The following is a 57,671-nucleotide window of genomic DNA, read 5'->3' as shown; positions in this document are numbered from 1 at the left end:
GACGCAGCAGATTGACCACCTTATGTGCTTCGCTCATGTTCCACGCCACCATCAGCAGCAGGGCAGCCATGGCTGAAAGCGGCAGCCAGGAAAGGAGAGGAGCGAGGACCAGCAGGGCGAGGATCACCAGCACGGAGTGGATAACTGCCGATACCGGCGACGTCGCCCCGGCACGTACGTTTGCCGCAGAGCGGGCGATGGCTGCTGTTGCCGTAATACCGCCAAAGAACGGGGCGATGATGTTGCCCAGACCCTGCCCAACCAGTTCGCTGTTGGCTTTATGCTTGGTGCCGGTCATGCCGTCCAGCACGACGGCACAGAGCAGGGATTCAATGGCCCCCAGCATCGCCATTGAGAAGGCCGCGGGCAGAAGGGCGCGCAGGGAGTCCCAGCTTAAGGTGAAGCTGGAACCCGGCATATCCCATGGCAGTACCAGTTGCGGTAGCAGTTGAGGAATACCGCTTCCCTGTGAACCGTCAGCCAGAACATAGTGGAACTGAGATCCAATGGTCGCGACGTGGCCACCAAAGAGATTAACGATGGCCATCACGGCACAGCCCAGCAGCAGGGCGGGCAGGTGGCCAGGCAGACGAATGCCTAAACGAGGCCAGATAATCAGTGTGCCCAGGGTAACAATCCCGATGGCGGCATCGCCCGGGTTGGCGGTGGGGAGCGCCATAAACAGCGCCCCGACTTTTTGCAGGTAATGTTCAGGGACGTGGGCCATCTGCAGGCCGAGGAAGTCCTTGATCTGCATTGTCCCGATGGTAATGCCAATCCCGGAGGTGAACCCCAGCGTCACGGAAAGGGGAATGTATTCAATCAGCCGGCCAAAACGGGCCAGACCAAACAGGATCAAAAAGACGCCGGACATCAGGGTGGCGACCAGCAGGCCTGCCAGGCCAAACTGCTGAGAAACGGGATAGAGGATCACCACAAATGCGGCTGTCGGGCCGGAAACGCTGAAGCGAGACCCGCCCGTTAGCGCAATCACAATCCCGGCGACGGCCGCCGTGTAAAGCCCATACTGCGGTGCTACGCCGCTGCCAATTGCCAGTGCCATGGCGAGCGGAATGGCGATAATCCCGACGGTGATACCGGCAATAAGGTCACGCATAAAACGTGAAGCGGTGTATTTCTCTTTCCAGCAAGCGTCGATGAGGGCGCGAAAGGGAAGAACATGTGAGGAGGTTACGTGTTTCACAATTATCTCTCATCCGTGTGCGCATCATCTGTCATGTGAATGGCAGGTGAAGGAGGCATTGATCATACAAATAAATATCAGAGACAAAAAAACCCGCCGCAGCGGGTTTTTCGGCCGTGTTCGATTAGTGTTCGAACATTGCTGAGATAGATTCTTCGTTGCTGATACGACGAATCGCTTCGGCCAGCATCCCGGACAGGGTCAAGGTGCGCACGTTTGGCAGCGCTTTGATCTCGTCACTCAGTGGGATGGTATCGCACACCACTACTTCGTCGATAACGGAGTTGCGGAGGTTGTTTACTGCATTACCGGAGAAGATCGGGTGAGTCGCGTAGGCGAATACGCGCTTGGCACCACGCTCTTTCAGCGCTTCTGCTGCTTTACACAGCGTACCGCCGGTATCGATCATGTCGTCAACCAGCACGCAGTCACGGCCAGCAACGTCACCGATGATGTGCATCACCTGAGAAACGTTAGCGCGTGGACGGCGTTTGTCGATGATTGCCATGTCGGTATCGTTCAGCAGCTTAGCGATAGCACGAGCACGTACCACGCCGCCGATGTCCGGAGAAACCACGATTGGGTTATCCAGATTCAGCTGCAGCATGTCTTCCAGCAGGATTGGGCTACCGAATACGTTATCAACCGGAACGTCGAAGAAGCCCTGGATCTGTTCTGCATGCAGGTCAACGGTCAGAACACGGTCAACGCCAACGCTGGAGAGGAAATCAGCGACAACTTTGGCAGTGATTGGCACACGCGCGGAACGGACTCGACGGTCCTGACGGGCATAGCCGAAGTAAGGAATAACAGCAGTGATACGGCCTGCTGAAGCGCGACGCAGGGCGTCGACCATAACAACCAGTTCCATCAGGTTGTCATTTGTTGGAGCACAGGTGGACTGGATGATGAAAATATCACCACCGCGTACATTTTCATTGATTTGTACGCTGACTTCGCCGTCGCTAAAGCGACCTACAGCGGCGTCGCCGAGGGAAGTGTACAGGCGGTTGGCAATACGTTGTGCTAGTTCCGGGGTGGCGTTACCAGCAAAAAGCTTCATATCAGGCACGAGAAGAACCTCAGGCATGCGTCCAGTGGTGGATAGCGTTCGCCGCAAACTGTGCGGGCCAGGCGAAATGCTATCCAGGCGGTGTATTAAAGAGCGCGATGCAACGTCTGGAACAGGGTGACGTTGTCACCGAAACTCAGTCTGCGCCAGAATGGCTTGCTGTAGGGGGGAGGTGTTCATCCCACGTGCTACAAAACCATGCAGCCAAACCGGCGCTTGCTCAAGCACCTGACGAGCGGCGGATTCGGTGTCAAATTCAGCAAAGACACAGGCCCCTGTGCCAGTCAGGCGCGACGGCGCGTATTCTAACAGCCAGGAAAGCACCGCATCAACCTCGCGAAAACGTTTTCTTGCGATAACCTCGCAATCGTTGCTGAATTCACAATTTAATAACGTTTCTATTGACCGCACCGGGGTATTCCGTGGCAGGTCAGGATCGTTGAAGATGACCGGGGTCGGAATGCTGACGCCCGGGTGGGCCACCAGGTACCATTTTTCCGGCGGCTCTACCGGGGAAAGTATTTCGCCCACCCCTTCAGCAAACGCCGCATGACCGCGCACAAAGACCGGGACGTCCGCCCCCAGCGTTAAGCCTAACGCTGCCAGCTCATCCTGAGATAATCCGCAGCCCCAGAGGTGATTCAGGGCAACCAACACGGTGGCGGCATTTGATGAGCCACCGCCCAGTCCACCGCCCATCGGCAGACGCTTCTCAATACGGATATCCGCGCCGCTTCCTGCCGGCAGACGACCGGTGTCCGACGCCGTTTTCATCAGCAGACGTGCAGCGCGCACGATCAGGTTATCTTCATGCGCCACGCCATCAACCGGCGTCAGCAGGCAAACCTCGCCGTCCTGACGCGGGCCAATCGCGATCGTGTCGCCGTAATCAAGGAACTGAAACAGCGTCTGCAGGGTATGATATCCGTCAGCACGCTGTCCGGTGATGTATAAAAACAGGTTCAGTTTTGCCGGAGAAGGCCAGTGGGTCATCATTTAACGATCCAGTTGTCCATTTTCAGCTTGATGCGCTGGCTACCCTGGGTCAGTTCCATGTTGGATGGCAGGGAAGGCCTGGTGTTGCTGTCATAGGCGCTGTACACCACTTTCCAGGTTTTGCCGTTCTGGGTGTAGTTCACCTGGCTCAGACGGTACTGGTCGTCAAGCTGGTAGTCGGTCGCGTCACCCGGCAGGCCCAGGATCCACTGGCGCAGGCTGTTCAGCGGAATAGGCATTCCGGTCAGCTTGCCGATCATCTCTTCGGCGTCGGTGGCGGTATAGTGCTGGCCTTTGCTATCGGTGATCTGCGCTTCACCCGGTTTGGCAATAAGCTCCAGTTCGGTGCTGCCCAGCGGGTTTAACAGCAGCAGGCGATAGTTGTCCTGCCCGGTTTGCTGCCAGAAGAAACGCGCATACACTTTTTGTTCATCAGAGAGATAAGCGAAGGCACCACGGGTCTGGTATTGGCTCAAATTGCGGACGTCCTGCTGGTGCTGACGCCACTGCGGTGAATCAGGGCTTTTGCCCGGGCCTTTAGGTTGGGTGACGGTACATGCGGTCAGAACCAGTGCCGCCAGGGGCAGCAGGCGAATCAGTCGGGTCATAATGAGGACAAATCCTTGAGATACGTTGCAGTTATAACTGTTAATGCTAGCGTCGAAGGGTGCCACCGTCTACGTTCAAATTATCTCAAAGCATTGTATAAGCTATTACTCCGAAAGGGGGCAGTCTCTTTTATTGATCTCGCGCATCCTGTATGATGCGTTCTGCTAACCTTATTAACGCTGGTACTACTCCCGCTCAACATGACCCTATTAGCACTCGGTATTAACCACAAAACAGCCCCGGTTTCGCTGCGAGAACGCGTAACGTTTTCGCCGGATACGCTTGACCTGGCGCTGGACAGCCTGCTTGCACAGCCGATGGTGCAGGGTGGCGTGGTGCTCTCGACGTGCAACCGTACTGAACTCTACCTAAGCGTTGAAGAGCAGGACAACCTGCATGAAGTGCTGATCCGCTGGTTATGTGATTACCACAACCTCAACGAAGAAGAGCTGCGTAATAGCCTCTACTGGCATCAGGATAACGATGCAGTCAGCCATCTGATGCGTGTGGCCAGCGGCCTGGACTCGCTGGTGCTCGGCGAGCCGCAAATTCTCGGTCAGGTGAAAAAGGCGTTTGCCGATTCGCAAAAAGGGCATCTGAAAGCCAGTGAACTGGAGCGTATGTTCCAGAAGTCATTCTCCGTGGCGAAGCGTGTGCGAACCGAAACCGACATTGGTGCCAGTGCGGTTTCTGTTGCTTTCGCGGCCTGTACCCTGGCCCGTCAAATCTTTGAATCCCTGTCGACCGTCACTGTGATGCTGGTCGGGGCGGGCGAAACCATCGAACTTGTGGCGCGCCATCTGCGCGAACACAAAGTTAAAAAGATGATTATCGCTAACCGTACCCGCGAACGTGCACAGGTGCTGGCGGACGAGGTGGGTGCCGAGGTGGTTGCGCTGAGCGACATCGATGAGCGCCTGAAAGAGGCAGATATTATCATCAGCTCTACCGCCAGCCCGCTGCCGATTATCGGTAAAGGGATGGTCGAGCGAGCGCTGAAATCCCGCCGTAATCAACCGATGCTGCTGGTGGATATTGCCGTCCCGCGCGATGTCGAACCGGAAGTCGGTAAACTGGCGAACGCCTATCTTTACAGCGTGGACGACCTGCAAAGCATCATTTCGCATAACCTTGCCCAGCGTAAAGCGGCGGCAGTTCAGGCGGAAACCATTGTAGAGCAGGAAACGAGTGAGTTTATGGCCTGGCTGCGCGCGCAAAGCGTCAGCGAGACTATCCGTGAGTACCGCGGTCAGGCGGAGCAGGTGCGTGATGACCTGACCGCCAAAGCGCTGGCCGCCCTTCAACAGGGCGGCGACGCAGAAGCCATTATGCAGGATCTGGCCTGGAAACTGACCAACCGCCTGATCCATGCACCAACCAAATCTCTTCAGCAGGCCGCCCGTGACGGGGATGATGAACGCCTGACTATTCTGCGCAACAGCCTCGGGCTGGAATAGCGCCCTATACCCATTTTCTATTACAAGGTGCATTTACGCCTATGAAGCCTTCTATCGTCGCTAAACTGGAAGCTCTGCACGAGCGCCATGAAGAAGTACAGGCGCTGCTCGGCGATGCCGGGACCATTGCTGACCAGGAACGTTTTCGCGCGCTCTCGCGTGAATACGCGCAGTTGAGTGATGTATCAAAATGCTTTACCGACTGGCGACAGGTCCAGGAAGATATTGAAACCGCGCAGATGATGCTCGACGACCCTGAAATGCGCGAGATGGCGCAGGAAGAGTTGCTGGACGCAAAAGCGCGTTCTGAAGAGATGGAGCAACAGTTGCAGGTGCTTCTGCTGCCAAAAGATCCGGACGATGAGCGTAACGCCTTTGTCGAAGTCCGCGCCGGGACCGGCGGTGACGAAGCGGCACTGTTTGCCGGCGATCTGTTCCGTATGTACAGCCGCTACGCCGAAGCGCGTCGCTGGCGCGTTGAGATCATGAGCGCCAACGACGGTGAACATGGCGGCTACAAAGAGGTTATCGCTAAAATCAGCGGTGACGGCGTGTACGGTCGTCTGAAGTTTGAATCCGGCGGTCATCGCGTGCAGCGCGTACCTGCCACCGAATCTCAGGGGCGAATTCACACTTCTGCCTGTACGGTTGCGGTGATGCCAGAGCTGCCTGAAGCAGAATTGCCGGACATCAACCCGGCGGACCTGCGTATCGATACCTTCCGCTCCTCCGGGGCAGGTGGTCAGCACGTTAACACCACCGATTCCGCTATCCGTATTACCCACCTGCCGACCGGCATCGTGGTGGAGTGCCAGGACGAACGTTCACAGCACAAGAACAAAGCCAAAGCCTTATCCGTGCTGGGCGCGCGTATCCACGCGGCTGAAATGGCAAAACGTCAGCAGGCGGAAGCCTCCACGCGTCGTAACCTGCTGGGCAGCGGCGATCGCAGCGACCGTAACCGTACCTATAACTTCCCGCAGGGCCGTGTTACCGACCACCGCATCAACCTGACCCTGTACCGTCTGGACGAAGTGATGGAAGGAAAGCTGGATATGCTGATTGAGCCTATCGTGCAGGAATACCAGGCCGACCAGCTGGCAGCACTGTCCGAGCAGGAATAATGGAGTTTCAGCACTGGTTACGGCAGGCCGCCAGTGAGCTTTCCGCGAGCGAAAGCCCTAAACGTGACGCCGAAATTTTGCTTGAGTTTGTGACGGGGAAAGCCCGCACTTACCTGCTGGCTTTCGGCGAGACTCAGCTGAGCGCTGAGCAGGAAGCGCAGCTCGCTACGCTGCTTGCCCGACGCAAAACCGGTGAGCCGGTGGCGCATCTGGTCGGGGAGCGTGAGTTCTGGTCACTGCCGTTGTACGTCTCCCCAGCGACCCTGATCCCACGTCCGGACACCGAGTGTCTGGTGGAGCAGGCGTTGTCGCGTTTACCCGCGCAAGCCTGCCGAATTCTCGATCTTGGAACCGGCACTGGCGCAATTGCCCTGGCGCTGGCCAGCGAGCGTCCGGACTGCGAGGTGACGGCGGTTGACGTGATGCCCGATGCGGTAGCGCTGGCGCAGCGTAACGTGGCGCGTCTGGGCTTCCCGAACGTCACCGTTCTGCAAAGCAGCTGGTTTAGCGCGCTGGATAACCGCACGTTCGGGATGATTGTCAGCAACCCTCCCTATATCGACGAGCATGACCCGCACCTGACGCAAGGGGACGTGCGTTTTGAACCGCTGACGGCGCTGGTCGCTGCCAACGAAGGGCTGGCGGATATTGTGCATATTGTGACAACGTCACGACAGCATTTGCACCCCGGCGGCTGGCTGCTGGTCGAGCACGGCTGGACGCAAGGGGACGCGGTGCGTGACGTGTTCATCGCTGCAGGTTATCGTGCGGTGGAGACCTGCCGCGACTATGGCGGCAACGACCGTCTGACGCTGGGACAATGGGCATGAGTCTGTTTACCGTGCTGATCACGGCCCACCTGATAGCCGTTGCCCTGACCATCAGCTTTTTCATCGTCCGTTACTGGTGGCGTTACAGCAATAATCCGCTGATTGACGCCCGCTGGGTGCGTATTGCGCCGCACTGTATTGACACGGTGCTGTTTCTCTCAGGGGCCGGATTAATGTGGAAGACCGGCTATCTGCCATTTACTGATAAAGGCGCATGGCTGACTGAAAAGCTGTTTGGCGTTATCATCTACATCGTTTTGGGTTTTATCGCGCTTGGGCGTCGTCGTCCGCGCAGCCAGCAGACCGGTTTTATCGCCTTTCTGCTGGGGCTGGTGGTGCTGTACATCATCATTAAACTCGCCACCACAAGAATACCGTTACTGGGGTAAGTCATGAGGTCCTTAGCCGATTTCGAATTTAATAAAGTGCCGCTTTGCGATGGCATGATCCTGATTTCGGAGATGATCCGCGACGATTTTACGTCGCAGTACGTCTACGAAGAGCTGGAGAATCTGGTCAGCCTGGCGCGTGAAGAGATCAATCAGGCGCGCCCGCAGGACTGGCAATTAGAGAAGCTGCTTGAGCTTTTCTACGGCGAATGGGGTTTCTGCGACACGCGTGGCGTGTATCGTCTGTCTGACGCACTATGGCTGGATCAGGTCTTGAAAAATCGTCAGGGCAGCGCGGTTGCGCTGGGTTCCATTTTGCTGTGGGTCGCGCATCGTCTGGATATTCCACTGGTGCCGGTCATTTTCCCGACGCAGATGATCCTGCGAGCGGAGTGGCTGGACGGTGAGATGTGGCTCATCAATCCGTTTAACGGCGATACGCTGGATGAGCATACGCTGGACGTCTGGTTAAAAGGCAATATCAGCCCGGTTGCCGAGCTCTTTAATGAAGATCTCGACGAGGCGGATAACGCCGAGGTGATCCGTAAACTGCTGGATACGCTGAAATCTGCGCTGATGGAAGAGCGTCAGATGGAGCTGGCATTACGTGCCAGTGAAGTGCTGCTGCAGTTTAATCCGGAAGATCCGTACGAAATCCGCGATCGCGGGCTGATTTATGCCCAGCTTGATTGCGAGCATGTGGCGCTGAACGATCTGAATTATTTCGTTGAGCAATGCCCGGAAGACCCGATCAGCGAAATGATTCGTGCGCAGATCAACGCGATCTCGCACAAACAAATTACACTGCATTAATCTTAATTCCGATTCACACCTGAATAAGGCGATCCTATGAAACAAAAAGTGGTTAGCATTGGTGATATCAACGTGGCAAACGACCTGCCGTTCGTGCTGTTTGGCGGTATGAACGTGCTGGAATCCCGTGATCTCGCGATGCGTATCTGCGAGCACTACGTGACCGTGACCCAAAAACTGGGTATCCCGTACGTGTTTAAGGCCTCTTTTGACAAAGCCAACCGTTCCTCCATTCACTCTTACCGTGGCCCGGGCCTGGAAGAGGGGATGAAAATTTTCCAGGAACTGAAACAGACCTTTGGCGTGAAAGTGATCACCGACGTGCACGAAGCTTCTCAGGCGCAGCCTGTTGCGGACGTTGTCGACGTTATCCAGCTGCCAGCGTTCCTGGCACGTCAGACGGACCTGGTGGAAGCGATGGCGAAAACCGGCGCGGTCATCAACGTGAAGAAACCTCAGTTCGTGAGCCCTGGCCAGATGGGTAACATCGTCGATAAATTTATCGAAGGCGGCAACGACAAAGTGATTCTGTGTGACCGTGGCGCAAACTTCGGTTACGACAACCTGGTCGTTGATATGCTCGGCTTCAGCGTGATGAAGAACGTGTCCAACCAGTCTCCGGTCATCTTCGATGTGACCCATGCGCTGCAGTGTCGCGATCCGTTTGGTGCTGCCTCTGGCGGCCGCCGTGCGCAGGTCACCGAGCTGGCGCGCGCCGGTATGGCGACTGGCCTGGCCGGTCTGTTCATTGAAGCACACCCGGACCCGGACAACGCGAAGTGCGACGGCCCGTCCGCATTGCCGCTGGCTAAACTGGAGCCGTTCCTGAAACAGATCAAAGCGATTGACGATCTGGTGAAGAGTTTCGATGAGCTGGATACCAGCCACTAGTAAAAAAACCCGCTTCGGCGGGTTTTTTTTGGTTATTCCTCTTCCGATAGAAGAGGTGTCGGGTGTGGCCTCAGAGCCTCACCGAACAACGCTTAGGCAAATATCGTCATCAGATAGGCCACAAACAGCGCCATGTGCGCCGCGCCGTTCAGCACGTTGGTGCGCCCGGTCGAGAAGGATATCTGACACAGCAGCAGTGAAGCCACCATCACAATCATCTCTGGCGCACCCAGCGCGAACTGCAGCTCGTTACCGGTCATAAAGGCAATCAGCGTCACCACCGGCACGGTGAGTGAGATAGTCGCCAGGACCGAGCCAAAGAACAGATTCATTGCGCGTTGCACCTGATTGTTCAGCACCGCCCTCAACGCCCCCAGACCCTCAGGCGACAGGATAAGCAGCGCCACCAGGAAACCGGTAAACGCGACCGGGGCATTCAGCTCGGTTAACAGCGTCTCCAGCGGGTTGGCGTTCATTTTGGTCACGGCGATAACCGCAATCAGATGTACGATCAGCCAAACCGTATGCCACGCGCTGCTGTGAGCCGATGGCTTACCGTGATGCGGGTCGTCGCCGTCATCTTCATGTTCATAGACGAACAGGCTCTGGTGCGTTTTGGTCTGAATCAGCAGGAACACGCCGTACATGGCTGCGGAAATCAGCGCAACCAGCAGCGCCTGACCGGTTGAGAAGTTGGCCCCCGGCAATGCCATCGGGAAGACCAGCACAATAATTGCCAGCGGGAAAAGGGCAATCAGATACTGTTTTATGCCGAACAGATTCATGTACTGGGTCGCAAATTTGCGGCCGCCCAGTAACAGTGAAAAGCCCACCAGACCACCTGTCACAATCATAATGATGGAGTAGAGGGTGTCACGCATCAGGGTCGGTGCGGCGTCACCGGTCGCCATCAGCGCGGAAATCAGGCTGACTTCGAGGATAACCACCGAAAGGCTGAGAATTAACGAGCCGTAAGGCTCACCCAGGCGGTGGGCTAATACGTCCGCATGGCGAACGACGCTAAAGGCGCTGGTTAAGATACCCACCAGAGCAAGAATATTGATACCAACTACCACTGGCAGTGACTGACTGCTTCCCCAGAAGAGCAGCACAGCCAGTGCCAGGACCGGGAAAATGAGTGATGTCTCCTTGTGGCGGGTCTTCACCGCCTCGTGTGCTGCTGTCATGTGCTTCTCCATCAATGCAGGTGCTTGTAATTATAGATAGAATTTTCGGTCATTAAATTAACAGATCTCTGTTAAATACCCTTGATTTTTTACTCAATTTTACTGTTTGTAATGTTTTGGCTTTGGGGTGTCGATAATGGAACGTGTTCTGCAATTAATCCTTTAATAACATAATATTAAAATTATCATTTACGCATAATTCTCAATTGACTGGCACCATGCCGTATCGTCGTCCACACTTATCTCTTTAACCAAAAGAGGGGTTAGCGATGCCATATAAAACGAAACGCGAATTACCAGACAGCGTGCAACACGTATTGCCCGCGCACGCGCAGGATATCTACAAAGAGGCCTTTAACAGCGCCTGGAATCAGTACAAAGATAAAGAAGATCGACGTGATGATGCCAGCCGTGAAGAGACCGCGCACAAAGTCGCCTGGGCCGCAGTAAAACATGAATATGAGAAAGGAGACGACGATAAATGGCATAAAAAGAAATAGCCGTGAAATCATTCGCTGCCTTCGTTTTGACTTTTCAGGCGGTTGAACTTCCGTTGTATTGCAACTGGCCCGTGAATTGCTTATCGTTACTCAACTGCTGGCAAAATGACCAGCACACAATGCCGGGAAGGCGGATTACAGATGTCGCAAGGAAGCATGCAGTGGCGGAGGTGGAAAGTGTTAACGCGTGATTTCTTAATGAAGGCAGATTGTAAGACGGCATTTGGTGCTATTGAGGAATCGCTTCTCTGGTCAGCTGAACAACGTGCGGCGTCGCTCGCTGCCACGCTGGCGTGCCGCCCGGATGATGGCCCGGTATGGATTTTTGGCTACGGTTCGCTGATGTGGAACCCGGCTCTCGAATTTGTCGAATCGGCAACAGGTACACTTCCTGGCTGGCATCGCGCATTTTGTTTGCGCCTCACGGCCGGTCGAGGTAGCGCGTGTCAGCCTGGACGCATGCTTGCACTAAAAGAGGGCGGACGCACCACGGGGGTGGCCTACCGCCTGCCGGATGCAACGCTGGAAGACGAACTGACGCTGCTGTGGAAGCGCGAGATGATCACCGGCTGCTATATGCCGAGCTGGTGCAAGTTGGAACTCGATGACGGACGTACCGTTAACGCGCTGGTGTTTATTATGGATCCGCGCCATCCGCTGTATGAAGCGGATACCCGCACGCAGGTCATTGCCCCGTTGATCGCTGCCGCCAGTGGACCGCTGGGCACCAACGCGCAGTATCTCTTTTCGCTCGACCAGGAGCTGACGCGCCTCGGCATGAAGGACGATTGTCTGAATGAGCTGGTGGTGAAGGTGAAAGCGCTGCTGGAAGGGAACCCGCTGAATAATACGCTGCGTCCCGGTTTTGCCTGAGAATGCGCCCGGCTGCGTGAGCAGACCGGGCGTTTGTCTCTTATGCAGCAACGTAGCTTACGGAATGCTCCAGTGACTGACTATGGCTGTCAATCAGAACATCCCACGTGCCGGTGTACGGCACGGTAAGCCATGCCTTGTCATCCTGCACGGTCAGGATATCCGCCTGCGAGTGTTGTTGTGCTTTCGAACTCATCAAATGAATGCGGCAGCGCTCAGAACACCGCACCACGACCGTATCCCCGCCAAACAATTTCAAACTTGTTTTTACCAGTGCCATTTTTTACCCCGTAGTCTTAAACAACGCTCTCCCTGCTGCCATATCCGAGCGTGATATTGTTCACAATTCACTCATGGCATAACACCAAAGGGGGAGGGTGAGGATGCTGACTTTGATCAAAAAATGGCGTAACGATTAAACAAAAATGACAAAATTCCTGAAAATTTACCCTGGCGCGCGTTTTGCCCGGTGAACGCGCGCCACCCTAAAATTAAATGCGGAAATGTCCGGCAGTTTCAGCAAGGTCGCCCGCCTGGCTCTGCAGCGCGCCGGCTGCAGCCGCAGATTGCACCACCAGTTCGGCGTTCTGCTGAACCATTCTGTCCAGATGGGTCACCGCATGGTTAATCTCCTGGATGCCTTTCATCTGCTCGCTGGTGGCGATGGAGATTTCACGCATGATGCCCGACACGCTACCGATGCTGGAGCGGATTTCGTTCATGCTTTCCCCGGCCAGATGAACGTAGCGGGAGCCGGTGGCCACGCTGTTGGTGGTGGAATCGATAAGCGTTTTAATCTCTTTCGCCGCCTGTGCGCTGCGGCTGGCCAGATTCCGCACTTCGCCGGCCACCACGGCAAACCCACGGCCTTGCTCTCCGGCGCGTGCGGCTTCCACCGAGGCATTCAGCGCCAGGATATTGGTCTGGAAGGCAATCCCGTCAATCACGCTGGTGATGTCGCCAATCTTCGCGGAAGCCACTTCAATGGACTGCATGGTGCTGATGGCCTGAGATACCACCTCGCCGCCGCGAGCCGCCGCCGCAGAGGCCTTACTCGCCTGGTCATTGGCTTCAGCCGCAGACTCGTTCGACTGGGTTACTGACGCGGTGATCTCTTCCACGGCGCTGGCCGTTTCGCGAAGGCTGGAGGCGGCCTGCTCGGTACGCCCTGAGAGGTCCTGGTTACCTGCCGCAATTTCCCGCGCGGCGTTTTTCACCGATGCGCTGGCATCCCGCAGTTGTACCATCACCACCGAGAGCTTGTCGCTGAAGGCGTTAAACGCCTGCGCTATTTGCGCCACTTCGTCATCGCCGCTCTCCGGCAGGCGTTGCGACAGATCGTTAGTGCCGTTCGCAATGTTATGCATCGCATCGCGAATGTCAGACAGGCGCTTCAGCAGACGCGCAATCAGGAAGTGAACAATGGCGCCGCTGAGTAAGGCCAGAATCACCAGCGAGATGGCCGAGGCTTTCAGCAGCGAGCGCATTCCGGAGGTGGCATCGCCTGTGTCCAGGGCAACAACCAGCATCCAGTTCGTACCCGGCACGGCGGTTGCCACGAAGGTTTTTTCGGCGCCATTGAAGGTCCCGTTTACCGGGTTTCCGCTTTTCAGCGCCGCAAAGTCGATGCCTTTGAGGGTTTCGGCGAACGGTTTAAGCGTCAGGGCAGGGTCGCTGGCGGCAATGACGGTGCCATCGCTATTCAGCAGCAGCCCGCTGCTTGCCGGGGTTGGGTGGATCCCGCGCACGTTAGCTACCACGCTGTCCATCGCCACATCGCCAGCCACCACGGCTTTCAGAGTACCGTTTTCTTTCACCGGCACGGCAAACGTCACCACCAGTTTTCCGCTACCGGCGTCAACGTAAGGCGCGGTCACGACCGGGCTATCCTGGCTTACGACCTGCTGATACCAGGGACGGATCGTGGGGTCATAATCCGCCGGTACGCCCGCTGGTTCAGAGAATTTCGCCGTTTTGCTGGCATAGCCAACGTAGACGTTAGTGAACCCACCCGCTTGGGCAAGCTGTTTAAAGACCGGAACCGGATCGTCGCTGAGCGCAACGGTTTGTGCGGAGGCGATAACCGTCATTTTGCTCTTCACCCAGTCCGCAATCGCCATGTTATGGCTGGCGCTGGTGCTGGTCAGGATGTCGCGCTGTGACTGCTGGTTATCCTGGCGTGTGACCTGAAAATTGATGACAGTATTAAGAAGAAGGGCGACGACCAGACAACCTGTCGTCGCGGCAATGATGCGTGCACGAATGGATCTGAACATAAGTGAAATACCTGCTGTGTTGTTTCCATGCCTATCGGCAACCCTGCAGGTAAACTTGATGCTGAAACCGCGTCCATAAGAAAATAATATTTTTACGGGTTTATTATTAAAAAGTTAATACTTTATCGGCGCGCAGAGTCCACTCGGCCAGTTCAACGAGCGTGCCGATTTCCACACCCTCAATCAGCGGCAATCCGGTGATGCCGCGCCCGTCGGTGCAGGTCTTGCACAGTTTGACCGGAACGTTTTGCGCGGTCAGGATCTCCAGCATCTGCTGGATGTTGTAGCCTTCTGCCGGTTTTTGTCCCTTCAGCCCGGCGGTGACCGCATCCGACATTAAAAAGAGCCGTAACTCCAGTTCACTCTCTTTATCACGTAGCGCGATCGCCAGACGCAGGCTGTTAAAAAGGGATTCGCTGCCGTAAGCCGCACCGTTGGCGACGATAACAATCTTCTGCATGTTGACTCCTGTTCTTTTAAAGGCACGAATATTGCTTAGCTATCCAGGGTTTCGCTGTCCGGGAGAGTAAGCATGACATTAATGGCTGGCATTTCGCCAGGTGCGACCGAATGGCTCCAGCGTGCAAGGTCGATGCGCCGGGAGCAACTGAGCAGGCTGGCACAGCTTGGCGTGCTGGTTAACGCCATCAGCCTGCTGGTGCATATGCTGCAGTGCGAGCGTGGAGCCTCTAACGTCTGGCTCTGCTCACAGGGTAAGCTGTACGCTGCCGAATGCAAAGCGAGCCGGGCGCTGGTGAATGAGAACCTCACTGCGCTTTATGACGTTCTGGATAATCACTCCCCGTTTCAGGGCAGCGGCGTGTGCGAACGTATAGCCGCCGCGCTGCTCAGTCTGGATAACCTGTCAGCCCTTCGTGACGGCGTTATTCAGCAAACCATCACGGCCCCGCAGGCGATGGATCACTATTGTCGCATCCTGCGTCATCTGCTCAGTATCGTACCGCAGCTTAATGACAGCATTGACGATCCGCAAATCGCAGGCCGTTTTGTCGCACTTTATAGCCTGATGCAGGGTAAAGAGCTGGCGGGACAAGAGCGGGCGCTGGGCGCCATTGGCTTCACGCAGGGCTATTTTGACGATGGCATCCGTCAGCAGCTGGTGGACCGGATTGACGGACAGCAGGCCTGCTTCGAGATTTTCATGACCCACAGCACGGCGGATGTGCAAACCACCTTTTCCCAGAATTGCCAGCCTGACCGTGAGACGGAGCAACTGAGGCGCCTGGCCTGTACCCGCCAGCCAGCCGCTGACAATGGCCATACCGCGCTGGCCTGGTTTGCTCTGCAAACGGCACGCCTTGAGCATCTGCGCACCCTGGAGGAGATGGTTATTGCCGATCTGATGATCGCGGTGGACGAGCGTATCCATCGACAGGAGGACTACACGCTCCCGGCTGAGGAGCAGGACGATCCGCTGGCCTCTTACCCGGATAAGCCCTTGTTAACCCTGGTTCGCCAGCAGGCGCGCGAGATAGAACAGCTTTCCCGTCAGCTTGCGTCACTGCGCGATACGCTCGAAGAGCGCAAAACCATCGATAAAGCGAAAAGCATACTGATGACCCATCAAAAGATGAGTGAGGAACAGGCATGGACGGCGCTGCGTAAAATGGCGATGGACAAAAACCAGCGCATGGTGGATATCGCCCGCGCGTTGCTCACCGTGAAGAGTTTGTGGCAGTTAACCCCTAAGGAGTAGGTGCACAATCAGTGGGCATTTAGTGCCTGATTGAGGTGCGCGGTCGTGGGGAATTCCCGGTAAACGCCCGGAAAACAGGGCAGTAAAACCTGGCATTCCCTTTGCATTATCTGATTAACCATTTTTGACGGTGCGCCAACGGCGGTGCATCTGTCTTCGGGATAAAGGCGTCCAGCGGTGCTTCGGCACGGGTGGGCGCTTTTTTTTGTCTTTTTTTCAGGAGTGGTCATGGCGGATTTGTCGAGACGGCGGTTTTTACAGGCCAGCATGCTGGCGAGCGGCGCCATGTTGTTACCGGGCGTCATGCAGGCCGCGTGGGCGGCAGGCTCGGATAAACCGGAGCAGGAGACGGTGCGCATCGGGTTTATACCGTTAACCGACTGCGCGCCGGTGGTTATCGCGGCGCTGAAGGGGTTTGATAAAAAATATGGCATCACCATCGTGCCAACCAAAGAGGCAAGCTGGGCAGCCGTGCGCGATAAGCTGGTGGCCGGCGAACTGGACGCCGCCCACATTCTTTACGGCCTGCTGTACGGGCTGGAGCTGGGGCTTGCCGGTAAGCCACAGCAGATGGCAAACCTGATGACCCTGAACCAGAACGGTCAGGCCATCACGCTCTCCAGCGATCTGGCAGAGAAGGGCGTTCGCGATCTTGACGGGCTGAAAACGCTGATTGGGCAGCAGGCACCCGGCACTTACACCTTCGCACACACCTTCCCGACCGGTACGCATGCGATGTGGCTGTACTACTGGCTGGCCAGCGCGGGCATTAATCCGTTCGATGACGTCCGGACCGTGGTTGTGCCGCCGCCGCAAATGGTGATGAACATGCGGATTGGCAACATGGTCGGCTTTTGCGTTGGTGAGCCGTGGAATGCGCGCGCCATTAACGACCGAATCGGGTTTACCGCCGCAACGTCCCAGTCGATCTGGGCCGATCATCCGGAAAAAATTCTTGGCACACGTCGCGACTGGGTGGAGAAAAACCCGAACACCGCGCGGGCGCTGGTGAGTGCGGTACTGGAAGCCGCACGCTGGATTGATGCATCACCAGACAACAAACGTGAGACCGCCCAAATCCTCGCTCGCCGGGCGTGGCTGAACACCAAAGAGCAGTATCTCACCGGACGGATGCTGGGAGAGTACGACAACGGGCTTGGCCAGCGCTGGCAGGATGCGCATCCGATCCGTTTCTTCAACGAGGGTGCCGTCAGCTATCCGTACCTCTCCGACGGGATGTGGTTTTTAACCCAGTTCCGCCGCTGGGGCTTGCTCAAATCGGCGCCGGATTATGCCGCCATCGCGCAGCGCATTAACCAGACCTCGGTCTGGCAGGATGCCGCCACGGCGGTGGGAGGCATATCCACCCCGTCATCACCGTATCGCAGCAGCACCCTGATGGACGGTACCGTCTGGAACGGTACCGATCCGGACGGTTACGCCAACCGCTTCGCTATTCACCGTAAAGGGGCCTGATTATGCAGCATCTGCACAGCACGAAATCGAAAGACGAGACGCCGGCGAGCGGGGAAGTGATTACCCTCCCTCCGGTACAGGTTCGCCGCCGCGCACCGACGTTCACGCGACGGATGAATGACCTTCTGCAGCGCGTGATCCCGGCGCTGCTGGGACTCGGGTTACTGGTGTTGCTCTGGCAGCTGGCCGCGATCAACAGCAAAGGGTTCCCGACGCCGCTCAGCACGCTGGATTCCGCATTAACGCTCTTCGCTGACCCGTTTTACCGCGACGGGCCAAACGATATGGGTATCGGCTGGAACGTGCTCGCTTCGCTGCAGCGCGTGGCGGTGGGCTTTGGTCTGGCGGCGCTCGCGGGGATCCCGCTCGGTTTCCTGATCGGTCGCTTCACCTTTTGCTCGCGCATGTTCAGCCCGTTGATTGCACTGTTACGCCCGGTCAGTCCTTTAGCCTGGCTGCCTATCGGCCTGCTGCTGTTCCAGAAAGCGGAGCCCGCCTCCAGCTGGACCATTTTTATCTGCTCAATATGGCCAATGGTGATTAACACCGCCGAAGGGGTACGTCGTATTCCACAGGATTACCTTAACGTTGCCCGCGTGCTGCAGCTCTCCGAGTGGACCATCATGCGGCGGATCCTCTTCCCGGCCGTGCTGCCCGCGGTGCTGACCGGGGTTCGCCTCTCTATTGGCATCGCCTGGCTGGTCATTGTCGCCGCCGAGATGCTCACCGGTGGGCTGGGGATCGGCTTCTGGATCTGGAATGAGTGGAACAACCTCAACGTCGAAAACATTCTCATCGCCATCGTCATCATTGGCGTGGTCGGGTTGCTGCTGGAGCAGGGGCTGATGCTGATCGCCCGCCGCTTTAGCTGGCAGGAAAAATAAGGAGCGAAGATGAAACCATTAATTCAGGTCCAGGCCGTGAGCCAGCGTTTTTCTACCGCCAGCGGCGAGTTTCTGGCGCTGCAGAACGTCTCTTTTGATATTCACGAAGGCGAAACCGTGAGCCTGATTGGCCACTCCGGGTGCGGCAAATCGACGTTGCTCAACCTGATTGCCGGGATCACCCTGCCGACCGAAGGTGGGCTGATTTGCGATAACCGCGAAATCGCCGGGCCAGGACCGGAGCGTGCGGTGGTGTTTCAGAACCATTCTCTGCTGCCGTGGCTCACCTGCTTCGACAACGTTGCGCTGGCGGTGGATCAGGTCTTTCGCCGCACTATGAGCAAGGTGGAGCGCAAGGAGTGGATTGAACACAACCTCGATCGCGTCCAGATGGGGCATGCCCTGCACAAACGGCCTTCGGAAATTTCCGGGGGCATGAAACAGCGCGTTGGCATTGCCCGTGCGCTGGCGATGAAGCCGAAGGTCCTGCTGATGGATGAACCGTTTGGCGCGCTGGATGCGCTCACGCGCGCGCATCTGCAGGACTCGGTGATGCAAATTCAGCAGGCGCTGAACACCACCATCGTGCTTATCACCCACGATGTGGACGAGGCTGTGCTGCTTTCTGACCGGGTACTGATGATGACTAACGGCCCGGCGGCCACCGTCGGCGAGGTGCTGCACGTTGACCTGCCTCGCCCGCGCAATCGGGTTCAGCTGGCGGACGATAGCCGCTATCACCATATGCGTCAGCAGATCCTCCATTTCCTCTATGAAAAACAGCCTAAAGCGGCGTAACGGAGGCGGTGATGCGACTGATCGTTATCGGTAATGGGATGGCCGCAACACGGCTGATTGCCTCGCTGACCGAGCGTGCGCCCGGTCGCTTCACGATCACCGTGTTTGGCGAGGAGTCGGAACACGCTTACAACCGCATCATGCTCTCGCCGGTACTGGGCGGGGAAAAACAGGCGCAGCAGATCCGCCTGCAGGATGACGCCTGGTATCACGCACGGGGTGTGACGGTACGACGGGGGGAAAAGGTGCTCTCCGTGGATGTTGAGAAACGCGAGGTCCATACCACAGCAACCACGCTGACCTGGGACGAACTGGTCTTTGCCACCGGGGCGACGCCTTTTGTACCCCCCATTCCGGGCGGTGACGCTCCGCATGTGTTCACCTTTCGTACGCTGGCCGATATCCGCGCGATTCAGGAGAACCCGGGGCCAGCTGTAGTGCTGGGCGGTGGGGTGCTCGGCGTCGAGGTCGCTGCGGCACTGGCCCGGTCTTGTGACAACGTCACGCTGGTGCATCGTGGTGCCTGGCTGATGGAACAGCAGCTCGATCGGCAGGCAGGCGTTCTGCTTGAAGAGGCGCTGGCGGAGCGCGGCGTTCGCTGCGAACTGTCATCGGGAATGACCGCCATTGCGGCGGATGCCGTGACGTTACAAAACGGACGCAAGATTAACGCCTCTCGCGTGGTGCTGGCGACCGGCGTGCAGCCCAATGTCGCACTGGCAAAAGCCAGCGGCATTCACTGTGCCCGCGGCATTGTGGTTAACCACCAGATGCAGACCTCAGTCCCGGCGATCAGCGCCATTGGTGAGTGCTGCGAAATCGACGGCCAGACGTTCGGCCTGGTCGCACCTTGCCTGGCGCAGGCGGATATCCTCGCCGCCCGGCTGGCTGGGGAGGCTAGCACGCCATTTGCCCTGACCGACAGCGGCATGCGCCTCAAAGTACCCGGTGTGGAGCTGTTCAGCGCCGGGCGAGTAGAGGTTCTGCCAGACGATGTGGTCTGGAGCGCCTGGGATCCGCTGACCCGTCACTATCGCCGTTTGTTACTGCATCGCGGTGCGCTTGCTGGCGTGCTGCTGATGGGGGATTGCCGCAACGCGGCAACATTCACCGATTTACTGGCAACGGCTGCGCCCGCCCACGCGGACTGGCTGTTCAATCGATTCACTACGCAACCGCAGGTTGCAGGACAAAACGCTATGACAAAACCTACGCTGGTGGTGGTTGGACACGGTATGGTCGGCCATCATTTTCTCGAAGACTGTGTGAAGCGCAATTTGCACCGGCAGTACCAGATTATCGTTTTTGGCGAAGAGCGCTATGCCGCCTACGATCGTGTGCATTTGTCAGAGTATTTTGGCGGACGAAGCGCAGAATCGCTCTCGCTGGTGGACGGTGATTTCTTTGCTGAACACGGCATTGAGCTTCGCCTCTCGCAGCAAATTGTGAGTATCGATCGCGACGCACACGTCGTGCGTACCGCCAGTGGGCATGAAACCCACTGGGACAAACTGGTGCTGGCGACCGGCTCGTACCCGTTTGTGCCTCCGGTACCGGGCAGCACGCTGCCGGGCTGCTTTGTTTACCGTACGCTGGACGACCTGGATAACATCGCCGCGCAGGCAAAGCAATCCCGTCGCGGGGTGGTCATTGGCGGTGGCCTGCTGGGACTGGAAGCCGCGAATGCCCTGAAACAGCTGGGCCTGGAAACGCACGTCGTGGAGTTTGCGCCACACCTGATGGCGGTACAACTCGACAACGACGGCGCGGCCATGCTGCGCAAAAAGATCGAAGCGCTTGGCGTGGGCGTTCACACCAGCAAAGCCACCACCGACATCGTCTCTGCGAACGGCGGGCTGGTGATGCGCTTTGCGGACGGCGAACAGCTGGAAACTGACATCGTGGTCTTCTCTGCAGGTATTCGCCCGCAGGATGCACTGGGGCGCAGCAGTGGCCTGGTGAACGGAGAGCGCGGCGGGATTTGCATTGATAACCAGTGCCAGACTTCCGATAAAGACGTGTTCGCTATCGGCGAATGTGCGCTGTGGGAGGGTAAAATTTTTGGCCTGGTCGCCCCGGGTTATCAGATGGCGCGGGTGGCATCGGCCACGCTGGCGGGAGAGGCGAGCGCCTTTACCGGGGCTGACATGAGCACCAAACTGAAGCTGCTGGGGGTAGATGTGGCCTCGTTTGGCGATGCCCATGGAAGAACACCCGGCGCGCTTAGCTATCAATGGACGCATGGTCCGCAGCAAATCTATAAAAAGATCGTGGTCAGTGAGGACAATAAAACCCTGTTGGGCGGCGTACTGGTGGGGGATGCCAGCGAATATGCGACCCTGGTGCAGATGATGCTCAACGGCATAGCGTTGCCCAAAGAGCCTGAAACGCTGATTTTACCTTCCTTCGCCGGGAGCGCGCCAAAAGCCCTCGGCGTGGCGGCACTGCCTGACAGTGCGCAGATCTGCTCCTGCCATAACGTCAGCAAAGGTGATATTTGTCAGGCGGTAAGTGCCGGTGCCGCGGATATTGGAGCCATAAAACAGTGCACCAAAGCCGCGACCGGTTGCGGAGGATGCAGCGCGCTGGTGAAACAGGTGATGGAGTACCAGCTTGCGGAGCAGGGCGTGGAGGTGAAAAAGGACATCTGCGAACACTTCCCGTGGTCGCGTCAGGAAATCTATCACCTGGTGCGCGTCAATCATATTCGTACCTTCGACCAGCTTATCAGCCGTTACGGGCAGGGGCACGGTTGCGAAATCTGTAAACCGCTGGTGGGGTCAGTGCTCGCCTCCTGCTGGAATGAGTACCTGCTGAAACCGGCACATCTGCCGCTGCAGGACACCAACGACCGTTACTTTGCCAATATTCAGAAAGACGGGACGTACTCCATTGTGCCCCGGATGCCTGCAGGGGAAGTGTCGGCCGACGGCTTGATAGCTATCGGCCAGATCGCCAAACGCTACCAGCTGTACAGCAAAATCACGGGCGGGCAGCGTATCGACCTCTTTGGCGCCACGCTCGACCAGCTGCCGGCGATCTGGCAGGCGCTGGTGGAGGCCGGATTTGAGACCGGTCACGCATACGGTAAATCCCTGCGCACGGTGAAATCCTGCGTTGGGTCGACCTGGTGCCGCTATGGCGTGCAAGATTCAACGCGTCTCGCGGTCACGCTTGAGCACCGCTATAAAGGCTTACGCGCGCCGCACAAAATTAAAATGGCCGTGTCCGGTTGTACCCGTGAATGTGCGGAGGCTCAGAGCAAGGACGTGGGCGTCATTGCGACCGACAAAGGCTGGAACCTGTATCTCTGCGGTAACGGCGGCATGAAACCGCGCCATGCGGATCTCTTTGCCAGCGATCTGGATGACGAGACGCTGATCCGCACCGTCGACCGTTTCCTGATGTTCTACATCCGCACGGCGGATCGCCTGCAGCGTACCAGTACGTGGGTGGACAATCTGGAAGGGGGGATCGACTACCTGCGCGAGGTGATTCTTCACGACAGCCTGGGCATTGCGCACGAGCTGGAACAGGAGATGGCTCGCGTGGTGGAAACCTACCAGTGTGAATGGCAGACCACGCTTAACGATCCGAGCCGTCTGGCGTTGTTCCGTACCGAAGTGAACCGTCAGCCGGTGGAAGAGAATAAACGCTGGCAAGCGGTCTGCGCTCTTGATGAGATCCCTGAGCAGGCGGGGATCGGCGCCCGGCTGGGGCGAAAACCGATTGCGCTTTTCCGCTTTGGTCAATCTGTCTATGCCCTCGATGACCTCGAGCCGGGCAGCACAGCAAACGTGCTTTCACGCGGTATTCTCGGCGATGCTGCCGGCGAGCCGGTGGTCATCTCTCCGCTCTATAAGCAGCGTATCCGTCTGCGCGACGGCTGTCAGGCCGATAACGGGGAACCTGCGGTGCGAGCCTGGCCGGTGAAAATAGAAAACGGTCAGGTGTGGGTCGGGAACGACGCGCAGATCTTGCGTGCGGAGGCGTCATGAATGAAACCCGAACGACGTGCCCCTACTGCGGGGTGGGCTGCGGCGTGATCGCAACGGTAGAGGGCGAGAAGGTCACCGTGCGCGGAGATGAACGCCATCCCGCCAGTTTTGGACGCCTGTGCGTTAAAGGCTCGGCATTAGGCGAAACGACCGGTCTGCAGGGGCGACTGCTGCACCCGGTGGTCGACGGGCAGGAGGTGGAATGGTCCCGGGCGCTGGCGGCGGCAGGTGAACGGCTGCAGACCATCATCGACACCTGGGGACCACAGGCGGTGGCGTTTTACGCCTCCGGCCAGCTGTTGACTGAGGACTATTACGCCGCCAATAAGCTGATGAAAGGGTTTATCGGTGCGGCAAACATAGATACCAACTCGCGGCTCTGTATGTCGTCCGCGGTGACGGGCTACAAGCGCGCGTTTGATGAAGATGTGGTGCCGTGCAGCTATGAGGATGTGGAAAACAGCGATCTGGTGGTGCTGGTCGGGTCGAATGCGGCATGGACCCATCCGGTGCTGTATCAGCGGCTGGTACAGGCGCGCCAGAACAACCCTGCGATGAAAGTTGTGGTTATCGATCCGCGCAAAACGGCCACCTGCGATATTGCTGACCTGCATCTGGCGCTTACGCCCGGCAGTGACGCCGGGCTGTTTGTCGGTTTACTCAATCTGATTCAGGGAACCGACGCGTGGCCCATCGCCCGGGTGGCTGAGTTTTGTGGCCTCTCAACCGAGGACGTGGGGACCTTCTACGACTGGTTTGTGACTGCGCCGCGGGCCATCACGCTCTACACCATGGGCATTAATCAGTCCTCAAGCGGCAGCGACAAGTGTAATGCCATCATCAACGTTCATCTGGCCAGCGGAAAATTCGCCCGTCAGGGCTGCGGACCGTTTTCGCTGACCGGACAGCCTAACGCGATGGGGGGGCGGGAGGTGGGTGGGCTGGCGAACCAGCTTGCCGCTCACATGAATTTCGAGCCGGAGTCTCTTTCGCGGGTGGCGCGTTTCTGGGGTACGGAAAGACTGGCCCAGACGCCGGGCCTGATGGCGGTGGAGTTGTTTGATGCGATCGCCCGCGGCGAAGTGAAAGCGGTGTGGATCATGGGTACCAATCCTGCCGTCTCGCTGCCGGACAGCCACGCAGTGTGCCAGGCGCTGGAACATTGCCCGCTGGTGATTGTCTCCGAGGTGATGCAGGAGACCGACACCAGCCGCTATGCCCATATCCGCTTCCCGGTGCAGGCGTGGGGGGAGAAAGACGGTACGGTAACCAATTCCGAGCGGCGTATTTCGCGCCAGCGCGCCTTTCTGCCGGCGCCAGGCGAGACCAAACCGGACTGGTGGGTCATCGCCCGGGTGGCACAGGCGCTGGGCTATGGTGAAGCCTTCGCCTGGGAACATCCGCAGCAAATTTTTTGTGAGCATGCAGCGCTCTCGGCCTTTGAAAATGACGGCGCGCGGGCGTTTAACCTTCATGAACTGGCGTCACTTACCCGTGAGGAATGGGACCGACTTGAGCCTTATCAGTGGTCAGCGGGGGCCTTTGCGCGCCGGGAAATTGTGCCGGTAGAGCCTCAGCCACACGGTGCGGCAATAAACGCGCTATACCCGCTGATTCTCAATACCGGACGTATCCGCGATCAGTGGCACACCATGACCCGGACGGGGTACGTCCCGAAACTGATGCAGCATAGTGCTGAGCCGTGTGTTGAGATCGGCGCCGCCGATGCCATGCGCTTCTCACTGTACGACGGACAGCTGGCGCGCATCAGTTCTCCGCGTGGGGTGATGCTGGGAAGAGTGCGCATCACTGACGGGCAGCGAGAAGGTGAGCTGTTTGTGCCAATGCACTGGAATGCCCAGTTTGCCCGCCAGGGGAAGGTGAATGCGCTGGTGGAAGGGCGCTGTGACCCGCTGTCCGGTCAGCCCGAGAGTAAACAGACGGCCGTCAGGATTATGCCCTGGCAGCCGGGCTGGCAGGGTGAGCTTTATGCCCGTGAACTGCCGGAGCTTCCACCCTCTGTCTGCTGGTGGCGTAAAGTCTCACGTCTGACGGTGGCGGGGGATAAGCCGTTGCTGGCGTGGGTTATGCAGTATGCCAGTGAACGGGGCTGGCAGCTGCAGGTCGCGCAGACCAGCGAGCGCAGCAGCGTGCTGGCCTGGCATGACGGACAACTGATGCTCGGGTTCTGGGAAGGCACTGCGTTACCGACACTGGCGCACGCGGTAATTGAAGCCGCGTTTCGTTCACCTCCCGTGACGCTTGCTGAGCGCCACGCGTTGTTGAATGGACAGGGAACCGGGGACAGTGTCGATCCGGGCCGGATCATCTGCAGCTGTTTCAGCGTGGGGGAAACCGTCATACGCGAGGCGATTGGGGGAGGGTGTGATTCCGTCGCGGCGCTGGGTGCCAGGCTGCGCTGCGGAACGAACTGCGGCTCCTGTGTGCCTGAACTAAAAACAATGTTTCAGGATATTCCGGAAAATTCCTCTTAAGGCTGCAAAACGTGAGGAATAACGGTAAGGTACCCGGTGTTCTCACGTAAGCATCGGGTATTTCTTACGACGTTAATGGCTGTTTCATCTCATCTTCGTTTGCTTGCTTTACTCCCCCTCATTCCGGTCGGAGCCGTTCACGGTGCGCCGAATTCCTTTGTGCAACAGGCACAGAACCCCTTTGATAACAACGGGGATAATCTGCCCGATCTCGGCATGGCGGCGCCCACGACCGAGGGCGAAAAACATCTGGCAGAAATGGCGAAAGCGTTTGGCGAAGCCAGTATGACCGATAACGGCCTGACGACAGGCGAGCAGGCGCGTCAGTTTGCCTTTGGCAAGGTGCGTGACGCGGTGAGCGGCGAAGTGAACCAGCATATTGAATCCTGGCTTTCGCCGTGGGGGAACGCCAACGTGAACTTGCTGGTGGATGACGACGGCAAATTTAACGGCAGCAGCGGCAGCTGGTTTATTCCGTGGAACGATAACAACCGTTATCTGAGCTGGAGCCAGCTTGGCCTGACGCAGCAGACTGACGGTCTGGTGAGCAATGCCGGCATTGGGCAGCGCTGGGTTGCCGGAAAATGGTTGCTCGGCTACAACACCTTTTACGACAACCTGCTGGATGAAAACCTGCAGCGTGCCGGGTTAGGTGCGGAAGTATGGGGCGAGAACCTGCGTCTGTCTGCGAACTATTATCAGCCCTTTGCCGGCTGGCGCGATCGCTCTGACATTCAGGAGCAGCGCATGGCCCGGGGGTACGACGTGACCGCTAAAGCGTGGCTGCCGTGGTTCCATCACCTGAATACCAGCGTCAGTTTTGAGCAATATTTTGGTGATAACGTTGACCTGTTCAACAGCGGTACCGGTTATCACAACCCGGTGGCGGTCAATCTGGGGCTGAATTATACCCCCGTTCCGCTGGTGACCCTCACCGCCGGGCATAAGCAAGGGGAGAGTGGGGTGAGCCAGAATAATCTTGGCCTCAAACTCAACTACCGCTTTGGCGTGCCGCTGGTGAAGCAACTTTCTGCCAGTGAAGTCGCCGCCACTCGTTCTCTGCGCGGCAGTCGCTATGATTCGCCAGAGCGGGATAACCTGCCGGTGATGGAGTTCCGCCAGAGCAAAACGTTGTCAGTCTACCTGGCGACACCGCCGTGGGATCTCAAAGGGGGCGAAACCGTGATGCTTAAGCTGCAGATCCGCAGTAAGCACGGGATTCGCCAGCTGCACTGGCAGGGAGATACGCAGGCGCTGAGTCTGACATCGCCGGCCAACAATACCAGTGAAGACGGCTGGAGCGTGATTATGCCTGCCTGGGATGACAGTGAAGGCGCGAGCAACCGCTGGCGGCTTTCGGTGGTGGTCGAAGATAATGATGGCAAGCGCGTCTCGTCCAATGAGATCACGCTGGCTGTGGCGCAACCGCTTGTGGCATTACCCGCCGACGATCCGCGCTGGAAGCTGCTGCCGGATGAGTAATGCTTAAAAAATACGTTCCTGGTGTACCCATACCGCGGCTTCAACCCGCGATTTTAACTTCATTTTCTTCAGCATATGTTTCACATGCACTTTGACCGTGCTTTCGGTGATATCCAGGCGACGCGCAATCATTTTATTCGGCAGGCCCTGGGCAATCAGCTTTAGAATATCGCGCTCACGCGGCGTTAACTGACTGACATCGCGATCCGAGGTGGCGCGGTTTGCCCGCAGGCTGGCGGCCAGCACCGGGGTTAAGGCTTCGCTCAGCACCATCTCACCCGCGGCGGCCTGTTGCAGGGCCTTAAGCAGGTCTTCCGGCTCCATATCTTTCAGCAGGTAGCCGTCCGCGCCACGCTTGAGCGCCGTCACCACATCCTCTTCATGATTCGAGACGCTAAAAACCACTACGCGTCCGGAGAGCGATTTTTCCCGCAGCTTGTCGAGCGTTTCCAGACCGTTCATGCCCGGCATGTTGAGATCGAGCAGGATCAGGTCGGGATCAAGCGATTCGGCAAGCTCAATGCCCTGTTCGCCATTGCTGGCTTCGCCAACGACGGTGATATCGGGTGCCATGCTGACCAGCTGTTTAACGCCAGTACGCAGCATCGGATGGTCGTCGATCAACAGGATGGATGCCGGTTCCTGATTAGTCATGGGTTTCTCCTTGAGCAGTTGTGAGCGGTTTTTCGGGAATAAAGGTGACCACGACTTCCGTGCCACCTGTCTCTCGCCGGCGAACCTGGCAATCACCGCGCAGGCTTTGGGCGCGGTCTCGCATGATAATTAAACCATAATGGTTAGTTCTTTCGGCATTTTCCGGCACGCCGCAGCCGTTGTCATGAACCGTGAGCCTGACCTGATTATCGTGCTGGCTGACGGTAACGGTGACCGCCGTCGCGTCAGCGTGTTTGAGCACGTTGCTCAGGGCTTCACGGGCGATCTGCAGTAGATGAATCGCCTGATGGGAGGGGACAAACCGCGGCGGCAGCTGATAATCAAGCTTCACCGGGAACCCCAGTCGGGCGCTAAATTCATGGCAACTGGACTCCAGCGCGGGGCGCAGGCCAGGCTCGGTCAGCTGCAGGCGGAAGGTGGTTAATAGCTCGCGAAGCTGAATCCATGAGGTATTGAGTTCGTTGCGGATCTGGCTCAGCAGCTGTTTGTTGCTTTCCGGCATCTCCGCATCCTGCATCTGCAGACAGCTGACCTGCATTTTCATACAGGAGAGCGACTGGGCGATGGAGTCATGCAGTTCGCGCGCGATAGTCGCACGCTCTTCCATGACGATCAGCTGCTGTTGCTTTTCCTGATGGCGGTCGAGCGCCAGCGTAGCGGTCAGCTGCTCGACCAGCGTATCGACCAGCTGCTGCTGATCGTGGCTCAGATGCCGCCCGGCGGGCAGCGTGGCCAGCAGGATACCGTACTGGGTATGGCTGTCCGTCAGTCGCCACTTCAGCGTCGTACCGCCGGAGGTGAGGGGCGGCAAGCCTCGCGGGCAAAGATGACAGCCTTTGTCATCGCAGGACATGTCGGACTGACAGGTAAATTCCTGATGATTATCTTCATCTTCAACATCGTAGACCCGCAGCTCCAGGTCATGCAGCAAGGTCAGATTTTGCAGGCCATTCAGCACCGGCGAGAGGCGTTCACATAACGGCACCTGCATATGCAGACGACGGTTGGCCTGCCACAGGAAGGAGAGAATTTCGTTTTTCTGCTCCAGCCCTGCCGTTTTCTCCTGCACGCGTTTTTCCAGCACGGCGTAGCTTTCGGAGAGTTCTTCCGACATGGTATTGAGCGCCTGGCCAAGCATCGCCATTTCATTCCGCCCGCTGATATGCGTGCGCTGAGTAAAATCACGTGCGGTTACCGCGCGGGCCATCGCCAGCAGCTGTTTCCAGGGGTTCAACAGCCGGGCGCGCAGCCAGAGGATGGTGAAAATCAGCAGCAGCCCCATAAACAACGCCATGGCGCGGTGAACCATCAGCACCCGGTCGATACGCAATTCGGTGGTCTGATCGAAAGAGGAGACCAGCGCGTCAATGCGCGACACAAAGCCCGCGACGTCCCGTGCCACGGTCTCAGTATTGCGCGCCTGTTTCAGACCAGGCTGAAGCTGGGTGTGCCAGTAGTTTTGCAGGGATTTAAGCTGTGATTCCTGCCCGTCACGGATGGCGGCGCGTTCCAGCTCCGGGCTGAACGCGGTACGCTCCATTTCGTCGATCAGAGGCTGATCGTCTTCCGTCAGCGGTACCGACGCCAGCAGGCGATAACTCTGCATGCGTAGAGAGCCTGCCTCGTTGATGGCATGCGCATTACCCTGTACGCCCTGTACCAGCCAGCCAGAAATCGCCATACCGGTCACACCGAGGGCGGTGGACAGCATAACGATCAGTGCCAACTGGTTAACCAGTGTTAGCGGAGATAAACATCTTTTTAACATAGAGTTGCCGGGCTCCTGACGTGGCCTGCTTGCAGGAATGGCGCTATTCTGGTGCATACCCAGGAGTATACCCATACCAATAAAGGATTACCCCTAAATTGCCAACGGAGTAAGCGGCAGGAGGAGGCAGTATCGGAGACGCTTCAGTGCCGTGAAAAACCACGTCTTTTTTACTGAAATAGCCTACTCACTAAGGATAAGGGCTTTTTTCGCGCTGTAAAACCTCCCACTTTTCCTTTGATTTATATCAACTTACCGCCGCCCTAAAACCCTAATGTTTGCAGCATCATTCGAGAATCAGAGGTGTCTATGAGTCACTCATCCGCTCCCGAAAGGGAAAATGGTGCCGTTATTACTGAATGGCGTCCAGAGGATCCGGCGTTCTGGCAACAGCGCGGCCATCGTATAGCGAGCCGGAATCTGTGGATTTCCGTTCCGTGTTTGCTGTTAGCGTTTTGCGTATGGATGTTGTTTAGTGCAGTGGCAGTCAATCTGCCAAAAGTGGGTTTTACCTTTACGACCGATCAGCTGTTTATGCTGACCGCGTTGCCGTCGCTGTCCGGTGCGCTGCTGCGCGTCCCTTACGCGTTTATGGTGCCGGTATTTGGTGGTCGTCGCTGGACGGCGTTCAGTACGGGCATCATGATCGTACCTTGCGTGTGGCTGGGTTTTGCGGTGCAGGATACCTCCACGCCTTTCAGCGTGTTCGTGATTATCTCCCTGCTGTGCGGTTTTGCTGGCGCTAACTTCGCCTCCAGTATGGCGAACATCAGCTTCTTCTTCCCGAAAGCGAAGCAGGGCGGTGCGCTGGGTATTAACGGCGGTCTGGGAAACATGGGCGTAAGCGTGATGCAGTTAATTGCACCGCTGGCAATCTCTGTCTCCATTTTTGCAGCCTTTGGCGGCGGTGGCGTCGAGCAGGCAGATGGTTCTTCCCTGTACCTGCAGAATGCGGCGTGGATTTGGGTTCCGTTCCTGGTGGTCTTCACCCTGGCGGCATGGTTCTTTATGAACGATCTGTCGGCATCTAAGGCTTCGCTGAGCGAGCAGTTGCCGGTGCTGAAACGCGGCCACCTGTGGGTCATGGCGCTGCTTTATCTGGCAACCTTCGGGTCGTTTATCGGTTTTTCCGCAGGCTTTGCCATGCTGTCCAAAACACAGTTCCCGGAAGTGCAGATCCTGCAGTTTGCCTTCTTTGGTCCGTTCATCGGTGCCCTGGCACGTTCACTGGGCGGGATGGTGTCTGACCGTCTGGGCGGAACACGCGTGACGCTGGTGAACTTTGTGATCATGGCTGTTTTCTGTGCGCTGCTGTTCCTGACGCTGCCAGCCAATGGCCAGGGGGGGAACTTTACCGCCTTCTTCGGCGTGTTTATGGTGCTGTTCCTGACGGCCGGTCTGGGTAGCGCATCGACCTTCCAGATGATTTCCGTTATCTTCCGTAAACTGACGATGGATCGCGTTAAAGCGCAGGGCGGAAGCGAAGAGCAGGCCATGCGTGAAGCCGCGACGGATACGGCTGCTGCACTGGGCTTTATCTCTGCCATCGGCGCAATTGGCGGTTTCTTTATTCCGAAAGCGTTCGGTATCTCTCTGGACCTGACCGGCTCTCCGGCAGGAGCAATGAAAGTCTTCCTCGTTTTCTATATCGCCTGCGTAGTGATTACGTGGCTGGTATATGGCCGTAATACCAAAAAAAATAAGTAAGTGTGATTATCCGTTTGCGCGGCCTTCGGGCCGCGTTTTTTTATTACTACAGTAGTTACAACATACTGATGGCGTTTGAGGAACAATGCCTGCGGGTAACACTGTGATCGCCATCGCTTTACAGGGCGGTCTACCCCTTAATACCTGAGATGTTAAATTTAGCCCTGCTTTTTGTACGATAAATTATAAATATCATTATAAATTAATGGATTATAAAAATTAAAAATCTACCGCTTTGGTGGTATCCGATCTAATACCCCACCTGAAACTCCCTCTCCGCCTTGATCGTTATCAATTCTCGCCATCTATCAGAGCGTTACCTTCGCTGCAAATCAGCAATGTCGATTTAGAGAGCCACAGGCTCCATACAGGAGATACCCGATGAGCAAATTTTTGGACCGGTTTCGCTACTTCAAACAGAAGGGTGAAACTTTTGCCGATGGGCACGGCCAGGTTCTGGAGACCAACCGGGACTGGGAAGACGGTTACCGTCAGCGCTGGCAGCATGACAAAGTCGTCCGTTCGACCCACGGCGTGAACTGCACTGGCTCATGTAGCTGGAAGATTTTCGTTAAAAACGGCCTGGTGACATGGGAAATGCAGCAGACCGACTATCCACGTACCCGTCCGGATATGCCAAACCACGAACCTCGTGGCTGCCCGCGTGGTGCAAGCTACTCCTGGTATCTGTACAGCGCCAACCGTCTGAAATACCCTCTGATGCGCAAACGCCTGATGAAAATGTGGCGTGAAGCGAAAGTGCTGCACAGCGATCCGGTTGATGCCTGGGCATCCATTATCGAAGATGCCGACAAAGCAAAAAGCTTTAAGCAGGCGCGTGGGCGCGGTGGTTTTGTTCGTTCTTCCTGGAAAGAGGTCAACGAACTGATTGCTGCCTCTAACGTTTATACCGTCAAAACCTACGGACCGGACCGCGTTGCAGGCTTCTCGCCTATCCCGGCGATGTCGATGGTCTCTTACGCCTCAGGTGCTCGCTATCTGTCGCTTATCGGCGGAACCTGTCTGAGCTTCTACGACTGGTACTGCGACCTGCCGCCAGCCTCTCCGCAGACCTGGGGCGAGCAGACCGACGTGCCGGAATCCGCTGACTGGTACAACTCCAGCTACATTATTGCCTGGGGTTCTAACGTTCCACAGACCCGTACGCCGGATGCCCACTTCTTCACGGAAGTGCGTTACAAAGGCACCAAAACCGTTGCGGTGACCCCGGACTATGCGGAAATTGCCAAGCTGTGCGACCTGTGGCTGGCACCTAAACAGGGTACCGACTCCGCGATGGCGCTGGCGATGGGCCACGTGATGCTGCGTGAGTTCCACCTCGATAAACCCAGCCAGTATTTTACTGACTATGTCCGTCGTTATACCGACATGCCGATGCTGGTCATGCTGGAAGAGCGTGATGGCTATTATGCAGCGGGCCGTACGCTGCGTGCCGCCGATCTGGTGGATGCGCTGGGTCAGGAAAACAATCCTGAGTGGAAAACGGTCGCCTATAACAATAACGGCGAGCTGGTGGCACCCAACGGCTCTATCGGTTTCCGCTGGGGCGAGAAGGGCAAGTGGAACCTCGAGCAGCGTAACGGTACCACCGGTGAAGAGACTGAACTGCGTCTGAGCATGTTGGGTAGCCAGGACGAAATTGCTGATGTGGGCTTCCCGTACTTCGGCGGCGAAGGGTCCGAGCATTTCAACAAAGTTGAGCTGCAGAACATCCTGATGCATAAGCTGCCGGTCAAACGTCTGCAGCTGGCGGATGGGTCGACGGCGTTAGTGACAACCGTGTATGACCTGACGCTGGCCAACTACGGCCTGGAGCGCGGCCTGAATGATGAAAACTGCGCAACCAGCTACGACGACATCAAAGCGTATACCCCAGCCTGGGCAGAGCAGATCACTGGCGTACCGCGTGCACACATCACCCGTATCGCCCGTGAATTCGCTGAAAATGCTGACAAGACGCATGGCCGTTCAATGATCATTGTTGGTGCCGGTCTGAACCACTGGTATCACCTTGATATGAACTATCGTGGCCTGATCAACATGCTGATCTTCTGCGGTTGTGTGGGTCAAAGCGGCGGCGGCTGGGCGCACTATGTCGGCCAGGAAAAACTGCGTCCGCAGACGGGCTGGCAGCCACTGGCGTTTGCCCTCGACTGGCAGCGTCCGGCGCGTCATATGAACAGTACGTCTTACTTCTACAACCACTCCAGCCAGTGGCGCTATGAGACGGTAACGGCCCAGGAACTGCTGTCGCCAATGGCGGATAAATCCCGCTACAGCGGCCATCTGATCGACTTCAACGTCCGCGCAGAACGCATGGGCTGGCTGCCGTCTGCACCTCAGTTAGGAACTAACCCGCTGCGCATTGCCGACGAGGCGAAGAAAGCGGGCATGACCCCGGCGGATTACACCGTCAAGGCACTGAAAGACGGCACCATTCGCTTTGCGGCCGAGCAGCCTGAAAACGGCAAAAACCATCCGCGTAACCTGTTTATCTGGCGCTCTAACCTGCTGGGCTCCTCCGGTAAAGGCCACGAGTACATGCTGAAATATCTGCTGGGTACTGAAAACGGTATTCAGGGGAAAGATCTTGGCAAGCAGGGCGGCGTGAAACCAGAAGAAGTGGAGTGGAAAGACAACGGTCTGGACGGCAAGCTGGATCTGGTTGTGACGCTGGACTTCCGTCTATCCAGTACCTGCCTGTATTCCGATATCGTGCTGCCAACTGCTACCTGGTATGAAAAAGACGACATGAATACCTCGGATATGCATCCGTTTATTCATCCGCTGTCTGCAGCCGTTGACCCGGCGTGGGAATCCAAAAGCGACTGGGATATCTACAAAGATATCGCGAAGAAATTCTCCGAAGTGTGCGTAGGACATCTGGGCAAAGAGACCGATGTGGTGACCCTGCCGATTCAGCACGACTCTGCAGCCGAACTGGCGCAGCCGATGGACGTGAAGGACTGGAAAAAAGGCGAGTGTGACCTGATCCCGGGCGTGACAGCGCCGCACATTATTCCCGTTGAACGTGACTACCCGGCAACGTACGAACGCTTTACCTCTATTGGCCCGCTGATGGAAAAAATCGGTAACGGGGGTAAAGGGATTGCGTGGAATACCCAGAGCGAAATGGACCTGCTGCGTAAGCTCAATTACACCAAAGCGGACGGCCCGGCCAAAGGCCAGCCAATGCTGAACACGGCCATTGATGCTGCAGAAATGATCCTGACTCTGGCACCGGAAACCAACGGTCACGTGGCGGTGAAAGCATGGGCGGCACTGAGTGAGTTTACCGGTCGCGATCATACCCATCTGGCGACGAATAAAGAGGAAGAGAAGATCCGCTTCCGCGATATTCAGGCTCAGCCGCGCAAAATTATCTCCAGCCCGACCTGGTCTGGCCTGGAAGATGAACACGTCTCCTACAACGCTGGCTACACCAACGTTCACGAACTGATCCCATGGCGTACCCTGTCCGGTCGTCAGTCCCTGTATCAGGATCACCAGTGGATGCGCGACTTCGGTGAGAGCCTGCTGGTTTATCGTCCGCCAATCGATACCCGCTCCGTGAAAGCGGTAATGGGTACGAAATCGAACGGTAACCCGGAGAAGGCGCTGAACTTCCTGACGCCACACCAGAAGTGGGGCATTCACTCCACCTACAGCGACAACCTGCTGATGCTGACGTTGTCCCGCGGTGGCCCAATTGTGTGGATGAGCGAGACGGACGCCAAAGATCTGGGCATTGAAGATAACGACTGGATCGAAGTGTTCAACAGCAACGGTGCGCTGACGGCGCGTGCGGTTGTCAGTCAGCGTGTCCCGGCCGGGATGACCATGATGTACCACGCGCAGGAACGTATCGTTAACCTGCCGGGTTCTGAAATCACCGAGCAGCGCGGCGGCATTCACAACTCCGTGACCCGTATTACGCCAAAACCGACGCACATGATCGGCGGCTATGCGCAGCTGGCCTACGGCTTTAACTACTACGGCACGGTAGGATCTAACCGCGATGAGTTCGTGGTGGTACGTAAGATGAAGAATATTAACTGGTTAGACGGCGAAGGTAATGACCAGGTACAGGAGAGCGTAAAATGAAAATTCGTTCACAAGTCGGCATGGTGCTGAATCTGGATAAATGCATCGGCTGTCATACCTGCTCAGTCACCTGTAAAAACGTCTGGACCAGCCGCGAAGGGATGGAGTACGCGTGGTTCAATAACGTGGAAAGTAAACCCGGCACAGGCTTCCCAACCGACTGGGAAAACCAGGATAAATGGAAGGGCGGCTGGATCCGTAAAATCAACGGTAAACTGCAGCCGCGCATGGGTAACCGTGCGATGCTGCTCGGTAAAATCTTCGCCAACCCGCATCTGCCGGGCATCGATGATTACTACGAGCCGTTTGATTACGACTACCAGAACCTGCACAACGCGCCGGAAAGCAAACATCAGCCGATCGCACGTCCACGCTCGCTCATTACCGGACAGCGTATGGATAAGATCACCAGCGGTCCAAACTGGGAAGAGATTCTGGGCGGCGAGTTCGAAAAACGCGCCAAAGACCAGAACTTCGAGAACATGCAGAAGGCGATGTACGGCCAGTTCGAAAACACCTTCATGATGTATCTGCCGCGTCTGTGCGAGCACTGCCTTAACCCGGCGTGCGTGGCGACCTGTCCGAGCGGAGCCATCTATAAGCGTGAAGAAGATGGCATTGTGCTGATCGACCAGGACAAATGTCGCGGCTGGCGTATGTGTATTACCGGTTGCCCGTACAAAAAAATCTACTTCAACTGGAAGAGCGGCAAGTCTGAGAAGTGCATCTTCTGCTATCCGCGTATTGAAGCCGGTATGCCAACCGTCTGCTCTGAGAGTTGCGTGGGCCGTATTCGTTACCTCGGCGTGCTGCTGTACGACGCGGACGCGATTGAAAATGCAGCCAGCACCGAGAACGAGAAAGATCTCTATCAGCGTCAGCTGGACGTCTTCCTTGATCCTAACGATCCGAAAGTGATTGAGCAGGCGCTGAAAGACGGCGTTCCGCAGAGCGTGATTGACGCGGCGCAGCAGTCTCCGGTGTACAAAATGGCGATGGACTGGAAGCTGGCGCTGCCGCTGCATCCGGAATACCGCACGCTGCCGATGGTCTGGTACGTGCCGCCGCTGTCTCCGATCCAGTCTGCTGCGGATGCAGGTGAACTCGGCAGCAACGGCATTCTGCCAGACGTGGAAAGCCTGCGTATCCCGGTTCAGTATCTGGCAAACCTGTTAACCGCAGGGGATACCCAGCCGGTCCTGCTGGCGCTGAAACGTATGCTGGCGATGCGCCACTTCAAACGCGCTGAAACCGTTGACGGTGTTAACGATACCCGTGCACTGGAAGCGGTAGGTCTGACCGAAGCCCAGGCGCAGGAGATGTACCGTTACCTGGCGATTGCCAATTACGAAGACCGTTTCGTGGTGCCGAGCAGCCACCGTGAACTGGCTCGCGAAGCCTTCCCGGAGAAAAATGGCTGTGGCTTTACTTTTGGCGACGGTTGCCACGGTTCAGACACGAAATTCAATCTCTTCAACAGCCGCCGCATCGATGCCCTGGATGTGACGAGCAAAACGGAGCCGCACCAATGATTGAACTTGTCATTGTTTCGCGTCTGCTCGAGTACCCGGATGCTGCGCTTGCGCAGCATCAGCAGGAGCTCTTTGATGCACTCGCGTCATCTGAACATCTTGAGAAAGAGGATGCCCAGACACTGGCCGTTTTCCTCCGGGACCTGTTAGCGCGCGATTTACTGGATGCACAGGCGGATTACAGCCAGCTGTTTGACCGCGGACGCGCGACGTCGCTGCTGCTGTTCGAACATGTTCACGGTGAGTCACGTGACCGCGGTCAGGCGATGGTTGACCTGATGGGACAGTACGAGCAACACGGCCTGCAGCTCGACAGCCGCGAGCTGCCGGACCACCTGCCGCTCTATCTTGAGTATCTGGCGCAGTTGCCTAAAGAGGAGGCGCTGGGGGGTCTGCAGGACATCGCGCCGATCCTGGCGCTGCTCGGCGCACGACTTCAGCAGCGCGAGAGCCGTTACGCGGTGCTGTTCGACCTGCTGGTGAAGCTCGCCAACGCATCGGTCGACAGTGAAAAAGTTGCGGAGAAGATCGCCGATGAAGCCCGCGATGATACGCCACAGGCGCTGGATGCGGTCTGGGAGGAGGAGCAGGTGAAATTCATGGCTGACCAGAACTGCGGTGAGTCTGAAATCTCCGCTCACCAACGTCGTTTTGCCGGAGCCGTTGCCCCGCAATATTTGAATATCTCTAACGGAGGACAGCAATAATGCACTTCCTGAATATGTTCTTCTTTGACATTTACCCGTATATCGCGGGCACCGTGTTCCTGGTGGGAAGCTGGCTGCGTTATGACTACGGCCAGTACACCTGGCGTGCTGCCTCCAGCCAGATGCTCGATCGCAAAGGGATGAACCTGGCTTCTAACCTGTTCCACATCGGGATCCTGGGGATTTTTGCGGGTCACTTCCTCGGAATGCTGACGCCGCACTGGATGTATGAGTCATTCCTGCCGATTGAGGTGAAGCAGAAAATGGCGATGATTGCCGGCGGTGCCTGCGGCGTGATGACGCTGGTGGGCGGTTTACTGCTGCTCAAACGCCGTCTGTTCAGCCCGCGCGTTCGCGCGACCACCACCGGCGCGGACATTCTGATTTTGTCCCTGCTGATGGTGCAGTGTGCGCTGGGTCTGCTGACCATTCCGTTCTCGGCTCAGCATATGGATGGCAGCGAAATGATGAAGCTGGTCGGCTGGGCGCAGTCTGTGGTGACTTTCCACGGTGGTGCGTCTGAGCACCTTGACGGTGTGGCGTTTATCTTCCGCGTGCACCTGGTGCTCGGGATGACGCTGTTTGTGCTGTTCCCGTTCTCTCGTCTGGTGCATATCTGGAGCGCACCGGTGGAGTATCTGACGCGCAAATATCAGATTGTTCGCGCCCGTCGCTAATGTGCTGATTTGATCCCAACCCCGCACTCGCGGGGTTTTTTCTCGCCCCAGCCCAGGTTATTACCTGCCGCCGCAAACAGTATCAATGCACCCCCTGCCAGTTGCGTGATATTCAGCGAGTGTCCGAACACCACGTTATCGACAATTATGGCCACCACGGGATAGATAAAAGACAGAGAACCGGTAACGGGCGTCGGGAGCTTCTGGATCGCGCTATACAGCAACTGATACATGATCCCGGTGTGGACGACACCTAACGTCAGTAAAATCGGCCATGGGAAATCAGCTGATAATGCCGGCTGGTGGGCGAAGGGCAACAGCATGACCACGCCGGTCAGTACCTGAATAAAGGCGATATGCTGGGGCGCAACTGATTTCAGTCTGCGGGCGATTATGGCTGTCAGTGCGTAGAAGAAAGCGGCTCCCATCGCCAGACCGATTCCTGCGAGCCAGCCTTCGCCCTGTGCGCCATTCAGCTCACTGGAGAGCAGGATGACCACGCCGCCAAAGGCGAGAACGAGCCAACCCCATTTCACCAGGCTCACGCGTTCTCCTAAAAACATCCCCGTCAACACCAGCATAAACGGCTGAGTGTTATAGACCACGGTAGAAAGGCCGATTGAAATACGTTCATAAGCCGCGAACAGCAGCAACCAGTTCACCACTAACGCAACACCGCCCAGAATTGCCAGCAGTAGCGTGACACGGGTGAGCGGACTAAATGGTTTTCGACTTATTCGGATGAAAATAAAAAGGGCCATCGCCCCGATCAGGCATCGCCAGAAAACCACTTCCGTCACTGGCAGGCCGGAAAGCAGAACAAACGCGCCAATCGAGCCGGAAATTAACATCGCCAGGCTCATCTGCCAGACGCCTTTTTGTACATCACCCATTGTTCACCTCCTGATTAATGACGATATTGTCGAATACCGCTGTCGGGAATAACATGGCTGATATAAGGTGAAAGACAGTGATGACTTTTTTAAATTAGGTAAAAACGATGGAAAACCTTCTCGATGACATCGATCGCCAAATCCTGGCCTGTCTGGTTGAGGATGCGCGCATGTCGCTAAAGGTACTCAGCGGACGTATTGGACTGACATCTCCCAGTACAGCAGAGCGTCTGAAAAGACTGGAAGAGCGTGGGGTGATTGAAGGGTATGGCGCGCGCGTCAATCTGACGGCGTTGGGGTATACGTTGCAGGCGCTGGTGCGGGTTCGTCCTTTACCGGGGTTGCTGCAAAAGGTAGATAAGTACATTCAGGCCATGCCGGAATGTATTGAGAGCGATAAAGTCACCGGTGAAGACTGCTTTGTTATCAGGCTGGTCGTGCGGTCGATTGAGCAACTGGATGCGTTGCTTGATGGTCTGGCGGAACATGCTCAGTGTAATACGTCGATCGTGAAAAGTTCACCGGTGAAGCGCCGGTTGCCACCAATGTGATCGTCTGTTGCTATGCATGACACATCGTTTGAAATACATCACTGGATTGGCTTTGAGATGATGGTGGTGGGGGAAGGATTCGAACCTTCGAAGTCGATGACGGCAGATTTACAGTCTGCTCCCTTTGGCCGCTCGGGAACCCCACCAGGGGTAATTCAAATTTTGAGGTAATGCTGAGAGATGGTGGTGGGGGAAGGATTCGAACCTTCGAAGTCGATGACGGCAGATTTACAGTCTGCTCCCTTTGGCCGCTCGGGAACCCCACCACGGGGTAATGCTATTTACTGGCCTGCTTCCTGCTGGAAGCGGGGCGCATCATATCAAATGAGACGCCCCTGTAAAGCGTTACCACAATAAAAATAAACTGGTTGCCTGAATTTTACGCGTTAAGCTGTAAAGCTAACCAGTTCATTTTCTTGTCGATTAAAGAATAATCGTTCTGTTACCGTAAACGAACACACGTTGCGCAAGGACCTGATAGAGCGCACGACTGAGTACGTTCTTCTCTACGTCACGCCCGGCGCGCATCATATCTTCTGCGGTATAGGTGTGATCCACGTGAATCACGTCCTGCATAATGATTGGGCCTTCGTCCAGGTTGTCATTCACGTAGTGCGCGGTGGCGCCGATGATTTTCACACCGCGTTCGTACGCCTGGTGATAAGGACGTGCACCGATAAAGGCTGGCAGGAATGAGTGATGGATGTTGATGATCTTGTTCGGGAAACGCGCCACGAAGGATGGGGTCAGCACACGCATGTATTTCGCCAGTACCACGTAATCCGGGTTATGCGCTTCGATAGCATTGGCCATCAGGTTGTCATGTTCTTCACGGGTATGGCCTTCATGGCTGACCAGCTCAAACGGAATATCAAAACGTTCAACCAGCGTGCGCAGCGTCTCGTGGTTACCGATAACGGCAGCGATTTCAACATCAAGGCCACCGTAGTTTGCTTTCATCAACAGATCGCCAAGACAGTGGGCTTCTTTCGTCACAAGAATTACAACGCGACGACGGCCAGCGGGGGTCAGTTCACGCACGGAGCCTTCAGGCAGCGCGCTGTCGAGATCGGCAAGCAGGGTGGTGTCGTTGAAAATCCCTTCGAGTTCGGTACGCATAAAGAAGCGTCCGGTACGGTGGTCAACGAACTCGTTGTTCTGCACGATATTCAGTTCATGCTTATAACAAATGTTGGTAATTCGTGCGATCAGCCCTTTTTGATCGGGACAGATGGTGCGCAGAACTTTACGTTGTAGTGATTGCATCGCCGGGAAATCCTGTTTGAGTATTTGCGAAGTCTGGGTTGTCAGGCATTACTGCCCGCAACACTTTTTAAATTTTTTACCTGAACCACAAGGGCAGGGATCGTTACGACCAAACTGAGGGCGCGTTCCGTCAATATAATACCATTGCCCGCTTTCCTTTAAGAACCGGGAACGTTCGATAATGGCACTGGGCTTATTGCGTTCGATAAAGCGGGCAACGAAGCTGACATAACCTTCATCAGCATCACTTCCCGTTGACGATTCATAGACGGTAAGGCCTAGCCATTGGGTATTAGCAAACCCGGCTTCAATATCCTGTCTGAAATCGGCAGCGTGGCAGGACGGGTGCCAGGTTTTAATCAGGTAGTCTGCGTCTTTGATCACAAAAGCAGTATACCGTGAACGCATGAGGTGTGACGGGTCTGGTGCAACCTGATCGCCAGACAGATATCGCTGACAACATAGGCTATACTCCAGAGCGCTACCACAAGGGCAGAGTTGAGACACGATTCTCTTCCTGGAACAAAAAATAAGGGCGTTAAACGCTTCGGGTAGCACCATGTTAACTGAGCAGTTGCGTTGATGCTATGTCAGGAATCCAGGGGACGTAAAACAGGGCTAATGAGAAAGGTTAAAATTGGACTGGCGCTGGGCTCAGGTGCAGCCCGGGGATGGTCGCACATCGGCGTGATAAATGCCTTAAAGCAGATGGGCATTGACGTTGATATTGTTGCAGGGTGTTCAATCGGATCGCTTGTGGGGTCCGCATACGCGTGCGGAAAGCTTCCGGAACTTGAAACCTGGGTACGCTCCTTCAGTTACTGGGACGTATTGCGCCTGATGGATCTCTCGTGGCAGCGCGGTGGGTTGCTGCGCGGTGAACGGGTCTTTAACCAGTTCCGTCAGATTATGCCTCTCGATGACTTCAGTCATTGTCAGTTACCCTTCGGTGCCGTTGCGACGAACCTCAGTACCGGCCGCGAACTCTGGCTTACCGAAGGGGATATCCATCTTGCCGTTCGCGCGTCCTGCAGCATGCCGGGCTTAATGGCCCCTGTTCCGCACAACGGTTACTGGCTTGTCGACGGAGGCGTTGTTAACCCGGTCCCCATTTCCCTGACCCGCGCTATGGGTGCCGATATCGTTATTGCCGTGGATTTACAGCACGACGCTCATCTGATGCAACAAGACCTGATGCCAGTCAATCTTCAGAGTGAAGATGCCGAGGGCGAAAAACTGGCCTGGCATGAGCGTCTGCGCGGACGTCTCGGGCGCATGGCCGCCCGGCGTGCGGTAACTGCACCCACGGCGATTGAAATTATGACGACCTCAATCCAGGTCCTGGAGAACCGCCTCAAGCGCAACCGCATGGCTGGCGACCCGCCGGATATTCTGCTTCAGCCGTATTGTCCGCAAATTTCTACCCTTGATTTCCATCGGGCTGAGGCCGCCATCGCAGCGGGCTCGTTAGCCGTCGAAAAGAAAATAGATGAGTTGCTGCCTTTTGTGCGAACAGCACGTTAAGCACCTTTTTTTGACTACTTCAGCAAAATCTGACAGGCGACAGTGCCGATAGCATGCCACTATGTAGTTACTGTCAGCCAGGGGAGGAACCATGACGAAGCCATTGGCCGGAAAACACATTTTGATTGTTGAAGACGAGCCCGTTTTCCGATCGCTACTGGATTCGTGGTTATCATCACTGGGGGCAAACACTTCACTGGCTGACGATGGCATCGACGCGCTGGAAAAAATGGTCAATATCACGCCTGATCTGATGATTTGTGACCTTGAGATGCCACGGATGAATGGACTGAAGCTGGTCGAACATCTGCGCAATGAAGCCAACCAGATGCCGATACTGGTGATTTCCGCCACAGAGAACATGGCGGATATAGCCAAAGCCTTGCGTCTGGGGGTTCAGGATATTCTGCTTAAACCGGTTAAAGATCTTAACCGGCTTCGTGAAACCGTCTTAGCCTGTCTTTATCCCAATATGTTTAATTCCCGGGTTGAGGAAGAGGAACGCCTTTTCCAGGACTGGGACGCCTTAGTGAGTAATCCCCCTGCGGCGGCGAAACTGTTGCAAGAACTTCAACCGCCGGTGCAACAAAATATTTCTCACTGTCGTGTGAATTATCGCCAGCTGGTGGCCGCTGACCAGCCAGGGCTGGTGCTCGATATTGCGCCATTATCGGATTCAGACCTTGCATTTTATTGTCTTGATGTCACCCGGGCAGGGGATAATGGTGTATTAGCCGCTTTATTACTTCGCGCGCTATTTAACGGGTTGCTGCAGGAACAACTCTCCCATCAGGGACAGCGGCTTCCCGAGTTAGGCAGTTTACTCAAACAGGTAAACCAGCTTTTCCGTCAGGCCAATTTACCCGGACAGTTTCCGCTGTTGGTAGGTTATTACCACAGCGGTTTGAAAAATCTTATCCTCGTTTCCGCGGGGCTTAATGCCTCGCTGAATACCGGGGAACATCATATTCAGGTCAGTAACGGTGTCCCGCTTGGAACATTGGGTACGGCTTATCTTAATCAAATTAGCCATCGCTGTTCCTCCTGGCAGTGCCAAATTTGGGGTGCCGGGGGACGGCTACGCTTAATGTTGTCCACGGAATAAGCAGTTGGATCTTAATTTTAAGATTGCTTTACCTGTGATTTACGGGGAGTGCTACTATCGCTGCCCGGAATCATGCGTATTTGTCCTAATTGATCGGCAACGCGTTCTTTTCAGACCCGGACTGCGGGATGAGGCTGATATACTTAACGCGTTATTTATTGCATAAAAGTTCAAAACTTGAACAGCTCAGGAGAATTTGAATGGCTGCCCTAAATTCGAAAGTCAGAAAGGCCGTCATCCCGGTAGCGGGATTGGGGACCAGGATGTTACCAGCAACTAAGGCGATTCCTAAAGAGATGCTGCCTCTGGTTGATAAGCCATTAATTCAGTATGTCGTTAACGAATGTATCGCGGCCGGCATTACTGAAATTGTGCTGGTTACACATTCATCAAAAAACTCTATCGAAAACCATTTCGATACAAGTTTTGAACTCGAAGCCATGCTGGAAAAACGTGTTAAGCGCCAGCTGCTGGAAGAAGTTCAGTCTATTTGCCCGCCACACGTCACCATTATGCAGGTGCGTCAGGGTCTGGCTAAAGGTCTGGGCCACGCAGTCATGTGTGCGCATCCCGTTGTAGGCGATGAGCCTGTTGCGGTGATCCTGCCTGACGTTATTCTGGACGAATATGAATCAGATCTTTCTCAGGACAATCTGGCTGAGATGATCAAACGCTTCGATGAAACAGGCAGCAGCCAGATCATGGTTGAACCTGTGGATGACGTTACCGCTTACGGTGTTGTTGACTGCAAAGGCGTTAACCTTGAACCGGGTGAGAGCGTGCCGATGATTGGCGTGGTTGAGAAGCCTAAAGCCGACGTAGCGCCTTCTAATCTGGCGGTTGTAGGTCGTTATGTCCTGAGTGCTGAAATCTGGCCTCTGCTGGCGAAAACGCCTCCAGGAGCGGGTGATGAAATCCAGCTTACCGATGCCATTGATATGCTGATCGAGAAAGAGACCGTTGAAGCTTACCATATGAAAGGTAAGAGCCATGACTGCGGTAATAAGCTCGGTTATATGCAGGCGTTTGTAGAATATGGCATTCGCCACAATACGCTCGGTGAAGAATTTAAAGCCTGGCTCAAAGAGAGCGCGGGTATTAAGAAATAACTCAGGCTTCATTTGATCTGAACCGGTGAGGCTCTGCCCACCGGTTTTTTTATGCCCATAACACGCCGTCATCACGTCCGATTGTAAGGCAAGCTAAATAGCCAAATAACGCTTTATGACAGAGTGTAAGGGGATGTTTGCGGTAAATTGCGGGTAAAAAAATCCCGCATTACGCGGGATTTTTCTGGAAGCGAGATGATTAATCCTTGATCAGGAAGTCATCCAGCTGTTTACCTTGCTCGTCCATTGCTTTCTTGATAACAGCGGGAGTACGACCCTGGCCGGTCCAGGTTTTAGTTTCGCCGTTCTCGTCAACATAGCAATATTTAGCAGGACGAGCAGCGCGTTTTGCTTTGGTACCGGTTTTAGCTGCAGCCATGCTGTTCAGCAATTCATTTGGATCGATACCATCAGCAATCAGCATTTCACGATATTGCTGCAGTTTACGAGTACGCTCTTCGATTTCAGCAGCAGCAGCGCTTTCTTCTTCGCGACGTTCATTAACTACAACTTCTAATTTTTCCAGCATTTCTTCAAGCGTTTCGAGGGTACATTCTCTTGCCTGCGCACGAAGAGTACGGATGTTGTTCAGAATTTTAAGTGCTTCGCTCATTGTAGTAATCTCAAACTTATAATGGGGGGTGGTTTGTTGTCCTAATAATAGAGCGATAAATTCAGTTGTGCAATAGCTGGGAATGTAAGGAATTCAAAAAATAGTGAATATTGGCGCTATTATTAATTACGCTAACTTAAATTTCATAATCCGCCAGTCTCGCTTGTTATCACGTAAAGTGGCTTAACGCAGTCGATTGCATCTTTTTTTTGTGACATTTGCCTCAGGAATTATAGTTGCGGCGGATAAATATCAGCCTTTTGTATTAGTTTACACCGGGTATGTTAAGGCAGAAATAGTTAATAAATAGTGAATTTTAATGAACGATGATTCCACTATAAAATGAAGTGTTATGTTTGGCTGACCCTATAACATATTGGCTGGGCTGGATGCGTTTACTTCATGTTTTAACGCATTATTTTTGCAAAATGCCGGCGGTAAACCTCGCGCTGAACCGCATAGTCTGTGCGTCGTATCGCTGATAACCAGACAAAATATGGTACAATGAATCATCGGTAATATTACACATTGATTAGGGTTTTACGGCCAATGGCACAACTTTATTTCTACTATTCGGCAATGAATGCCGGGAAATCGACAGCGCTACTGCAATCCTCATACAATTACCAGGAACGTGGGATGCGTACCGTTGTTTATACGGCTGAAATTGACGACCGCTTTGGTGCAGGGAAGGTGAGTTCCAGAATAGGCCTCTCATCGCCTGCAAGGCTGTTTAACCCGCAAACTGACCTGCTGGAGGATATCCGTGCAGCGCATGCTTCACAACCTATCCATTGTGTTCTGGTTGATGAAAGCCAGTTTCTGACGCGTGAGCAAGTTCATGCGCTTTCAGAGGTTGTCGATGAGCTTGATATTCCCGTTCTGTGCTATGGGTTGCGCACTGACTTTCGTGGTGAGCTATTTGCCGGCAGCCAGTATTTACTTGCGTGGTCGGATAAACTCGTTGAACTTAAAACCATCTGTTTTTGCGGCCGTAAAGCCAGCATGGTGCTTCGCCTCGACCAGGCCGGAAAACCCTATGCTGATGGCGAGCAGGTAGTGATAGGTGGCAATGAACGCTACGTATCAGTGTGCCGTAAGCATTATAAGGAAGCGTTGATTGTCGGCTCACTGACGGCGCTTCAGCCTGACAACCGCAAATAATCCTTCACAGTAAAATGCAGACATAAAAAAACCCGCCAGAGGCGGGTTTTTTATCAGGCTGTCAGTTACGCGTTTTTCTTCGCTTTCTTGTCAGCTTTAATGACAGGTGAGTCTACTTTCACAGCAACAGTGTCATTTTCTTTGAACTCGCGGCCGTAGAAGGTATCCAGCAGGATCTGTTTCAGCTCAGAGATCAGCGGGTAGCGCGGGTTAGCACCGGTACACTGGTCATCGAATGCATCTTCAGACAGCTTATCAACATGCGCGAGGAAGTCAGCTTCCTGAACGCCCGCTTCACGGATAGATTTAGGAATACCCAGCTCAGCTTTAAGACTTTCCAGCCATGCCAGCAGTTTCTCAATCTTCGCCGCAGTACGGTCGCCCGGTGCGCTCAGACCCAGGTGGTCTGCGATTTCAGCGTAACGACGACGTGCCTGTGGACGGTCGTACTGGCTGAAAGCAGTCTGCTTGGTTGGGTTGTCGTTCGCGTTATAACGGATAACGTTGCTGATCAACAGGGCGTTCGCCAGACCGTGAGGAATGTGGAACTGTGAACCCAGTTTGTGTGCCATTGAGTGGCAAACACCCAGGAAGGCGTTAGCAAACGCGATACCGGCGATGGTTGCTGCACTGTGAACACGTTCACGGGCAACCGGGTTTTTAGACCCTTCATTATAAGACGCTGGCAGGTTTTCTTTCAGCAGTTTCAGAGCCTGCAGAGCCTGACCGTCAGAGAACTCAGAAGCCAGTACGGAAACGTAAGCTTCCAGGGCGTGAGTCACTGCATCCAGACCACCGAACGCACAGAGTGATTTCGGCATTTCCATGACCAGGTTGGCATCAACGATAGCCATATCTGGCGTCAGCGCGTAGTCAGCCAGTGGGTATTTCTGACCGGTTGCATCGTCGGTTACAACGGCAAACGGCGTGACTTCTGAACCTGTACCGGAAGTGGTAGTAACGGCGATCATTTTCGCTTTTACGCCCATTTTCGGGAATTTGTAGATACGTTTACGGATGTCCATAAAGCGCAGCGCCAGTTCTTCGAAGTGTGTTTCTGGGTGCTCGTACATAACCCACATGATTTTCGCGGCGTCCATTGGGGAACCACCACCCAGTGCGATGATCACATCGGGTTTGAAGGAGTTCGCCAGTTCAGCACCTTTACGCACTACGGTCAGGGTTGGGTCAGCTTCAACTTCAAAGAACACTTCAGTTTCAACGCCAGCCGCTTTCAGAACAGAAGTGATCTGATCTGCGTAGCCGTTGTTGAACAGGAAACGGTCAGTCACGATGAGCGCACGTTTGTGGCCATCAGTAATCACTTCATCCAGCGCGATTGGCAGAGAGCCACGGCGGAAGTAGATAGATTTCGGAAGTTTGTGCCACAACATGTTTTCAGCTCGCTTAGCAACGGTTTTCTTGTTGATCAGGTGTTTTGGACCAACGTTTTCAGAGATGGAGTTACCACCCCAGGAACCACAACCCAGAGTCAGGGAAGGTGCGAGTTTGAAGTTGTACAGGTCACCGATACCACCCTGAGAAGCCGGGGTGTTAATCAGGATGCGCGCAGTTTTCATCATCTGACCGAAGTGAGCAACGCGCTCTGGCTGGTTATCCTGGTCGGTGTACAGGCAAGAGGTATGACCGATACCCCCCATTGCAACCAGTTTCTCCGCTTTTACTACCGCGTCTTCGAAATCTTTCGCACGGTACATAGCAAGCGTAGGAGAGAGTTTTTCGTGAGCGAAAGGTTCGCTTTCGTCGACAACTTTAACTTCGCCGATCAGAATCTTGGTGGTTGCCGGAACGGTAAAGCCGGCGAGTTCAGCGATTTTATAGGCTGGCTGACCAACGATGGCGGCGTTCAGCGCGCCGTTTTTCAGAATGATATCCTGAACGGCTTTCAGCTCTTTGCCCTGCAGCATGTAGCCGCCGTGGCTGGCGAAACGTTCGCGAACAGCATCATAAACGGAATCAACAACAACAACGGACTGTTCAGACGCACAGATAACACCGTTGTCGAAGGTTTTAGACATCAGTACAGATGCAACAGCACGTTTAATATCGGCCGTTTCGTCGATAACAACAGGCGTGTTACCCGCACCTACACCGATAGCCGGTTTACCGGAGCTGTATGCTGCTTTAACCATGCCAGGACCACCGGTTGCCAGGATCAGGTTAATGTCCGGGTGGTGCATCAGGGCGTTAGACAGTTCAACAGACGGTTGGTCGATCCAGCCGATCAGATCTTTTGGCGCACCCGCAGCGATAGCAGCCTGCAGCACGATATCCGCTGCTTTGTTGGTGGCATCTTTAGCACGTGGGTGAGGGGAGAAGATGATTGCGTTACGGGTCTTCAGACTGATCAGCGATTTGAAGATGGCGGTAGACGTTGGGTTAGTCGTTGGAACGATACCGCAAATAATACCGATAGGTTCAGCAATGGTGATGGTACCGAAGGTATGATCTTCAGCCAGGACGCCGCAAGTCTTCTCATCTTTATAGGCGTTATAGATATACTCTGAAGCAAAGTGGTTTTTGATCACTTTATCTTCAACGATACCCATGCCGGATTCAGCAACGGCCATTTTAGCGAGAGGGATTCGAGCATCTGCAGCAGCCAGAGCGGCCGCGCGGAAGATTTTATCAACCTGTTCTTGGGTGAAATTGGCGTATTCACGCTGGGCTTTTTTCACGCGCTCGACGAGTGCGTTCAGTTCAGCGATATTAGTAACAGCCATAATGCTCTCCTGATAATGTTTAAACTCTTTTAGTAAACCAGCGCTCGATACGTCTGACAGTATAGACAGAGCCACTACGACTTGCGTTAGATAAAGTAAAACAAAGAGTTACTTTATGCTCTGGCGCGCTAACTTACTAAAAGAGCCTTACCTTAACATCATCCCTTTGTGACAGGTGACCTTCCTGGGGGGCGTAATCAAGATTACTCACTTCTGAGTACGAAAATCATGATCTGCGTCAATTTTTCCCCAAGCTGATACCTTTCAGCAGGGTTATTTATTGTAGATATTTCCAGTGTTAAATAATTAAGTAACTATTGGAAGTGATGCTATCACTGATTCTACATCTGTTTAACATCCTGAAAGGATAACGTTTAGGCACAGATTTCTGGTGAAGTATGCTCATAAAAAGCGTATCTTCAGCGCGATTTTTCATGACAAAGTGTCAGTCCCGGGCATGTGCATAAGCGGAGCAAAACGTGATCCAAACGCTCTTTGATTTTCCAACGTATTTTAAATTTTTTATTGGTCTGTTTGCCCTGGTCAACCCGGTAGGGATCATCCCTGTCTTCATTAGTATGACCAGTTACCAGACGGCGGCGGCCAGGAACAAAACCAACCTCACCGCTAACCTGTCAGTGGCCATTATCTTGCTCACCTCGCTTTTCCTGGGTGATGCCATTCTCCAGCTGTTCGGCATTTCAATTGATTCTTTCCGCATCGCGGGTGGCATCCTGGTGGTGACCATTGCCATGTCGATGATCAGCGGTAAGCTGGGTGAGGATAAGCAGAACAAACAGGAGAAATCAGAAACCGCCATTCGCGAAAGTATCGGCGTGGTCCCGCTTGCGTTGCCTTTAATGGCAGGGCCTGGGGCGATCAGTTCCACCATTGTCTGGGGGACACGTTACCATAGCCTGATGCACCTGATTGGCTTTTCTGTCGCCATCGCTATCTTCGCACTGTGTTGTTGGGGTGTTTTCCGCATGGCGCCCTGGCTGGTGCGCTGGCTGGGGCAAACGGGCATCAACGTCATTACGCGTATTATGGGCCTGTTGTTGATGGCGTTAGGCATCGAATTTATTGTCACCGGTATTAAAAGCATTTTCCCCGGCTTACTGCACTAATATTTCAAATGAAAGAACGGGGCCTGCGGCTCCGTTTTTTTACGTGATTATCAGCAAATCATATAATTAAAGTTGAAATGCTCACATATCATAATAAATTCTACTAATAATCCGCTTTTCTTATATTTCAATAAGTTATCAATTTGTTTCGTGTCTCTCTGCACATAAAACCTTCAATCGATCTGTTATTTTACTCACATGATACTCTGGGGCTTGCTGAGTCATAACCGAAATGATATTAGTAATTTCAACGTTCCCCTAGAGGAATGTGCTAAATAATAATCAGTTGTTAAATTTTTGTACAAAACCACTCGATGATAGCGCAGCGACGCGCTTGTAGAGAATTTTTTCTCTATCATATTGAATACCAATGTTTTTATGCGGTATTTGATGTCAGGCAGGGCTGCCCCCCGAGATACGGCACTCACCGTAAAAGAGAATTGCTTAACAAATTTGCAAAATGTATTGGCGCGCGTTTACGCCATTTGATACTTTCCGGCCTAATATTTTGCAGCATAAAACAAGCAGATGAGAATTATTTTCATATAGTCCTCTTCTCAGATATCCAGCGCAGGCCTCAGACAGGGGAGACCTGTGAAGAATCGACGCAAGACGGCCATACGAGCGGTCAGTAATAAAAAAGTCGGTGATAGCAAGAAGTAAAAAGAAGAACCTGACAGCAGCAAAAAAAACTCCTGCGCTGTACAGGCCCCAACAGGGGATTACACAGCTGGCGAAGGCCAGTAATTATAATGAGTGGAGTACCAACACAATGTCCATCATCACAAAAAAAAATCTGGTAGCGGCGGGGATTTTAACTGCGCTAATCGCGGGCAACGCTGCAATGGCTGCGGACGTTCCTGCAGGCGTTCAACTGGCTGAGAAACAGACGCTGGTTCGTAACAACGGTGCGGAAGTGCAGTCTCTTGACCCGCACAAAATTGAAGGTGTTCCAGAGTCTAACGTCAACCGCGACCTGTTCGAAGGCTTGCTGGTGACCGACGTAGACGGCCACCCGGCACCGGGTGTGGCGGAAAAATGGGAAAATAAAGATTTCAAAGTCTGGACCTTCCATCTGCGTAAAGATGCGAAATGGTCCGACGGTACGCCGGTTACCGCCGAAGATTTCGTGTATAGCTGGCAGCGTCTGGCGAATCCAACCACCGCCTCTCCGTATGCGAGCTACCTGCAATATGGCCACATCGCCAATATTGATGACATCATCGCCGGTAAAAAACCGGTCACCGACCTGGGTGTGAAAGCGATTGATGCCAATACCTTTGAAGTGACGTTGAGCGAGCCTGTTCCGTACTTCTACAAATTACTGGTTCACCCGTCCGTTTCCCCGGTACCAAAATCTGCGGTGGAAAAATTTGGTGAAAAATGGACCCAGCCTGCCAATATCGTGACCAACGGTGCATATAAACTGAAAGACTGGGTGGTCAACGAACGTATGGTTCTGGAACGTAACCCGCAGTACTGGGATAACGCGAAAACCGTCATTAATCAGGTAACCTACCTGCCAATTTCTTCTGAAGTCACTGACGTTAACCGTTACCGCAGCGGCGAAATCGACATGACCTATAACAACATGCCGATTGAACTGTTCCAGAAGCTGAAAAAAGAGATCCCGAAAGAAGTGCATGTTGATCCGTATCTCTGCACTTACTACTACGAAATCAACAACCAGAAAGCACCTTTCACCGATGTGCGCGTGCGTACAGCGCTGAAGCTGGCACTGGATCGCGATATCATCGTGAACAAAGTGAAAAACCAGGGCGACCTGCCGGCATACAGCTATACCCCTCCTTATACCGACGGTATGAAACTGGTTGAGCCTGAGTGGTTCAAGTGGTCACAGGAAAAACGTAACGAAGAAGCGAAAAAACTGCTGGCTGAAGCCGGTTATACCGCTGACAAGCCGCTGACGTTTAACCTGCTGTACAACACGTCTGACCTGCATAAAAAACTGGCTATCGCCGTCGCGTCTATCTGGAAGAAAAACCTGGGCGTGAACGTGAAGCTGGAAAACCAGGAGTGGAAAACCTTCCTGGATACCCGCCATCAGGGGACGTTCGACGTGGCGCGTGCCGGCTGGTGTGCGGACTATAACGAACCAACATCCTTCTTGAACACCATGCTGAGTGACAGTTCGAATAACACCGCGCACTATAAGAGCCCGGCATTCGATAAGATCATTACTGATACGCTGAAAGTCACAGACGATGCGCAGCGCGCTGATCTGTACGCGAAATCAGAAGAGCAGCTCGATAAAGACTCTGCAATTGTACCGGTCTATTACTACGTTAACGCCCGCCTGGTGAAACCGTGGGTAGGGGGTTATACCGGTAAAGACCCGTTGGATAATATTTCCGTTAAGAATCTTTATATTATCAAGCATTAATGGCAATACGTGGGGCAGGCCTGGCTTGCCCCACTGTGTCTACTTTGTAACATTCATCAGGCACACGCCAGAAGGTACGGGCAATGTTGAAATTTATCCTGCGTCGCTGCTTAGAAGCGATACCAACGTTATTTATTCTAATTACGATTTCCTTCTTTATGATGCGTCTCGCGCCGGGAAGTCCATTTACCGGTGAACGTACGCTGCCACCGGAAGTGATGGCCAATATCGAAGCGAAGTATCACTTAAACGACCCTATCTCCACGCAGTACTTCAACTATCTGAAGCAACTGGCGCACGGTGATTTTGGGCCGTCATTCAAATACAAAGACTATTCCGTTAACGACCTGGTGGCGTCCAGCTTCCCTGTCTCGGCGAAACTGGGTGCTGCAGCATTCATCCTTGCCGTCGTTCTCGGCGTCACCGCGGGCGTTATTGCCGCGCTCAAACAAAATACCAAATGGGATTATACCGTAATGGGGGTGGCGATGACCGGGGTGGTTATACCCAGCTTCGTTGTCGCGCCATTACTGGTGATGATATTTGCCATTACGCTCAAATGGCTGCCCGGAGGCGGCTGGAACGGTGGGGCGCTGAAGTTCATGATTTTGCCAATGGTGGCACTTTCCCTAGCCTATATCGCCAGTATCGCGCGTATCACCCGCGGTTCCATGATTGAAGTCCTGCACTCGAACTTCATCCGTACCGCGCGTGCGAAAGGGCTGCCGATGCGCCGGATTATATTCCGCCATGCACTCAAGCCTGCGCTCCTGCCCGTGCTCTCCTACCTGGGGCCGGCATTCGTTGGGATCATCACCGGCTCAATGGTTATCGAAACCATTTACGGTCTGCCGGGCATTGGTCAGCTGTTCGTTAATGGCGCGCTGAACCGCGACTATTCACTGGTACTGAGCCTGACAATCCTTGTCGGCGCACTGACCATTTTGTTTAACGCTATTGTCGATGTGCTGTATGCCGTTATCGACCCGAAAATCCGTTACTGATACTGGAGCACGCCATGATGTTGAGTAAGAAAAACAGCGAGGCGCTGGAAAACTTCAGTGAAAAACTGGAAGTAGAAGGTCGTAGCCTCTGGCAAGACGCCCGTCGTCGCTTTATGCATAACCGCGCCGCGGTCGCCAGCCTGGTTGTTCTGGTGCTCATCGCGCTGTTTGTCACCCTGGCGCCGATTCTGTCGCAATTTACCTATTTCGACACCGACTGGGGCATGATGTCCAGCGCACCCGATATGACGTCCGGGCACTATTTTGGTACGGATTCCTCAGGGCGCGACCTGCTGGTGCGTGTCGCTATCGGTGGCCGTATTTCGCTGATGGTTGGTATTGCTGCCGCCCTGGTGGCGGTGATCGTGGGTACGCTTTACGGCTCACTCTCAGGCTACCTTGGCGGTAAAGTGGACTCCGTCATGATGCGTATGCTGGAAATCTTAAACTCCTTCCCGTTCATGTTCTTCGTTATCCTGCTGGTGACCTTCTTTGGCCAGAATATCCTGTTGATCTTCGTGGCAATCGGGATGGTGTCCTGGCTGGATATGGCGCGAATCGTTCGTGGTCAGACGCTGAGTCTTAAGCGTAAAGAGTTTATCGAAGCGGCGCAGGTGGGCGGTGTCTCCACCGGTAATATTGTGGTTCGTCATATCGTTCCTAACGTGCTCGGCGTGGTGGTGGTATATGCCTCGCTGCTGGTACCAAGCATGATCCTGTTTGAATCTTTCCTGAGCTTCCTGGGGCTGGGTACACAAGAGCCACTGAGCAGTTGGGGCGCGCTTCTGAGTGATGGTGCAAACTCAATGGAAGTCTCACCGTGGTTGCTTCTGTACCCGGCGGGCTTCCTGGTCGTCACCCTGTTTTGTTTCAACTTTATCGGCGATGGCCTGCGTGATGCCCTCGACCCGAAAGACCGTTAAGGAGCGCCGTCATGACGATTATTGAAACGGCCACTGCGCCACAGGCGCAACAGCAGGGTAACCTTCTGCTGGACGTAAAAGACCTCCGCGTGACCTTTAAAACGCCGGATGGCGATGTGACCGCCGTGAACGATCTCAACTTCAACCTGCGTGCGGGTGAAACGCTGGGGATCGTGGGCGAGTCGGGTTCCGGTAAATCCCAAACCGCCTTTGCGTTGATGGGGCTGCTGGCGTCTAACGGTGTCATTGGCGGTTCCGCCAAATTCAACGGGCGTGAGATCCTCAACCTGCCGGAATACGAGCTGAACAAGCTGCGCGCTGAGCAGATTTCGATGATATTCCAGGACCCGATGACCTCGCTGAACCCGTATATGCGTGTCGGCGAGCAGCTGATGGAAGTGCTGATGCTGCACAAAGGCCTGGGCAAAGCGGAAGCCTTTGAGGAGTCCGTCAAAATGCTCGACGCGGTGAAAATGCCGGAAGCGCGCAAGCGTATGCGCATGTTCCCGCATGAGTTCTCCGGCGGTATGCGTCAGCGTGTCATGATTGCGATGGCGCTGATGTGCCGGCCAAAACTGCTGATTGCCGATGAACCGACTACCGCGCTTGATGTGACTGTTCAGGCACAGATCATGACGCTGCTGAACGAGCTTAAGCGTGAGTTCAATACCGCGATTATCATGATCACTCACGATCTGGGCGTAGTGGCCGGTATCTGTGACAAGGTACTGGTAATGTATGCCGGTCGCACCATGGAATATGGTAAGGCGCGCGACGTGTTCTACCAGCCTGCACACCCTTACTCCATTGGTCTGCTGAATGCGGTGCCGCGCCTCGATGCAGAAGGGGAATCCCTGCTGACCATTCCTGGCAACCCGCCAAACCTGCTGCGTCTGCCGAAAGGCTGTCCGTTCCAGCCACGCTGCCCGCACGCGATGGAAATCTGCAATACCGCGCCGCCGCTGGAAGAGTTTGCACCAGGCCGTCTGCGCGCCTGCTTTAAGCCGCAGGAGGATCTGGTATGAACGCATTAGATGAAAAAAGAAATGTCCTGCTCGAAATTGCTGACCTTAAGGTGCATTTCGACATTAAAGACGGAAAACAGTGGTTCTGGCAGCCGCCGAAAACCCTGAAAGCGGTCGATGGCGTAACGCTTCGTCTGTATGAAGGGGAAACCCTGGGGGTGGTGGGTGAGTCCGGTTGCGGTAAATCCACGTTTGCGCGTGCCATCATAGGCCTCGTGAAAGCCACCGACGGCAAAGTTGCCTGGCTGGGTAAAGATCTGCTGGGCATGAAGCCAGACGAGTGGCGCGATGTGCGTAGCGACATCCAGATGATTTTCCAGGATCCGCTGGCCTCATTGAACCCGCGTATGACCATCGGGGAGATCATTGCTGAGCCACTGCGGACCTATCATCCGAAGATGCCGCGTCAGGAAGTACGCGACCGTGTGAAGGCAATGATGATGAAAGTGGGCTTGTTGCCTAACCTCGTCAACCGTTACCCGCACGAATTCTCCGGTGGTCAGTGCCAGCGTATCGGTATCGCCCGCGCACTGATCCTTGAGCCGAAGCTGATTATCTGTGACGAGCCCGTCTCGGCGCTGGACGTCTCTATTCAGGCGCAGGTGGTTAACCTGCTGCAGAAACTGCAGCGTGAAATGGGGCTGTCGCTGATCTTCATTGCGCATGACCTCGCGGTGGTGAAACACATTTCTGACCGCGTACTGGTGATGTATCTGGGTCATGCGGTGGAATTAGGGACTTACGATGAGGTGTACCATAACCCACTGCACCCATATACTCGGGCACTGATGTCTGCGGTACCGATTCCCGATCCGGATCTGGAAAAAAATAAAACCATCCAGCTTCTGGAAGGTGAATTACCGTCCCCGATTAACCCGCCGTCCGGTTGTGTATTCCGTACGCGATGCCCGATGGCCGGGCCGGAATGTGCAAAAACACGTCCGGTTCTGGAGGGCAGTTTCCGACATGCGGTTTCCTGCCTGAAAGTAGACCCGTTATAATCGCAAGGGCTGACATGATGTCAGCCCTTATTATTTGCGAGGTTAATGTGTCGCGATTATTCACCTCCGTCCGTCGGCGGCTCTATCATCTTTTATTCGATCCTGAAACGGTAACCGGGCGGCGTTTTGAAGCCCTCTGCGCCCTGTTTGCGCTGCTCAGCGTGGTGATCATTTTTATCGAATCGGGCGTCGGAACGCAGTATCACCTGACGCTGGAAGAATGGCATCTCTTTGTCTGGCTGGAGCTGGTCATCACGCTGGTCTTTACCGCTGAATATTTCCTGCGGGTATTCTGTTGGCCTGACCCGGCCAAATATGTCTTCAGCTTCTGGGGATTTATTGATTTAGCCACGATCCTGCCGCTCTATGTCATGTGGCTATGGCCGGAAATCAGTCTGAGCTATGTTTTTGCCTGGCGAGCGATGCGCGTTATTCGGGTGTTACGCATTCTTAAACTGCTGCGGCTTATGCCGTCATTGCGGATATTCTGGAGTGCCATCATCAGCGCGCGGCATCAACTGATCCTGTTCTACTCATTTATTGCCATCGTCATGGTGATATTCGGCGCGTTGATGTATTTGATAGAAGGGCCGAAGAATGGCTTCTCAACGCTGAATGCTTCTGTTTATTGGGCGATTGTGACCGTCACAACCGTTGGCTATGGTGATATAGCCCCTCACACTCCGCTGGGACGGATTGTCGCCTCGGTACTGATTCTGATTGGTTATTCGGTGATTGCGGTCCCGACAGGGCTCATTACTACGCACATGAGCAGTGCTTTTCAGAACCGTAAGGCGCAACGAAAATGCTCGAAATGTCACCAGGGTGAACATGAACACAGCGCGCGGTTTTGTAATCAGTGCGGAAGTGAGTTACCGGATTAAATAAAAAAGGCTGCAATCGCAGCCTTTTTTATTATTCGCGCCAGAGAATATGACACAGCTTGTGGTCTTTCT

48 protein-coding genes and 2 tRNA genes (2 of these 50 running past the window's edge) are annotated in these 57,671 nt (G+C 54.9%); 32 read left to right on the top strand and 18 right to left on the bottom strand.

The window, feature by feature from the left end:
- The 4 genes from dauA to lolB all read right to left on the bottom strand — a co-directional run.
- Positions 1-1,204, bottom strand: the 5' portion of a protein-coding gene (dauA, locus tag AM379_RS21360; RefSeq protein WP_047356819.1) for a C4-dicarboxylic acid transporter DauA. It extends 476 nt beyond the left edge of the window; 1,204 of the gene's 1,680 nt are visible here — the first part of the coding sequence; the start codon lies at positions 1,202-1,204; its stop codon lies beyond the left edge, outside the window.
- Positions 1,205-1,328: 124 nt separating this feature from the next.
- Positions 1,329-2,276, bottom strand: coding sequence for a ribose-phosphate diphosphokinase (prs, locus tag AM379_RS21355; protein ID WP_003856663.1), 948 nt, complete (start codon positions 2,274-2,276; stop codon positions 1,329-1,331).
- 126 nt (positions 2,277-2,402) lie between these two features.
- Entirely contained in the window at positions 2,403-3,272 is an 870-nt protein-coding gene (gene ispE, locus AM379_RS21345) for a 4-(cytidine 5'-diphospho)-2-C-methyl-D-erythritol kinase (RefSeq protein WP_106504203.1), read from the bottom strand.
- Positions 3,269-3,880, bottom strand: coding sequence for a lipoprotein insertase outer membrane protein LolB (gene lolB, locus AM379_RS21340; RefSeq protein WP_106504202.1), 612 nt, complete (start codon positions 3,878-3,880; stop codon positions 3,269-3,271). Before lolB ends, ispE begins: the two co-directional genes overlap by 4 nt.
- 201 nt (positions 3,881-4,081) lie before the next feature.
- On the opposite strand from lolB, the gene hemA reads away from it, so the two are divergent.
- Genes hemA through kdsA form a run of 6 tightly spaced genes read left to right on the top strand, consistent with a single transcriptional unit; the run spans position 4,082 to position 9,385 of the window.
- The gene (gene hemA / locus AM379_RS21335) at positions 4,082-5,338 is read left to right on the top strand and encodes a glutamyl-tRNA reductase (protein WP_073397392.1); all 1,257 of its coding nucleotides are present in this window, start codon (positions 4,082-4,084) and stop codon (positions 5,336-5,338) included.
- A gap of 41 nt (positions 5,339-5,379) precedes the next feature.
- Positions 5,380-6,462, top strand: a complete 1,083-nt coding sequence (gene prfA / locus AM379_RS21330) for a peptide chain release factor 1 (RefSeq protein WP_014170499.1) — start codon at positions 5,380-5,382, stop codon at positions 6,460-6,462.
- Positions 6,462-7,292, top strand: a complete 831-nt coding sequence (prmC, locus tag AM379_RS21325; protein ID WP_040017710.1) for a peptide chain release factor N(5)-glutamine methyltransferase — start codon at positions 6,462-6,464, stop codon at positions 7,290-7,292. The genes prfA and prmC overlap by 1 nt, the downstream gene beginning before the upstream one ends.
- Entirely contained in the window at positions 7,289-7,681 is a 393-nt protein-coding gene (sirB2, locus tag AM379_RS21320) for an invasion regulator SirB2 (RefSeq protein WP_025203913.1), read from the top strand. Before prmC ends, sirB2 begins: the two co-directional genes overlap by 4 nt.
- A 3-nt stretch (positions 7,682-7,684) precedes the next feature.
- The gene (gene sirB1, locus AM379_RS21315) at positions 7,685-8,494 is read left to right on the top strand and encodes an invasion regulator SirB1 (RefSeq protein ID WP_014170496.1); all 810 of its coding nucleotides are present in this window, start codon (positions 7,685-7,687) and stop codon (positions 8,492-8,494) included.
- Positions 8,495-8,530: 36 nt separating this feature from the next.
- Positions 8,531-9,385 carry a 3-deoxy-8-phosphooctulonate synthase gene (gene kdsA / locus AM379_RS21310; protein WP_014170494.1) on the top strand — a complete coding sequence of 285 codons (855 nt, stop codon included), beginning with the start codon at positions 8,531-8,533 and terminating at the stop codon, positions 9,383-9,385.
- 92 nt (positions 9,386-9,477) lie between these two features.
- Here the strand turns inward: kdsA and chaA are convergent, their stop codons facing one another.
- On the bottom strand, positions 9,478-10,572 hold the full coding sequence (gene chaA, locus AM379_RS21305) for a sodium-potassium/proton antiporter ChaA (RefSeq protein WP_020882349.1): 1,095 nt from the start codon (positions 10,570-10,572) through the stop codon (positions 9,478-9,480).
- A 269-nt stretch (positions 10,573-10,841) separates the two neighbouring features.
- On the opposite strand from chaA, the gene chaB reads away from it, so the two are divergent.
- Entirely contained in the window at positions 10,842-11,072 is a 231-nt protein-coding gene (gene chaB / locus AM379_RS21300) for a putative cation transport regulator ChaB (RefSeq protein ID WP_032678345.1), read from the top strand.
- A 177-nt stretch (positions 11,073-11,249) separates the two neighbouring features.
- Entirely contained in the window at positions 11,250-11,945 is a 696-nt protein-coding gene (locus AM379_RS21295) for a gamma-glutamylcyclotransferase (protein ID WP_020882351.1), read from the top strand.
- Positions 11,946-11,985: 40 nt separating this feature from the next.
- Here the strand turns inward: AM379_RS21295 and AM379_RS21290 are convergent, their stop codons facing one another.
- The 3 genes from AM379_RS21290 to AM379_RS21280 form a co-directional block, all read right to left on the bottom strand.
- A complete protein-coding gene (locus AM379_RS21290; protein ID WP_014170489.1) occupies positions 11,986-12,225 on the bottom strand; it encodes a DUF1883 domain-containing protein in 240 nt (79 codons plus the stop codon).
- Positions 12,226-12,436: 211 nt separating this feature from the next.
- Positions 12,437-14,221, bottom strand: a complete 1,785-nt coding sequence (locus AM379_RS21285) for a methyl-accepting chemotaxis protein (protein ID WP_040017709.1) — start codon at positions 14,219-14,221, stop codon at positions 12,437-12,439.
- A gap of 106 nt (positions 14,222-14,327) precedes the next feature.
- Positions 14,328-14,681: a DsrE/DsrF/TusD sulfur relay family protein gene (locus AM379_RS21280; RefSeq protein WP_020882353.1), complete on the bottom strand. Its 354-nt coding sequence runs from the start codon at positions 14,679-14,681 to the stop codon at positions 14,328-14,330.
- 72 nt (positions 14,682-14,753) lie between these two features.
- Between AM379_RS21280 and nasR the strand changes: the two genes are divergently transcribed.
- The 7 genes from nasR to AM379_RS21240 all read left to right on the top strand — a co-directional run bounded on the left by nasR (position 14,754) and on the right by AM379_RS21240 (position 27,071).
- A complete protein-coding gene (gene nasR, locus AM379_RS21275; protein WP_032678343.1) occupies positions 14,754-15,938 on the top strand; it encodes a nitrate regulatory protein NasR in 1,185 nt (394 codons plus the stop codon).
- Between the two features lie 228 nt (positions 15,939-16,166).
- Positions 16,167-17,414 carry a CmpA/NrtA family ABC transporter substrate-binding protein gene (locus AM379_RS21265; protein WP_032678342.1) on the top strand — a complete coding sequence of 416 codons (1,248 nt, stop codon included), beginning with the start codon at positions 16,167-16,169 and terminating at the stop codon, positions 17,412-17,414.
- A gap of 2 nt (positions 17,415-17,416) precedes the next feature.
- Positions 17,417-18,298 carry a nitrate ABC transporter permease gene (ntrB, locus tag AM379_RS21260; RefSeq protein ID WP_014170482.1) on the top strand — a complete coding sequence of 294 codons (882 nt, stop codon included), beginning with the start codon at positions 17,417-17,419 and terminating at the stop codon, positions 18,296-18,298.
- 9 nt (positions 18,299-18,307) lie between these two features.
- Positions 18,308-19,096, top strand: a complete 789-nt coding sequence (locus tag AM379_RS21255; RefSeq protein WP_106504201.1) for an ABC transporter ATP-binding protein — start codon at positions 18,308-18,310, stop codon at positions 19,094-19,096.
- A gap of 11 nt (positions 19,097-19,107) precedes the next feature.
- Complete coding sequence (gene nirB / locus AM379_RS21250; protein ID WP_106504200.1) at positions 19,108-23,094, top strand: nitrite reductase large subunit NirB; 3,987 nt, start codon at positions 19,108-19,110, stop codon at positions 23,092-23,094.
- Positions 23,091-25,589, top strand: a complete 2,499-nt coding sequence (locus tag AM379_RS21245; RefSeq protein ID WP_106504199.1) for a nitrate reductase — start codon at positions 23,091-23,093, stop codon at positions 25,587-25,589. The genes nirB and AM379_RS21245 overlap by 4 nt, the downstream gene beginning before the upstream one ends.
- A 75-nt stretch (positions 25,590-25,664) precedes the next feature.
- A complete protein-coding gene (locus tag AM379_RS21240) occupies positions 25,665-27,071 on the top strand; it encodes a YchO/YchP family invasin (RefSeq protein WP_106504198.1) in 1,407 nt (468 codons plus the stop codon).
- 3 nt (positions 27,072-27,074) lie between these two features.
- On the opposite strand, the gene narL is transcribed toward AM379_RS21240, so the two are convergent.
- On the bottom strand, positions 27,075-27,725 hold the full coding sequence (narL, locus tag AM379_RS21235) for a two-component system response regulator NarL (RefSeq protein WP_003856701.1): 651 nt from the start codon (positions 27,723-27,725) through the stop codon (positions 27,075-27,077).
- A complete protein-coding gene (gene narX, locus AM379_RS21230; RefSeq protein ID WP_025203922.1) occupies positions 27,718-29,514 on the bottom strand; it encodes a nitrate/nitrite two-component system sensor histidine kinase NarX in 1,797 nt (598 codons plus the stop codon). Before narX ends, narL begins: the two co-directional genes overlap by 8 nt.
- Before the next feature lie 309 nt (positions 29,515-29,823).
- Between narX and AM379_RS21220 the strand changes: the two genes are divergently transcribed.
- The 5 genes from AM379_RS21220 (at position 29,824) to narI (ending at position 38,262) form a co-directional block, all read left to right on the top strand.
- Positions 29,824-31,221, top strand: coding sequence for a NarK family nitrate/nitrite MFS transporter (locus AM379_RS21220; protein ID WP_020882361.1), 1,398 nt, complete (start codon positions 29,824-29,826; stop codon positions 31,219-31,221).
- Positions 31,222-31,602: 381 nt separating this feature from the next.
- Complete coding sequence (locus tag AM379_RS21215) at positions 31,603-35,346, top strand: nitrate reductase subunit alpha (protein WP_106504197.1); 3,744 nt, start codon at positions 31,603-31,605, stop codon at positions 35,344-35,346.
- Entirely contained in the window at positions 35,343-36,878 is a 1,536-nt protein-coding gene (narH, locus tag AM379_RS21210; protein ID WP_106504196.1) for a nitrate reductase subunit beta, read from the top strand. Before AM379_RS21215 ends, narH begins: the two co-directional genes overlap by 4 nt.
- Complete coding sequence (gene narJ / locus AM379_RS21205; protein ID WP_025203924.1) at positions 36,875-37,585, top strand: nitrate reductase molybdenum cofactor assembly chaperone; 711 nt, start codon at positions 36,875-36,877, stop codon at positions 37,583-37,585. The genes narH and narJ overlap by 4 nt, the downstream gene beginning before the upstream one ends.
- Positions 37,585-38,262, top strand: coding sequence for a respiratory nitrate reductase subunit gamma (gene narI, locus AM379_RS21200; RefSeq protein ID WP_014170469.1), 678 nt, complete (start codon positions 37,585-37,587; stop codon positions 38,260-38,262). The genes narJ and narI overlap by 1 nt, the downstream gene beginning before the upstream one ends.
- Here narI and AM379_RS21195 read toward each other — a convergent pair.
- Positions 38,259-39,155: a DMT family transporter gene (locus AM379_RS21195; protein WP_032678339.1), complete on the bottom strand. Its 897-nt coding sequence runs from the start codon at positions 39,153-39,155 to the stop codon at positions 38,259-38,261. The genes narI and AM379_RS21195 overlap by 4 nt on opposite strands.
- 107 nt (positions 39,156-39,262) lie before the next feature.
- On the opposite strand from AM379_RS21195, the gene AM379_RS21190 reads away from it, so the two are divergent.
- Positions 39,263-39,706 (top strand): Lrp/AsnC family transcriptional regulator, encoded by a 444-nt coding sequence (locus tag AM379_RS21190; protein ID WP_014170457.1) that lies wholly within the window; start codon positions 39,263-39,265, stop codon positions 39,704-39,706.
- A 61-nt stretch (positions 39,707-39,767) separates the two neighbouring features.
- Here the strand turns inward: AM379_RS21190 and AM379_RS21185 are convergent.
- From AM379_RS21185 to AM379_RS21170, 4 genes are all read right to left on the bottom strand, one after another.
- Positions 39,768-39,852: transfer RNA gene (locus tag AM379_RS21185), tRNA-Tyr, on the bottom strand.
- Between the two features lie 35 nt (positions 39,853-39,887).
- Positions 39,888-39,972 (bottom strand) — tRNA-Tyr (locus AM379_RS21180).
- Between the two features lie 157 nt (positions 39,973-40,129).
- Complete coding sequence (gene purU / locus AM379_RS21175; RefSeq protein WP_014170456.1) at positions 40,130-40,972, bottom strand: formyltetrahydrofolate deformylase; 843 nt, start codon at positions 40,970-40,972, stop codon at positions 40,130-40,132.
- A gap of 48 nt (positions 40,973-41,020) precedes the next feature.
- Positions 41,021-41,479: a YchJ family protein gene (locus tag AM379_RS21170; protein WP_032678338.1), complete on the bottom strand. Its 459-nt coding sequence runs from the start codon at positions 41,477-41,479 to the stop codon at positions 41,021-41,023.
- 114 nt (positions 41,480-41,593) lie between these two features.
- On the opposite strand from AM379_RS21170, the gene rssA reads away from it, so the two are divergent.
- The 3 genes from rssA to galU all read left to right on the top strand — a co-directional run bounded on the left by rssA (position 41,594) and on the right by galU (position 44,710).
- Positions 41,594-42,496, top strand: a complete 903-nt coding sequence (gene rssA, locus AM379_RS21165) for a patatin-like phospholipase RssA (RefSeq protein ID WP_032669742.1) — start codon at positions 41,594-41,596, stop codon at positions 42,494-42,496.
- A gap of 91 nt (positions 42,497-42,587) precedes the next feature.
- Positions 42,588-43,601, top strand: a complete 1,014-nt coding sequence (rssB, locus tag AM379_RS21160; protein WP_014170453.1) for a two-component system response regulator RssB — start codon at positions 42,588-42,590, stop codon at positions 43,599-43,601.
- 200 nt (positions 43,602-43,801) lie between these two features.
- Entirely contained in the window at positions 43,802-44,710 is a 909-nt protein-coding gene (gene galU / locus AM379_RS21155) for a UTP--glucose-1-phosphate uridylyltransferase GalU (RefSeq protein WP_014170452.1), read from the top strand.
- A gap of 199 nt (positions 44,711-44,909) precedes the next feature.
- On the opposite strand, the gene hns is transcribed toward galU, so the two are convergent.
- Positions 44,910-45,323 carry a histone-like nucleoid-structuring protein H-NS gene (hns, locus tag AM379_RS21150; RefSeq protein ID WP_106504194.1) on the bottom strand — a complete coding sequence of 138 codons (414 nt, stop codon included), beginning with the start codon at positions 45,321-45,323 and terminating at the stop codon, positions 44,910-44,912.
- 549 nt (positions 45,324-45,872) lie between these two features.
- Between hns and tdk the strand changes: the two genes are divergently transcribed.
- A complete protein-coding gene (gene tdk, locus AM379_RS21145; protein WP_032669745.1) occupies positions 45,873-46,487 on the top strand; it encodes a thymidine kinase in 615 nt (204 codons plus the stop codon).
- A 65-nt stretch (positions 46,488-46,552) separates the two neighbouring features.
- On the opposite strand, the gene adhE is transcribed toward tdk, so the two are convergent.
- Entirely contained in the window at positions 46,553-49,231 is a 2,679-nt protein-coding gene (gene adhE / locus AM379_RS21140; RefSeq protein ID WP_032678337.1) for a bifunctional acetaldehyde-CoA/alcohol dehydrogenase, read from the bottom strand.
- 479 nt (positions 49,232-49,710) lie between these two features.
- Between adhE and AM379_RS21135 the strand changes: the two genes are divergently transcribed.
- From AM379_RS21135 to AM379_RS21105, 7 genes are all read left to right on the top strand, one after another.
- Entirely contained in the window at positions 49,711-50,358 is a 648-nt protein-coding gene (locus AM379_RS21135; protein WP_014170449.1) for a YchE family NAAT transporter, read from the top strand.
- A gap of 772 nt (positions 50,359-51,130) precedes the next feature.
- On the top strand, positions 51,131-52,762 hold the full coding sequence (gene oppA / locus AM379_RS21130; RefSeq protein WP_020882381.1) for an oligopeptide ABC transporter substrate-binding protein OppA: 1,632 nt from the start codon (positions 51,131-51,133) through the stop codon (positions 52,760-52,762).
- 83 nt (positions 52,763-52,845) lie between these two features.
- Positions 52,846-53,766, top strand: a complete 921-nt coding sequence (gene oppB, locus AM379_RS21125; protein WP_014170447.1) for an oligopeptide ABC transporter permease OppB — start codon at positions 52,846-52,848, stop codon at positions 53,764-53,766.
- A gap of 14 nt (positions 53,767-53,780) precedes the next feature.
- On the top strand, positions 53,781-54,689 hold the full coding sequence (oppC, locus tag AM379_RS21120) for an oligopeptide ABC transporter permease OppC (RefSeq protein WP_014170446.1): 909 nt from the start codon (positions 53,781-53,783) through the stop codon (positions 54,687-54,689).
- Positions 54,690-54,700: 11 nt separating this feature from the next.
- Positions 54,701-55,714, top strand: a complete 1,014-nt coding sequence (locus AM379_RS21115; protein ID WP_014170445.1) for an ABC transporter ATP-binding protein — start codon at positions 54,701-54,703, stop codon at positions 55,712-55,714.
- Positions 55,711-56,715, top strand: a complete 1,005-nt coding sequence (oppF, locus tag AM379_RS21110; RefSeq protein WP_014170444.1) for a murein tripeptide/oligopeptide ABC transporter ATP-binding protein OppF — start codon at positions 55,711-55,713, stop codon at positions 56,713-56,715. Before AM379_RS21115 ends, oppF begins: the two co-directional genes overlap by 4 nt.
- 14 nt (positions 56,716-56,729) lie before the next feature.
- Entirely contained in the window at positions 56,730-57,599 is an 870-nt protein-coding gene (locus AM379_RS21105) for an ion transporter (RefSeq protein ID WP_181010271.1), read from the top strand.
- A gap of 31 nt (positions 57,600-57,630) precedes the next feature.
- Here AM379_RS21105 and AM379_RS21100 read toward each other — a convergent pair whose 3' ends face one another.
- Positions 57,631-57,671: the 3' portion of an HI1450 family dsDNA-mimic protein gene (locus AM379_RS21100; protein ID WP_006810881.1), read on the bottom strand. The gene runs 289 nt beyond the window's last position; only the last 41 of its 330 coding nucleotides appear in the window; its start codon lies beyond the right edge, outside the window; its stop codon occupies positions 57,631-57,633.

This window comes from Enterobacter cloacae complex sp. FDA-CDC-AR_0132 (genome assembly GCF_003010695.1).
Lineage (GTDB): Bacteria > Pseudomonadota > Gammaproteobacteria > Enterobacterales > Enterobacteriaceae > Enterobacter > Enterobacter ludwigii.
The sequence above is the reverse complement of the archived record's forward strand: the minus strand, read 5'-3'. Positions and strand labels throughout refer to the sequence as shown.

Coding starts and splice junctions, on each gene's coding strand:
- ispE (WP_106504203.1), bottom strand. CDS start 3,272: ATGATGACCCACTGGCCTTCTCCGGCAAAACTGAACCTGTTTTTATAC.
- lolB (WP_106504202.1), bottom strand. CDS start 3,880: ATGACCCGACTGATTCGCCTGCTGCCCCTGGCGGCACTGGTTCTGACC.
- hemA (WP_073397392.1), top strand. CDS start 4,082: ATGACCCTATTAGCACTCGGTATTAACCACAAAACAGCCCCGGTTTCG.
- prfA (WP_014170499.1), top strand. CDS start 5,380: ATGAAGCCTTCTATCGTCGCTAAACTGGAAGCTCTGCACGAGCGCCAT.
- prmC (WP_040017710.1), top strand. CDS start 6,462: ATGGAGTTTCAGCACTGGTTACGGCAGGCCGCCAGTGAGCTTTCCGCG.
- sirB2 (WP_025203913.1), top strand. CDS start 7,289: ATGAGTCTGTTTACCGTGCTGATCACGGCCCACCTGATAGCCGTTGCC.
- sirB1 (WP_014170496.1), top strand. CDS start 7,685: ATGAGGTCCTTAGCCGATTTCGAATTTAATAAAGTGCCGCTTTGCGAT.
- kdsA (WP_014170494.1), top strand. CDS start 8,531: ATGAAACAAAAAGTGGTTAGCATTGGTGATATCAACGTGGCAAACGAC.
- chaA (WP_020882349.1), bottom strand. CDS start 10,572: ATGACAGCAGCACACGAGGCGGTGAAGACCCGCCACAAGGAGACATCA.
- chaB (WP_032678345.1), top strand. CDS start 10,842: ATGCCATATAAAACGAAACGCGAATTACCAGACAGCGTGCAACACGTA.
- AM379_RS21290 (WP_014170489.1), bottom strand. CDS start 12,225: ATGGCACTGGTAAAAACAAGTTTGAAATTGTTTGGCGGGGATACGGTC.
- AM379_RS21285 (WP_040017709.1), bottom strand. CDS start 14,221: ATGTTCAGATCCATTCGTGCACGCATCATTGCCGCGACGACAGGTTGT.
- AM379_RS21280 (WP_020882353.1), bottom strand. CDS start 14,681: ATGCAGAAGATTGTTATCGTCGCCAACGGTGCGGCTTACGGCAGCGAA.
- nasR (WP_032678343.1), top strand. CDS start 14,754: ATGACATTAATGGCTGGCATTTCGCCAGGTGCGACCGAATGGCTCCAG.
- AM379_RS21265 (WP_032678342.1), top strand. CDS start 16,167: ATGGCGGATTTGTCGAGACGGCGGTTTTTACAGGCCAGCATGCTGGCG.
- ntrB (WP_014170482.1), top strand. CDS start 17,417: ATGCAGCATCTGCACAGCACGAAATCGAAAGACGAGACGCCGGCGAGC.
- AM379_RS21255 (WP_106504201.1), top strand. CDS start 18,308: ATGAAACCATTAATTCAGGTCCAGGCCGTGAGCCAGCGTTTTTCTACC.
- nirB (WP_106504200.1), top strand. CDS start 19,108: ATGCGACTGATCGTTATCGGTAATGGGATGGCCGCAACACGGCTGATT.
- AM379_RS21245 (WP_106504199.1), top strand. CDS start 23,091: ATGAATGAAACCCGAACGACGTGCCCCTACTGCGGGGTGGGCTGCGGC.
- AM379_RS21240 (WP_106504198.1), top strand. CDS start 25,665: ATGGCTGTTTCATCTCATCTTCGTTTGCTTGCTTTACTCCCCCTCATT.
- narL (WP_003856701.1), bottom strand. CDS start 27,725: ATGACTAATCAGGAACCGGCATCCATCCTGTTGATCGACGACCATCCG.
- narX (WP_025203922.1), bottom strand. CDS start 29,514: ATGTTAAAAAGATGTTTATCTCCGCTAACACTGGTTAACCAGTTGGCA.
- AM379_RS21220 (WP_020882361.1), top strand. CDS start 29,824: ATGAGTCACTCATCCGCTCCCGAAAGGGAAAATGGTGCCGTTATTACT.
- AM379_RS21215 (WP_106504197.1), top strand. CDS start 31,603: ATGAGCAAATTTTTGGACCGGTTTCGCTACTTCAAACAGAAGGGTGAA.
- narH (WP_106504196.1), top strand. CDS start 35,343: ATGAAAATTCGTTCACAAGTCGGCATGGTGCTGAATCTGGATAAATGC.
- narJ (WP_025203924.1), top strand. CDS start 36,875: ATGATTGAACTTGTCATTGTTTCGCGTCTGCTCGAGTACCCGGATGCT.
- narI (WP_014170469.1), top strand. CDS start 37,585: ATGCACTTCCTGAATATGTTCTTCTTTGACATTTACCCGTATATCGCG.
- AM379_RS21195 (WP_032678339.1), bottom strand. CDS start 39,155: ATGGGTGATGTACAAAAAGGCGTCTGGCAGATGAGCCTGGCGATGTTA.
- AM379_RS21190 (WP_014170457.1), top strand. CDS start 39,263: ATGGAAAACCTTCTCGATGACATCGATCGCCAAATCCTGGCCTGTCTG.
- purU (WP_014170456.1), bottom strand. CDS start 40,972: ATGCAATCACTACAACGTAAAGTTCTGCGCACCATCTGTCCCGATCAA.
- rssA (WP_032669742.1), top strand. CDS start 41,594: ATGAGAAAGGTTAAAATTGGACTGGCGCTGGGCTCAGGTGCAGCCCGG.
- rssB (WP_014170453.1), top strand. CDS start 42,588: ATGACGAAGCCATTGGCCGGAAAACACATTTTGATTGTTGAAGACGAG.
- galU (WP_014170452.1), top strand. CDS start 43,802: ATGGCTGCCCTAAATTCGAAAGTCAGAAAGGCCGTCATCCCGGTAGCG.
- hns (WP_106504194.1), bottom strand. CDS start 45,323: ATGAGCGAAGCACTTAAAATTCTGAACAACATCCGTACTCTTCGTGCG.
- tdk (WP_032669745.1), top strand. CDS start 45,873: ATGGCACAACTTTATTTCTACTATTCGGCAATGAATGCCGGGAAATCG.
- adhE (WP_032678337.1), bottom strand. CDS start 49,231: ATGGCTGTTACTAATATCGCTGAACTGAACGCACTCGTCGAGCGCGTG.
- oppA (WP_020882381.1), top strand. CDS start 51,131: ATGTCCATCATCACAAAAAAAAATCTGGTAGCGGCGGGGATTTTAACT.
- oppB (WP_014170447.1), top strand. CDS start 52,846: ATGTTGAAATTTATCCTGCGTCGCTGCTTAGAAGCGATACCAACGTTA.
- oppC (WP_014170446.1), top strand. CDS start 53,781: ATGATGTTGAGTAAGAAAAACAGCGAGGCGCTGGAAAACTTCAGTGAA.
- AM379_RS21115 (WP_014170445.1), top strand. CDS start 54,701: ATGACGATTATTGAAACGGCCACTGCGCCACAGGCGCAACAGCAGGGT.
- oppF (WP_014170444.1), top strand. CDS start 55,711: ATGAACGCATTAGATGAAAAAAGAAATGTCCTGCTCGAAATTGCTGAC.
- AM379_RS21105 (WP_181010271.1), top strand. CDS start 56,730: ATGATGTCAGCCCTTATTATTTGCGAGGTTAATGTGTCGCGATTATTC.